General features: G+C 56.4%; 50 protein-coding genes and 1 tRNA gene (1 of these 51 running past the window's edge). 39 read left to right on the top strand and 12 right to left on the bottom strand.

Annotated features, from left to right (window positions below; all coding sequences use genetic code 11):
* The 6 genes in view from R2A130_RS13705 to R2A130_RS13680 are tightly spaced (at most 27 nt apart) and all read right to left on the bottom strand, a layout consistent with a single transcriptional unit that may run on beyond the window.
* Nucleotides 1–2,169, bottom strand: the 5' portion of a protein-coding gene (locus tag R2A130_RS13705; RefSeq protein WP_009465112.1) for a 3-hydroxyacyl-CoA dehydrogenase NAD-binding domain-containing protein. The gene continues 39 nt to the left of window position 1, outside the view; only the first 2,169 of its 2,208 coding nucleotides appear in the window; the start codon lies at nt 2,167–2,169; its stop codon lies off the left edge, out of view.
* 23 nt (nt 2,170–2,192) lie between these two features.
* Entirely contained in the window at nt 2,193–3,401 is a 1,209-nt protein-coding gene (locus R2A130_RS13700) for an acetyl-CoA C-acetyltransferase (protein ID WP_009465111.1), read from the bottom strand.
* Nucleotides 3,402–3,410: 9 nt separating this feature from the next.
* Nucleotides 3,411–4,046 (bottom strand): glutathione S-transferase family protein, encoded by a 636-nt coding sequence (locus R2A130_RS13695; RefSeq protein WP_009465110.1) that lies wholly within the window; start codon nt 4,044–4,046, stop codon nt 3,411–3,413.
* On the bottom strand, nt 4,043–4,534 hold the full coding sequence (locus R2A130_RS13690; RefSeq protein ID WP_009465109.1) for a PaaI family thioesterase: 492 nt from the start codon (nt 4,532–4,534) through the stop codon (nt 4,043–4,045). Before R2A130_RS13690 ends, R2A130_RS13695 begins: the two co-directional genes overlap by 4 nt.
* The gene (locus tag R2A130_RS13685) at nt 4,531–4,779 is read right to left on the bottom strand and encodes a hypothetical protein (RefSeq protein ID WP_009465108.1); all 249 of its coding nucleotides are present in this window, start codon (nt 4,777–4,779) and stop codon (nt 4,531–4,533) included. Before R2A130_RS13685 ends, R2A130_RS13690 begins: the two co-directional genes overlap by 4 nt.
* 27 nt (nt 4,780–4,806) lie before the next feature.
* Entirely contained in the window at nt 4,807–6,615 is a 1,809-nt protein-coding gene (locus R2A130_RS13680) for an acyl-CoA dehydrogenase C-terminal domain-containing protein (RefSeq protein WP_009465107.1), read from the bottom strand.
* A 361-nt stretch (nt 6,616–6,976) separates the two neighbouring features.
* On the opposite strand from R2A130_RS13680, the gene R2A130_RS13675 reads away from it, so the two are divergent.
* From R2A130_RS13675 to R2A130_RS13650, 6 genes are all read left to right on the top strand, one after another.
* On the top strand, nt 6,977–10,507 hold the full coding sequence (locus tag R2A130_RS13675) for a peptidoglycan-binding protein (protein ID WP_009465104.1): 3,531 nt from the start codon (nt 6,977–6,979) through the stop codon (nt 10,505–10,507).
* Nucleotides 10,508–10,749: 242 nt separating this feature from the next.
* Nucleotides 10,750–11,670, top strand: coding sequence for a sulfite exporter TauE/SafE family protein (locus R2A130_RS13670; protein ID WP_040306155.1), 921 nt, complete (start codon nt 10,750–10,752; stop codon nt 11,668–11,670).
* 2 nt (nt 11,671–11,672) lie between these two features.
* Nucleotides 11,673–12,503 (top strand): TIGR02186 family protein, encoded by an 831-nt coding sequence (locus tag R2A130_RS13665; RefSeq protein ID WP_009465102.1) that lies wholly within the window; start codon nt 11,673–11,675, stop codon nt 12,501–12,503.
* A gap of 18 nt (nt 12,504–12,521) precedes the next feature.
* Entirely contained in the window at nt 12,522–13,034 is a 513-nt protein-coding gene (locus R2A130_RS17740; RefSeq protein WP_009465101.1) for a DUF3429 domain-containing protein, read from the top strand.
* Nucleotides 13,035–13,127: 93 nt separating this feature from the next.
* On the top strand, nt 13,128–13,400 hold the full coding sequence (locus R2A130_RS13655) for a DUF6460 domain-containing protein (protein ID WP_009465100.1): 273 nt from the start codon (nt 13,128–13,130) through the stop codon (nt 13,398–13,400).
* Between the two features lie 22 nt (nt 13,401–13,422).
* A complete protein-coding gene (locus R2A130_RS13650; protein WP_009465099.1) occupies nt 13,423–14,754 on the top strand; it encodes an MATE family efflux transporter in 1,332 nt (443 codons plus the stop codon).
* On the opposite strand, the gene R2A130_RS13645 is transcribed toward R2A130_RS13650, so the two are convergent.
* Complete coding sequence (locus R2A130_RS13645; RefSeq protein WP_040306152.1) at nt 14,741–15,568, bottom strand: transporter substrate-binding domain-containing protein; 828 nt, start codon at nt 15,566–15,568, stop codon at nt 14,741–14,743. The genes R2A130_RS13650 and R2A130_RS13645 overlap by 14 nt on opposite strands.
* Before the next feature lie 330 nt (nt 15,569–15,898).
* Here R2A130_RS13645 and rpmI point away from each other — a divergent pair, with 330 nt between their 5' ends.
* The 7 genes from rpmI (at nt 15,899) to mepA (ending at nt 22,595) form a co-directional block, all read left to right on the top strand.
* Nucleotides 15,899–16,102, top strand: coding sequence for a 50S ribosomal protein L35 (gene rpmI, locus R2A130_RS13640; RefSeq protein ID WP_009465096.1), 204 nt, complete (start codon nt 15,899–15,901; stop codon nt 16,100–16,102).
* A 54-nt stretch (nt 16,103–16,156) separates the two neighbouring features.
* Complete coding sequence (rplT, locus tag R2A130_RS13635) at nt 16,157–16,561, top strand: 50S ribosomal protein L20 (RefSeq protein ID WP_009465095.1); 405 nt, start codon at nt 16,157–16,159, stop codon at nt 16,559–16,561.
* 95 nt (nt 16,562–16,656) lie between these two features.
* Nucleotides 16,657–17,739: a phenylalanine--tRNA ligase subunit alpha gene (gene pheS / locus R2A130_RS13630; protein WP_040306150.1), complete on the top strand. Its 1,083-nt coding sequence runs from the start codon at nt 16,657–16,659 to the stop codon at nt 17,737–17,739.
* Complete coding sequence (locus R2A130_RS13625) at nt 17,736–18,308, top strand: hypothetical protein (RefSeq protein WP_156798539.1); 573 nt, start codon at nt 17,736–17,738, stop codon at nt 18,306–18,308. The genes pheS and R2A130_RS13625 overlap by 4 nt, the downstream gene beginning before the upstream one ends.
* Complete coding sequence (gene pheT / locus R2A130_RS13620; protein ID WP_009465093.1) at nt 18,305–20,725, top strand: phenylalanine--tRNA ligase subunit beta; 2,421 nt, start codon at nt 18,305–18,307, stop codon at nt 20,723–20,725. Before R2A130_RS13625 ends, pheT begins: the two co-directional genes overlap by 4 nt.
* Before the next feature lie 103 nt (nt 20,726–20,828).
* Nucleotides 20,829–21,467 (top strand): peroxiredoxin, encoded by a 639-nt coding sequence (locus tag R2A130_RS13615; protein WP_009465092.1) that lies wholly within the window; start codon nt 20,829–20,831, stop codon nt 21,465–21,467.
* Between the two features lie 123 nt (nt 21,468–21,590).
* Nucleotides 21,591–22,595, top strand: a complete 1,005-nt coding sequence (gene mepA / locus R2A130_RS13610; protein ID WP_009465091.1) for a penicillin-insensitive murein endopeptidase — start codon at nt 21,591–21,593, stop codon at nt 22,593–22,595.
* 49 nt (nt 22,596–22,644) lie between these two features.
* Here the strand turns inward: mepA and msrA are convergent, their stop codons facing one another.
* Nucleotides 22,645–23,304 carry a peptide-methionine (S)-S-oxide reductase MsrA gene (gene msrA / locus R2A130_RS13605; RefSeq protein ID WP_009465090.1) on the bottom strand — a complete coding sequence of 220 codons (660 nt, stop codon included), beginning with the start codon at nt 23,302–23,304 and terminating at the stop codon, nt 22,645–22,647.
* Between the two features lie 28 nt (nt 23,305–23,332).
* Entirely contained in the window at nt 23,333–23,653 is a 321-nt protein-coding gene (locus R2A130_RS13600; RefSeq protein WP_009465089.1) for a hypothetical protein, read from the bottom strand.
* 180 nt (nt 23,654–23,833) lie between these two features.
* Between R2A130_RS13600 and R2A130_RS13595 the strand changes: the two genes are divergently transcribed.
* Nucleotides 23,834–23,923, top strand: a tRNA-Ser gene (locus tag R2A130_RS13595).
* 387 nt (nt 23,924–24,310) lie between these two features.
* Here R2A130_RS13595 and R2A130_RS13590 read toward each other — a convergent pair.
* On the bottom strand, nt 24,311–24,526 hold the full coding sequence (locus R2A130_RS13590; protein ID WP_009465088.1) for a hypothetical protein: 216 nt from the start codon (nt 24,524–24,526) through the stop codon (nt 24,311–24,313).
* Between R2A130_RS13590 and R2A130_RS13580 the strand changes: the two genes are divergently transcribed.
* Nucleotides 24,525–25,627, top strand: a protein-coding gene (locus R2A130_RS13580) for an IS3 family transposase (RefSeq protein ID WP_156798538.1) whose coding sequence is annotated in 2 segments (ribosomal slippage) — nt 24,525–24,786 and nt 24,786–25,627 — 1,104 coding nt in all. Because the reading frame shifts where the segments join, the coding sequence is not laid out codon by codon here. The genes R2A130_RS13590 and R2A130_RS13580 overlap by 2 nt on opposite strands.
* 198 nt (nt 25,628–25,825) lie before the next feature.
* Here the strand turns inward: R2A130_RS13580 and R2A130_RS13575 are convergent.
* Nucleotides 25,826–28,081, bottom strand: a complete 2,256-nt coding sequence (locus R2A130_RS13575; RefSeq protein ID WP_009465085.1) for a CHASE2 domain-containing protein — start codon at nt 28,079–28,081, stop codon at nt 25,826–25,828.
* Between the two features lie 122 nt (nt 28,082–28,203).
* On the opposite strand from R2A130_RS13575, the gene R2A130_RS13570 reads away from it, so the two are divergent.
* The 24 genes from R2A130_RS13570 (at nt 28,204) to R2A130_RS13455 (ending at nt 56,470) form a co-directional block, all read left to right on the top strand.
* Nucleotides 28,204–29,562: a surface lipoprotein assembly modifier gene (locus R2A130_RS13570; RefSeq protein WP_009465084.1), complete on the top strand. Its 1,359-nt coding sequence runs from the start codon at nt 28,204–28,206 to the stop codon at nt 29,560–29,562.
* A 17-nt stretch (nt 29,563–29,579) separates the two neighbouring features.
* Nucleotides 29,580–30,470 carry a FecR domain-containing protein gene (locus R2A130_RS13565; protein ID WP_009465083.1) on the top strand — a complete coding sequence of 297 codons (891 nt, stop codon included), beginning with the start codon at nt 29,580–29,582 and terminating at the stop codon, nt 30,468–30,470.
* 92 nt (nt 30,471–30,562) lie between these two features.
* On the top strand, nt 30,563–31,438 hold the full coding sequence (locus tag R2A130_RS13560) for an alpha/beta fold hydrolase (protein ID WP_247869280.1): 876 nt from the start codon (nt 30,563–30,565) through the stop codon (nt 31,436–31,438).
* 390 nt (nt 31,439–31,828) lie between these two features.
* Nucleotides 31,829–33,085, top strand: coding sequence for an ABC transporter substrate-binding protein (locus tag R2A130_RS13555; protein ID WP_009465080.1), 1,257 nt, complete (start codon nt 31,829–31,831; stop codon nt 33,083–33,085).
* Between the two features lie 84 nt (nt 33,086–33,169).
* On the top strand, nt 33,170–34,609 hold the full coding sequence (locus R2A130_RS13550; protein WP_009465079.1) for an aldehyde dehydrogenase family protein: 1,440 nt from the start codon (nt 33,170–33,172) through the stop codon (nt 34,607–34,609).
* A 145-nt stretch (nt 34,610–34,754) separates the two neighbouring features.
* The gene (locus R2A130_RS13545; protein ID WP_040306147.1) at nt 34,755–35,582 is read left to right on the top strand and encodes an AraC family transcriptional regulator; all 828 of its coding nucleotides are present in this window, start codon (nt 34,755–34,757) and stop codon (nt 35,580–35,582) included.
* Nucleotides 35,583–35,845: 263 nt separating this feature from the next.
* A complete protein-coding gene (locus R2A130_RS13540; RefSeq protein ID WP_009465077.1) occupies nt 35,846–36,859 on the top strand; it encodes a branched-chain amino acid ABC transporter permease in 1,014 nt (337 codons plus the stop codon).
* Nucleotides 36,860–36,862: 3 nt separating this feature from the next.
* Nucleotides 36,863–37,942 carry a branched-chain amino acid ABC transporter permease gene (locus R2A130_RS13535; RefSeq protein ID WP_009465076.1) on the top strand — a complete coding sequence of 360 codons (1,080 nt, stop codon included), beginning with the start codon at nt 36,863–36,865 and terminating at the stop codon, nt 37,940–37,942.
* Nucleotides 37,939–38,745, top strand: a complete 807-nt coding sequence (locus tag R2A130_RS13530) for an ABC transporter ATP-binding protein (protein ID WP_009465075.1) — start codon at nt 37,939–37,941, stop codon at nt 38,743–38,745. The genes R2A130_RS13535 and R2A130_RS13530 overlap by 4 nt, the downstream gene beginning before the upstream one ends.
* Nucleotides 38,738–40,924, top strand: coding sequence for an ABC transporter permease (locus R2A130_RS13525; protein WP_009465074.1), 2,187 nt, complete (start codon nt 38,738–38,740; stop codon nt 40,922–40,924). The genes R2A130_RS13530 and R2A130_RS13525 overlap by 8 nt, the downstream gene beginning before the upstream one ends.
* Nucleotides 40,925–40,926: 2 nt before the next feature.
* Complete coding sequence (locus R2A130_RS13520; RefSeq protein ID WP_009465073.1) at nt 40,927–41,757, top strand: phosphoenolpyruvate hydrolase family protein; 831 nt, start codon at nt 40,927–40,929, stop codon at nt 41,755–41,757.
* A 39-nt stretch (nt 41,758–41,796) separates the two neighbouring features.
* Nucleotides 41,797–45,135, top strand: a complete 3,339-nt coding sequence (locus tag R2A130_RS13515; RefSeq protein ID WP_009465072.1) for a flotillin domain-containing protein — start codon at nt 41,797–41,799, stop codon at nt 45,133–45,135.
* A complete protein-coding gene (locus R2A130_RS13510; protein WP_009465071.1) occupies nt 45,135–45,575 on the top strand; it encodes an SRPBCC family protein in 441 nt (146 codons plus the stop codon). The genes R2A130_RS13515 and R2A130_RS13510 overlap by 1 nt, the downstream gene beginning before the upstream one ends.
* A gap of 1 nt (nt 45,576) precedes the next feature.
* Nucleotides 45,577–46,038, top strand: a complete 462-nt coding sequence (locus R2A130_RS13505; RefSeq protein WP_009465070.1) for an SRPBCC family protein — start codon at nt 45,577–45,579, stop codon at nt 46,036–46,038.
* The gene (locus R2A130_RS13500) at nt 46,035–46,835 is read left to right on the top strand and encodes a xanthine dehydrogenase family protein subunit M (protein ID WP_009465069.1); all 801 of its coding nucleotides are present in this window, start codon (nt 46,035–46,037) and stop codon (nt 46,833–46,835) included. Before R2A130_RS13505 ends, R2A130_RS13500 begins: the two co-directional genes overlap by 4 nt.
* Nucleotides 46,835–47,338, top strand: coding sequence for a (2Fe-2S)-binding protein (locus R2A130_RS13495; protein ID WP_009465068.1), 504 nt, complete (start codon nt 46,835–46,837; stop codon nt 47,336–47,338). Before R2A130_RS13500 ends, R2A130_RS13495 begins: the two co-directional genes overlap by 1 nt.
* Nucleotides 47,338–49,203: a xanthine dehydrogenase family protein molybdopterin-binding subunit gene (locus tag R2A130_RS13490; RefSeq protein WP_009465067.1), complete on the top strand. Its 1,866-nt coding sequence runs from the start codon at nt 47,338–47,340 to the stop codon at nt 49,201–49,203. The genes R2A130_RS13495 and R2A130_RS13490 overlap by 1 nt, the downstream gene beginning before the upstream one ends.
* Entirely contained in the window at nt 49,200–50,231 is a 1,032-nt protein-coding gene (locus R2A130_RS13485) for a xanthine dehydrogenase family protein molybdopterin-binding subunit (protein WP_009465066.1), read from the top strand. The genes R2A130_RS13490 and R2A130_RS13485 overlap by 4 nt, the downstream gene beginning before the upstream one ends.
* Before the next feature lie 4 nt (nt 50,232–50,235).
* Nucleotides 50,236–51,117, top strand: coding sequence for a MoxR family ATPase (locus R2A130_RS13480; protein WP_009465065.1), 882 nt, complete (start codon nt 50,236–50,238; stop codon nt 51,115–51,117).
* Nucleotides 51,114–52,295, top strand: coding sequence for a VWA domain-containing protein (locus R2A130_RS13475; RefSeq protein ID WP_009465064.1), 1,182 nt, complete (start codon nt 51,114–51,116; stop codon nt 52,293–52,295). Before R2A130_RS13480 ends, R2A130_RS13475 begins: the two co-directional genes overlap by 4 nt.
* Nucleotides 52,292–53,167: an amidohydrolase gene (locus R2A130_RS13470; protein ID WP_009465063.1), complete on the top strand. Its 876-nt coding sequence runs from the start codon at nt 52,292–52,294 to the stop codon at nt 53,165–53,167. Before R2A130_RS13475 ends, R2A130_RS13470 begins: the two co-directional genes overlap by 4 nt.
* 23 nt (nt 53,168–53,190) lie before the next feature.
* Nucleotides 53,191–54,039, top strand: coding sequence for an N-acyl homoserine lactonase family protein (locus R2A130_RS13465; RefSeq protein ID WP_009465062.1), 849 nt, complete (start codon nt 53,191–53,193; stop codon nt 54,037–54,039).
* A 19-nt stretch (nt 54,040–54,058) separates the two neighbouring features.
* Entirely contained in the window at nt 54,059–55,699 is a 1,641-nt protein-coding gene (locus R2A130_RS13460; protein WP_009465061.1) for an isochorismatase family protein, read from the top strand.
* 24 nt (nt 55,700–55,723) lie between these two features.
* Nucleotides 55,724–56,470, top strand: coding sequence for an SDR family NAD(P)-dependent oxidoreductase (locus R2A130_RS13455; RefSeq protein ID WP_009465060.1), 747 nt, complete (start codon nt 55,724–55,726; stop codon nt 56,468–56,470).
* Between the two features lie 235 nt (nt 56,471–56,705).
* On the opposite strand, the gene R2A130_RS18720 is transcribed toward R2A130_RS13455, so the two are convergent.
* Nucleotides 56,706–57,671 (bottom strand): hypothetical protein (locus R2A130_RS18720; protein ID WP_009465059.1); only part of this gene is annotated, 966 nt, incomplete at its 5' end.

The raw sequence follows: 57,671 nt of genomic DNA, 5'->3' as shown, positions 1-57,671 counted from the left end.
GTAGAAGGTTTCGCCGTTTTTCGCCATCTCGACCAGCAGTGCGGGTGGGGAGAAATGCTCACCATGGCGTGATGCCAGATCGTTGGCGCGGGCGGTGAAGGCTTCCACGCCGATACCGTCGATGAAGGACAGTGGGCCGCCCGTGAAGGGTGCAAAACCGAAGCCCAGGATGGCACCAACGTCAGCTTCACGAATATCGGTGACGACGCCTTCTTCGAAGCAGCGCACCGCTTCCAGCGCGATGGTGTAGAGGAAACGGTCTTCTATTTCCTGATGGTCGATGGCGTCTGCATCTTGCTGCGTGTGTATTGTTTTCAGGTCAGGCCACAGCTTCGCGCCAACGGGTTTGGGGTTGTAATCGTACCAGCCCTTGCCAGCTTTTTTGCCCACGCGACCGTGCTCGACCATTGTGTCGATGAGGTCGATATGGCGCTTGTCGAGCACCTTCAACGCTTCCTCTTCGCCAAGGTCGGCGAGCGTCTGCTTCATCACTTTCTGGGAAAGATCGAGCGCAACCGCATCGTTCAATGTCAGCGGGCCGACGGGCATGCCGGCGGCGCGGGCGAGGTTGTCGATCATAGGGACGGGCACGCCTTCGATGAGCATCGACCAGGCTTCCTGCATGTAGCGGATTACCGCGCGATTCACGTAGAAGCCGCGGGTATCGTTGACCACGATGGGTGTCTTCTTGATCTTAGTCACATAGTCGATGGCCAGCGCTAGCGCATCATCGCCGGTCTTTTCAGCCATAATGATTTCCACCAGCATCATCTTATCGACAGGCGAGAAGAAGTGAATGCCGATGAAGTTATCGGCGTTCTTCGACGCTTCCGCCAATTCGCCAATCGGGATGGTGGAGGTGTTGGAGGCGAAGATCATGGTGCCGGATGACGCTGCATCGACTTGTTTCGTCACGTCAGCTTTCACGCCTTTGTCTTCGAACACGGCCTCGATCACGAGGTCGCAATCGGAGAGTTTGCCGTAGTCCGTCGTCGCTTCGATTTTCGCCAGCAGCGCGTCGCGCTTTTCTTCGGTCGAGTGTTTGCGCTTGATCGCCTTGTCCAGCGTTTCGCGGGACCAGTCTTTGCCCTTGTCGGCAGCGTCCTGGTCGCGGTCAATCAGCACCACTTCCATACCGGCTTTTGCGGTGACGTAGGCGATGCCTGCGCCCATGAAGCCTGCGCCGATGACGCCAATCTTGTTCAACTCACGCTTTGGCACGTCGGGGCGGCGGGCGCCCTTGTTGAGCTCCTGCATGTTGATGAAGAGCGAGCGGATCATGGCCGCAGCTTCCGGCGACTGGATCGTGTTGGCGAAGTAGCGCGACTCGATCTTCAACGCGGTATCGAACGGCACCTGCATGCCTTCGTAAACGCATTTCATGATGTTGGTGGCGTTGGGGTAATTCGCGTAGGTTTCCTTGCGCATGATCGCGTTGCCAGCGGCCAACATCTGCATGCCGTCCGGCGACCAGATATTCAGCGGCGCGCGGAAGCCGCGCTCGTCCCAAGGGGCTTTCGGCTTCAAGCCGCCCTTAAGCATCTCTTTGGCTTTGGCGATCACATCACCAGCTGGAACGACTTCGTGCACGAGGCCGAGTTGTTTGGCTTTGGCTGCGCGGTGGGCTTTGCCTTGCAGCAGCATGGTCACGGCATCCTGCGGGTTCACAAGACGGGCAACACGCTGGGTGCCGCCGCCGCCGGGCAGCAGGCCGACTTTGACTTCCGGGAGACCGACGGTTGCCTTTTCATCTTCGCTCATCACGCGGCCGTGGCAGGCCAGCGCCATCTCGAAACAACCGCCCAAGGCGGTGCCGTTGATGGCCGCGACCCACGGCTTGTCGCCCGCTTCCACGCGGCGCAGCAGCAGGTTCAATCGGTAGGCATTATCGAACAGCATCTGCATGGCAGCGTCTGCGTCTCTGGCTTTTTCTGCTTCGAATTTCGCCAGCATATCCTGCAACATGGTCAGGTCTGCACCCGCGCCGAAGGTGGATTTGCCGGAGGTCAGGACAACGCCCTTGATCTCTTCATCCGCCTCGATTTCAGCCACGAGTTTCTCGAACTCGTCCATGACCGTGATGTCGATGACGTTCATCGATTTGCCCGGCATGTCCCAAGTGATGGTAGCGATGCCGTCGGCGTCGGTTTCGATTGCGAAGTTTTTCATATCTGTGTTCCTTCTGCCGCCGCTCAAACGCGTTCGATGATGGTGGCTGTGCCCATGCCGCCGCCGATGCAGAGCGTTACGAGGGCGGTGTTCTGGTCGCGGCGTTCCAGTTCATCGAGAACCGTGCCGAGGATCATCGCGCCGGTGGCACCCAACGGGTGGCCCATGGCGATGGCACCGCCGCAAACGTTGATCTTGTCGTGGGGAATGTCGAATGCCTGCATGTAGCGCAGCACGACGGAAGCGAAGGCTTCGTTCAGCTCGAACAGGTCGATATCATCGACGCTCATGCCTGCCTGTTTGAACAACTTTTCCGTCACGTCCACGGGGCCAGTGAGCATGATGTTTGGCTCGGAGCCGATGTTCGTGAAGGCACGAATTTTGGCGCGGGGTTTGAGGCCCATCATTTTGCCGCCCTCTTGCGAACCGAGCAGCACAGCGGCTGCACCGTCCACGATGCCGGACGAGTTGCCCGCGTGGTGGACGTGATCGATCTCTTCCAGTTCAGGGTACTTCTGAATGGAGACGGCGTCGAAGCCACCCATCTGGCCCATCATGGTGAAGGCAGGGTTGAGCCCGCCGAGCGCCTGCATGTCGGCACCGGGGCGCATGTGCTCGTCTTTGGCGAGAATGGTCATGCCGTTCACGTCTTTAACGGGCGCTATGGATTTGTCGAAACGGCCTTCTTCCCAGGACTGGGCGGCGCGCTTCTGGCTCTCGACGGCATAAGCATCGACGTCATCGCGGGAGAAGCCGTATTTCGTGGCGATAATGTCTGCCGAAATGCCCTGCGGTACGAAGTAGGACGGGACGGCGATGGAAGGGTCCACCGGCCAAGCGTTGCCTGCTGCGCCTATACCCACGCGGGACATGGATTCCACACCCCCTCCGATGGCGATCTGGTCTGCGCCAGCCATGATTTTTGCAGCTGCAAAATTCACGGCATCGAGGCCGGACGCGCAGTAGCGGTTCAGCTGTAGGCCGGGGACTGATTCCGCGTAGTTTGCCTGCATGACCGCGGTACGGGCGATGTCGCCACCAGCTTCTTTCACGGGATCGACACAACCGAGAATGACGTCGTCGATGTTGGATGTATCGAGGTCGCTGCGGTCGCGCAGGTTTTCCAGAATGCCTGCTGCCAGATGGTTGGTCGGCACCTCGTGGAGCGAGCCGTCCTTCTTGCCGCGGCCCCGTGGGGTGCGAACGTGATCGTAAATGAATGCGTCAGCCATGGTGGCCTCCTAAACTTCCGCAGATGCGGGCATGATGTCTTCAGGTCTGGCGTAGTTGGGGAGCGCAGCGATGCGATCCAGCCACTTCGCGATGTGTTGATAGTCTGCGAGGTCAATTTCGGATTGGTCGGGCCAATACAGGTAACCGGCCAGTGAAATATCGGCGATAGTGCAGTGGGGAGCGGCCACCCAGTCGCGCCCATCAAGGCGGCGGTTGAGGGTTTTCAGCGCGGCTACCATGCGGCCCTTCATGAACTGGGCTTCAGGGCTGTCGCCCTTGTTCATAAAGACTTTGAGAAAGCGGAAGATCGACAGGCTGCCCGTCATCTTATGGTTGTCGAAGAGAATCCAGCGCAGTACTTCGCGGTGTTCGACTGGATTGGTTGCCGCAAATTGTGGGAAGGCATCTGCCAGATGCCAGAGAATCAGACCGGATTGTGTGAGTGTCAGGTCGCCCTGCGTGTGGTCGACCAGAACCGGGACTTCGCCCATATCGTTGATGGCACGAAATTCCGGGGAGCGGTGTGCACCGTTAATGAAATCCACGAATTGCGGTTTCCAGTCTGCACCGGCCAGTTGGAGCATAAGAGCCGCCTTATAGGCGTTGCCGGATTGTAGGAAGCAGTGAAGGGTATAGTCGGTCATTTCGATGCCTTTTGTTCCGCTTTGCCGATTGGTGTGTCGGCGTTTTGCGACGGGTCGAATTGAAGACCTACGAAAGGGCGCAGTTTCATGCTTGTTGTGGCTTGTGCGGAAAGTTCGCCGTCTTCGCGGTAGAGGCGTGCTTCTGCGAAAACCACAGCTTTGCCCGCGCGGATGATTTTGGCTTCGACCTCGATGCGCTTCAACGGCACTGCGGCCATGAAATGCGTTTGCAGGTCTATGCTCATAGGGGCCACTTTCGCGCCCAATGCATGAAATGCGAGTGAACCCATAGCGTCGTCCATCATGGCTGCGAGAAAGCCGCCCTGCACGGTGCCACCGAAATTGCACATGTCTTTGTTGGGTGCGAATGACACGCGAACGCGCATCTCGTCGGGCCAGTATTCAATTACATCCATGCCCATCCACGCCGCCGAAGGCGGGCGAACGCCTGCGATATATTCCGGCAATGGGGCTGCGTGGTCGCTCATTTGGGCTTTCCCTTAGTGGGGCGCTGGGAGGGGCTTCCGTATTCGGCGATGAAGTTGTCAAAAACTTCATCGAGTTTGTCAGCATCCGCGTAGTCATCGAGATGTTCCAGCAGCACGGTGAGCAGATAGTTGTTGCCCAATCCGTGCTGTTCGTTCAGTGCCCGTAATCTCGCGTAAGCGTCTTCAGTCAGTGCGGCGGAGAAGCGCTTCGGCAAGGGCATGCGTTTCGGTGCTGCCTTTGCCATTACGTTTCTCCTTGGTGTTTGGCGTTCCTAAAAAGCTGCGGCATCCATTTCCATCATGGTGTCGGCGCCGGTTTCAATGCGCTTCAGCAGCAAGCGGGTTTCCGGCATCATGCGCTCTGCGAAAAAGCGACCGGTGAGCAGCTTGTTGTTCATGTAGTCGGTCGAGCCATTTGCGCCTGCGGACAGTTTGTCCTGCGCGGTTTTCGCCATCAGCACCCACATGTGGCCCATGGCAACGAGGCCGAAGAGGTGCATGTAATCGGTGGAGGCGGCGCCTGCATTGTTGGGGTTGGCCATGCCGTTCTGCACCAACCACATTGTGGCGGCCTGTAGATCGCCGAGGGCTTTGGACAGTGGCTCGACGTAGGGCTTCATCGCCTCGTCATCTTTATGCTCGGAGCACAGTTTGCCGACTTCTTTGAAGTAGGCCTGTACGGCGCGACCGCCTTTCGAGGGCAGCTTGCGGCCCACGAGGTCGAGCGCCTGAATGCCGTTGGCACCTTCGTAAATCATGGCGATGCGGGCATCGCGAACGAACTGCTCGACGCCTTGGTCTTTCGTGTATCCGGTGCCACCGAAGACCTGCTGGGCCATAACGGTGTTGTCGAAGCCCTTGTCGGTCAGCACGCCTTTGAGAACCGGAGTGAGCAGCCCCATGATGTCGTCGGCGTTCTGTTTTTCATCTTCATCGTCGGAACGGTGGGACAGGTCGCCTTTCAGCGCGGTCCACAGAACCAGCGCGCGGGCTGCTTCGTTGAAAGAGCGGATCGTCAGCAACACACGGCGGATATCCGGGTGCACGATGATCGGGTCTGCTTTTTGGTCGGGGTATTTTGCGCCGGTGAGCGCACGGCCCTGCACACGGTCACGGGCCCAGTCGGCAGCGTTCTGGTAGGCGACTTCGGATTGGGCGAGGCCCTGAACGGCCACACCGAGGCGGGCTTCGTTCATCATCACGAACATGGCGGCGAGGCCTTTGTTCTCTTCGCCAACGAGGAAGGCTTTTGCGCCTTCGTAGTTCATCACGCATGTGGCGTTGCCGTTGATGCCCATTTTATGTTCGAGCGAACCGCAAGACAGTTTGTTGCGCTCGCCGGGATTGCCGTCTTCATCGAGAATGTATTTTGGGCAGACGAAGAGCGAAATGCCTTTGGTGCCCTCCGGTTCGCCTTCGATGCGGGCGATCACGAGGTGAATGATGTTGGACGACATGTCGTGTTCACCAGCGGAGATCCAGATTTTCTGGCCTGTAATGGCGAAAGAACCGTCATCATTGCGGGCAGCTTTTGTGCGCAACATGCCAAGGTCTGTACCGCAATGGGGCTCGGTCAGGTTCATGGTGCCGGACCATTCGCCCGACAGCATTTTGGGAACATATGCCTGCTTCTGTTCTTCGGAAGCGTGTTCCACGAGCGCAGCCGCCGCGCCGGCTGTAAGGCCGGGATACATGCCGAAGGCCATGTTGGCGGAAGAAACATATTCCTGAACGACGGCGTTCAGCGTGGCTGGCAGGCCTTGTCCGCCATATTCTTCAGGGAAGGGCAGTGCGCCCCAACCGGACTCGGAATAGAGGTCGTAGGCTTCTTTGAAGCCTGTCGGTGTTTTCACCGTGTTGTCGAAGCCATCGCCTTCGGTCCAGACGCAGCCTTCCTTGTCGCCGACTTCGTTGAGCGGCTGGAGAACTTCCGCAGACATCTTGCCCGCTTCACCAAGGATCGCTTCCAGCATATCCGGTGTCGCGTCTGCGAAACCGGGCAGGTTGTTGTAGCGCTCGATGTTGAGCACATCGTTGAGGATGAAAAGGGAGTCCTGAACGGGGGCGGTATATGTCGGCATGGTGTGTCCTCCTGCGGGCCGGGTTTGTCCTTGATCACCAAGGTCGCGGCCAAAAAGTCATCGCAGGGCGTGTGCGTACCCCGCGTTTCGACATGGAAACTGACATGGTTTTGCATTCAAGTCCAGAACTCTTCCGTTTACGTATACGTCAATTATTTTTTAGACCCATGATTGTGGACAAGTTGAGCCCTACAGAGTGCAGATCAGAATGCGATGGGTGCAATCATCGTTAACGAATTCGCTCAACTTAACGGCCTGTTTACCATGATAATAAAAGGTCGGCGCAGTGGCATCCTTTCGACGGGTGCGTTCCGTATCGACCCATATACGTTTGGTGTCGTTCGTTACTGTGAGAGTTTAGATGCGTCAGCCCAATCAACAGCAGCCCACCCGCACCATTCAGGTGAACCGTGGCCCGTTTCAAAACGCGGCAGGCCATAGCGCTGTAGGCATGGGTGGACCGGCAGATGTAGAAGCGGAGCGCATTTCCAACCTGCGCCGCACCATCGAACAGCTGGAGCAACGTCTGCATCAGTCGCAGAACCCCGCCCATGGAATGAACATGGGCTATGGTGGCGCTCCCATGATGATGGCGAACCAAGGCTACATGGCCCAGCCTGCCGATAGTGGCCTGCACAACCAGCTGGCCGCGATGCGCCAGCAGATTGATTCGCTGAACAGTAATTTCCAAACGAAGACCGGTGGCGGGTCGAACGCACCTATTGATCGTTTGACCGCACAGATTGCCGAACGTCAGGCAGCACTTGACGCTGGTGCAGAAGCGCAGCGCGCTGGCATGAGCAAGATTGACGATCATCTTGGTCGCATCAGCCAGGAGCTGTCGCAGCTTCACAGCGCGGTGCCCGCCAATGAAATTTCCCGCATGGCCGGTGCCATCGAGGAAATGCGCCGGGGCGTAAAATTTGATTCTGATGACTTCAAGCGCCTCGAAAACGAGCTCTCCGAGCTGCGTACCGGCATTCGTTCCGAAATGCGTACGGTCGTTTCCGATTCGGTCGCGCCGCAGATTGAGCAGTTGGAAGAGCTTGCCCGCCATATTGATGCACTGACCACAAATTCTGCCAACACCGTTACGCCTCGCGTCGATCATCTTGCATCGCAGATCGATGCGTTGCGCCTGACCGTCGATGATCTTCCGCAGACATTGGCACTGTCGCGTCTCGATAGCCGTTTGAGCGAAATGTCTGATCGTTTGGACACCGGTGGTCTGCCGCAGGATTCCGTGTTGTCGCTGGAATCGCGTCTTGATGAAATTTCCCGTGCGCTCGTCGCTGTGTCCAATCAGGGCAGCCGCGCACCGCAGATGGATATGACCGGTATAGACCGTGTCGAAGCCCGTATGGGCGACCTTGGTCGCGCTGTTGAAAAAATGGCCAAGGGCATGGCGTCCAAGAAGGGCGCTCAAGGTGATCTCGGTGGCTTGGCTTCGCGTATCGATGGCTTGCACGAGCGCCTTGGTTCTTTCGAAGCATTCACGAAATCTGCTGATGGTTCAGGCGGCGTCTTCGCTTCCCACGATCTCACGCAGATCGAGAGCCAGCTGAAAGTTCTAAACGACCGGTTGGACGAACAGCTCGCCCAATCTGCTGATTCCGGCACTTCGGGTCTTGAACGTCAGCTCAATATGTTGGCTGCCCGCGTTGATGAGGCGTCTGCGACCCATTCGACTGCAGCCCAGATGTCAAATCTGGAAGCACAGTTGGGTCAGATCGTGCGCCAGATGGGCAAACAGTCCACGCCTGTTGCCACGGTAGATTTCTCGCCGGTTGAAGCCCGTTTGGGCGATATTGAAAATCGCATCGAAGCGTCACACACTGCAAGCTTGGAAGCTGCGCAGTTCGCTGCTCAGCAGGCCGTGTCCATGATGGGCAATTCCGGTGGTGGCGATGCCGAGACTGCTCAGGTGATAGCTGGTCTTTCTGCCGATTTGCAAAAGCTGCAGGAAATGTCTCAGGCGGAACTGTCTGCCCGTGACGAGAATGCTTCTGGTATCGAGCATATGCTGTTGCAGGTTGTGGACCGTCTCGGTTCCATCGAAGCTTCCATGGCCAATGTCTCACATGCGGCTCCGGTTGCACCTGATTATGTTGCAACCGCTGCAAGCCTTTCCGCCAGTGCTGCGATGCCTGACACTCTTGCCTCTGCTGCGCCGCAGCCGATGCCGGAACCGCCGCGTTCTGCAATGGAAGCGCCTGCGCTCGATCCATACGCTGATATGGCACAACCAGCTCCACAGGCTGCGCCGCGTGACATGAACTTGTTTGATGACGCTGACGACCAGCCGCTTGAGCCAGGTCAGCAGCCACAAGCTGGCCCGCAAAGTAGCCGCCCGAACGACTATGATCGTATGATCGCGGATGCGAGCGAGCGACTGAATGACATGGCGCCGCCGCAGCCCGAGCCACAGCAGCTTGGTATGCCGCAATCATCGCGTGCGCCTTCGATTGGTGCTCCGGCGATGGAAACCGGCGATGGCCGTCCTGATGCTGTCGCCGCAGCCCGCCGCGCCCTTCAGGCCACCACAGCTGAAATGAATGCAGTGCGTGATGAAGTGAAGAGCGCCAAAGTCGGCACCTCGAAACTACCGGGTCCGCTTGCGAATATCGACTTTGCCCGTCTGCGCAAACCATTGGTCATGGGCGCTGCGGCGCTGTTGCTGGCTATCGCGGCCTTCACCGGCGTGAGCAAATTCATGTCCGCTGGCGACCCTATGATGGCAGAAGCGCCTGTCATCGAGCAGCCGCTTGTTGAACAGCCTGCAGTCGAGCAGTCCGTGATTGGGGATGCTTCCGACTCCGCCGAGCCATCCACGCAGTTTGCTGCCGCTGAAGGTTCGACAACTCGTGAAGTTGGTGCAGCACCGGCTGATGCCGAACGTGTTTCTGCAACTATCGAACCTGCGGCTCCTTCCGGCGATTACACTGCACCTGCTGCTGATACGCAGACAAATACGCAGACGGAGCAGGCTGCTATTGAAGCTCCCGAAGTTACACCGGCGCCTGCCACCGCTGCCTACGATGTTCCAAGTGATGCGGGTTCGCCTGCAATGGTTGCCGCAGCATCGGCAGGCGACGCCCGCGCGCTGTTCCATGTGGGCATGCGCTACAGCGATGGCACAGGCGTGACCCGCAATATGGCCAACGCTGGTACATGGTTCGAACGTGCCGCTGAAAAAGGCTACGCGCCCGCACAATATTCCATCGGTTCGATCTACGAAAAAGGCATCGGCCGTAAGCAGGACATCGCCAAGGCTGCGTCCTGGTACGAAAAGGCTGCCGAGCAGGGCAATGCCCGCGCCATGCACAACCTTGCAGTCCTTTACGCCACCGGCAAACCGCCGGAACTCGCAGCCGACATGGACAAGGCCGTTGGCTGGTTCCAAAAGGCCGCCGGTCTTGGCATCAAGGACAGCCAGTTCAACCTTGGCATTCTCTACGGTCAGGGTCGCGGTGCGGCACAGAACCTGGGCGAAAGCTACAAATGGTTCGCACTCGCTGCCAAGGCCGGTGACACCGACGCTGCCAACAAGCGTGACGAAGTTGCCAACGCCATGGACCCATCCGATCTTTCCGCTGCACGCAAAACGGTCAACGACTGGGCACCGGGCAAGTTGAACGATGATGTAAACCGCGCCGAGCTTCCTAAAGAATGGGAAGGCAACGGTTCCGCAGTTCGCAATGCGTCGTCTTCCGGTAACCCAACAGTTCTGAAGGCGCAGGCGCTGTTGAACCAGCGCGGTTACAATGTCGGTCAACCTGACGGTCTGGCCGGTCCCAACACCCGCAAGGCAGTTCGTGACTTCCAGCGCAGTGCGGGGATTCCTGTGACAGGCGAGATCGACCGCGAGACACTGCGCGCGCTGAATATCTAAGCCGAAATTGGTACTTTTGGTGCCAGATTACGCTTTCGGGCGACTCCATGTCGTCAGAGGCGTAAATTCCTTGCCAATGAGCCCCGCGACCGTTTGACACCGGGCCGGTCGGGGCGCATGACGGATTAACGCCGGGCAGCGGGGGCAAGCCTTTGCGATCCGGCACGTCGCCCATGTTTTTACCGCAGTGGGACGCAATTTTTTTGCGTCTTGCCGTGCGCCTTAGTTCAAGGTTGCCGTTTGTGAATATCTACCTCCCGATTGCGGAAATGTCGGTCAACATCCTCGTGCTGTTTGGCATGGGGGCGGGCGTTGGTTTCTTGTCCGGCATGTTTGGCGTTGGCGGCGGCTTTCTGATGACGCCGCTGCTTATCTTCTACAATATTCCGCCTGCTGTGGCTGTTGCCACCGAAGCCAACCAGATCGTTGCATCATCATTTTCCGGAGCGCTGGCCCATTTCCGGCGAGGCACGGTTGATATTAAGCTTGGCGTGGTGCTGCTGATTGGCGGTATTGCGGGTTCGGTTATCGGGGTCGCGATCTTCTCGGAGCTGCGCAAGGCCGGTCAGCTCGATCTTATCATTTCTATTTTGTACGTGGTGTTCCTCGGTTCCATTGGCACTTTGATGTGCATCGAAAGCATCAATGCCATCCGCAAGAGCCGCCGTTCGCCGGAAGAGGTGGCGCCGCTTCCGGAGCAGAAAAACTGGATCACCAACCTGCCATTCAAAGTGCGGTTTGAAAAATCGCAGCTTTATCTCAGCGTCATTCCCATTCTTGTGCTCGGCATGTTGGTGGGCATCCTTGCTTCCATCATGGGGGTCGGCGGCGGCTTCATCATGGTGCCAGCGATGATCTACCTGTTGCGGGTGCCGACGAATGTCGTGATTGGAACATCACTGTTCCAGATCATGTTCGTGACCGCCTTTACCACCATCGCGCAGTCCGCGACCAACCAGACGGTGGATGTCGTTCTGGCTTTCATTCTTATGGTAGGCGGCGTCATCGGCGCGCAGTTCGGCGCGCGTGCTGGCACCAAGTTAAAGGGCGAGCAGTTGCGCGCCCTACTTGGCCTCATCGTTCTGGCCGTGTGTGCCCGCCTTGGCTGGGACTTGGTGAATATGCCGACCGAACTGTTCTCCCTCGATCTGGGAGGGCATTGATCATGAAACGCTTTTTGATCGTCGTACTGTCCTTCTTCATCGCCCCGATTTTCATGATGAAGGGTGCTGTCGCGCAGGAGCGTCCGAAAAGCAGCATCCAGATGGGTCTGTCCGACGAGGTGATCGAGATTTCATCATCTTTTGATGGGACAGATATTATTGTTTTCGGTTCTATCGAAAACCCCGACCCCATGTTGGTGTCCGAACAGCAGATGCTCGGGCAGGGACGCTATGATGTGGTCGTGGTCTTGTCCGGACCGATGCAGGAAGTGACCGTGCGCCGTAAGGAAAAGATCCTCGGCATTTGGGCCAACGGCGCTTCGGTTAAGTTTGGTGATGTGCCGGCCTCCTATGCCTACGCCACGACACGGCCTTTGTTTGAAATTGCCGAAGCTGTCGACGTGAAACTCTTGCAGATCGGTCTCGAAAACTTGTCTGTGGTACCGCGCGAAGTGGAAGAAGTAGAAGGCACCGCCGAGACTGCTGAAGACCTGCAAAGAGTCTTCCGCGAATCGCTGGCACGCTTGAAGATCGACAAGGATCTTTTCGAGGAAAATATTGGTGGCGTACAATTCCTGTCGCCGACCTTATTCAAGGTCGAACTGCCTATTCCGGCCAATGTACCGATTGGCGAACACACCGCGCGGGTGTTTCTATTCGCAGATGGCAAATTCCTTGATGCGCAGTTCGAGAAAATCTCCGTTCGCAAGATCGGGTTTGAACAGTTCACCTATAATTTGGCCCATTCCAACGGTCTGCTTTACGGTATCATCGCGGTTCTGGTTGCGATGTTCACCGGCTGGGCTGCCAGCGTGATTTTCCGCAAGGACTGATCGGGAGACCTTACTTCCTTGGCCTTTCAGATACCCAGACAGAAACCGGATGCTACACCGGCAAACGCGCTAGAACAGACCAGCCGCGCCGGTTGGTTGTTGTCGCTGGCTGGTTACGTTCCTTTTGCGGCACTTGCTTTGTCGTTGTTCATTCTTGCCGATGACCATCCGTGGTACAGCTTGGCTCAACAGGCTTTGGCCACTTATGGCGCGGTAATTTTATCATTTCTTGGCGGCACCCGTTGGGGGCTAGCGCTGCAAACGCGCAATGAAGATGTTGCGCCGCGTGTGCTTGTCTTATCCATCGTACCGTCGCTGGTTGGGTGGTTCAGCCTTCTGGCTCCTGTGCCGTATGTTTTCGCCATTCAGGCGCTGGCCTTTGCGGGGCAGGGTGCGTGGGACGCTTTCACAGGGCCGGATCAGGGCTTTCCCCAGTGGTTTTCAAAACTGCGCTTGTGGCTGACTTTGATTGTTACCGGCGCACTTGTCGTCGCGTTTTTTGCAACGGTTCAGCAATCGCCGCTTGGATGAACAGCTTGATGGGCACGAACCGGTTGCCTACATGCAGGCCGATCCGCGGAGAGGCGTCGAGCTTGCACCGCGAGCGTATTGGAGACGAAAACTATGTCAGGTTCGGTCACTCGGTTTCTCGGTGGTTCACCCGCAGCGGTGGCGGTGAAGCTCTTCATCGCATCGCTGATCGTCGGCGTCATCATGAGCACGCTCGGTTGGACGCCCATGGTGATCTGGGACGGTGTGATCCGTTTCTTCGCCAATATCTGGGAACTGGGCTTCGATGCGCTGGCGTCTTCAGCGGAGTATCTGTTGCTCGGCGCTGCCGTGGTCATTCCGGCCTTCTTCATCATCCGTTTGTTCAGCTTTCGCTCGCGCGACTGACGCTGCTCGGGCAAGCTAGGGCGTGAACAAAACCGCACGTCCTTTTCATGTCGGCCACCGTGAGGTGGTATCGATTGCATGGCCCACCACGCTGGCTTTCTTGTCCACCCCGCTGTTGGGGCTTGTGGATACAGGTGTGGTTGGGCGGTTGGGTGACCCCGCGCTGCTCGGTGGTCTTGCGCTGGGCGCTATCCTTTTCGACATCGTTTTCACGACGTTCAATTTCCTGCGCGCCAGCACCACGGCGCTGGTGTCTCAGGCGGTTGGTGCCGAAGATGAAGAGCAACAACGGGTCGTGCTGCTGCGCGCTATGGCGTTGTCGGCTGCGATCGGGCTTGTGGTTCTGTTGCTGTCGCCGCTGATCTTGTCGGGTGGCTTGTGGGCGATGGAAAGCACGGACGCCGTGGAAGGCGCGGTGCAGGATTATTTCACCATCCGCATTATCTCTGCACCGCTGACACTGCTGAACTATGCCACGCTTGGCTGGCTGCTGGGGCAGGCGCGGGCCGGTGTGGCGCTGTTCCTGCAAACCATATTGAACGGCTCCAACATCGTGTTGTCGATCTATCTTGGCCTGCATCTCGGCTGGGGCATTGAAGGTGTGGCTTGGGCGACCGTCATTGCCGAAGGGTTGGCCGTCATCTGCGGGTTCGTTCTAATCGCCCGCTCCATGCGCGGATTTGCGTTTCCAAGTATGGCTCGTCTGTTCAACCCCGAAGCGCTGAAGCGCTTGTTCGGGGTGAACCGTGACATCATGATCCGCTCGTTCTGCCTGCTTTTTGCTTTTGCGTTTTTCACCACCCAAGGCGCGAAATTTGGGGAAGAAACATTGGCTGCCAATGCGGTGTTGATGAATTTTTTTCTCGTCTCCGGTTATTTTCTCGATGGTTTTGCCACCGCCGCCGAACAGCTCGCCGGTCGTGCACTAGGCGCAAATTACCGTCCCGCCTTCGATCGCTCTGTTCGGCTGACATTGATCTGGGGCTTCGTGCTGGCGGGCTTTGCCACTTTCGCGTTTTTCGCAGGCGGGCCGTGGTTGATCGATATGTTGACCACCGACGAGACCGTGCGTGAAATCGCCCGCACCTATTTGCCGTGGGCCGCCATGACGGCGCTGGTGGGTGTTGTGGCGTTTCAGATGGATGGTGTTTTCATCGGCGCAACATGGTCCAGCGATATGCGGAACATGATGATCCTTTCGCTGGTCGTCTATCTCATCGTGTGGTGGTTCGCCGTACCGCTGATGGGAAATCACGGATTGTGGTTGGCGCTGAATGTGTTTCTTGGCGTTCGCGGCATCACGCTTTATGCGCGATTGCCCGTGCGGCGGGCGCAGTCGTTCAATACAGACTGACCGGAAACCAGCGCAGGTAGAGTTCTGCGAAGATGCCTTTGTCGTTGATCGAGCGCAGCGCATAATCGACGGCATCACGCAGTGTGCGGTTATCTTTTGGTAGCGCCACGGCCAGTTCGCCGGGGAAATATTGTTTCGACAGATACGGCCCGCCGACAAAGCGGCAGCAGGGTGCCGCCGTTGCTTCTTCGCGTTGCAGCAGGAACGACGTTGCTAAACCGTCAGCAAACATCGCGTCCACCTGATCGGCTTTCAGAGCGGCGAATGCGGCGTTCAGGGTCGGGAACGCGCGGGGACTGATGCGGTCGAAGGTGGCTTTGGCGAAAGCGGCGTGTGCGGTGCCTGCAACCACCGCCACGGTTTTTCCAGACAGTGCCCGCGTCAGCGGTTCCTGAAGTGATGTATCGATTCGCCCTACGAACCGTGCGGGCAGGCGGAAATAGCGTTTGGAAAAATCTAGATTGCGGCGGGTTGCGGGCGTGATCGCCGTGCCCGCAAGCAAGGCATCGCCCTTGCCATCGCGCAAAGCTGCTTCCAACTCGCCGAACGGTAGAGCCTGTATCTGGCAGACCGGCAGCAATTCCAGCTCTGCACAAATGGCGCGGGCGAGATCGATGTGGAAACCTACGAGCCGTTTTTGATCGTCTACAAAAGAGAATGGCGGGAAATCTGTTACCGTGAGGAACCGCATACGGGGCAGCGCCCGCACGTCGGGTTTGATAAGTCTGTCCTGCGGGTCCCAGAAATTCGGGATGCGCGGTGCGTCTGAAGGTGCAGTTTGCGCCAAGGCAGGGGCTGCAAGCACTATGGTCATCAGCAATATGGCGAGGCGTGAAAACACGGGCGAAGCTAGCCGTTTGGTTGGGTGCGGTTTACCGCATGATCGCTAGACCGCAACTGGGTTGCCTGCAAGGTCGCGATACGCTTGCCAGACGCATTCAAACGGTCTAACACGCACGCGCAACACGACGGTCGGGCAGGGCATGCCTGGGCTGTTCGCTGAGCGCGAAGATGGGACAACACTTCCAGTTGGCCATCGGCATGGCGGCTTCATCGGCCACTTTTGCCACACACCATAATCAAGCGCATATGGGCTTATCCGGCTTCGATCGGGCAATTTCCAATGTGTATCAAGGAGCGACAAATGCCCAAGATGAAGACGAAATCGAGCGTTAAAAAACGCTTCAAGGTCACGGCCAGCGGTAAGCTGAAAGTGGGTCAGGCTGGTAAACAGCACGGTATGATCAAGCGATCCAACAAGTTTCTGCGTAATGCACGCGGCACTATGGTTCTTTCCGAGCCGGATACGCGGATCGTGAAGAAATTCATGCCGTACATCGCCAAGTAATTCACCGACCGACCGGCCTTCCCAAAGCGAAGGCACATTTTCAGGAGCCAAATCATGGCACGCGTAAAACGGGGCGTTACATCCCACGCCAAACACAAAAAAGTTCTCAAAAAAGCCAAGGGTTACTACGGTGCCCGCCGCACGCAGATCAAGGTTGCCCGCCAGGCAGTCGAAAAAGCTGCACAGTATCAGTATCGTGACCGCAAGGCCCGCAAGCGCGATTTCCGCAAGCTGTGGACCCAGCGTTTGAACGCGGCTGCCCGTGAGCACGGCCTGACATATTCCCGCCTGATCGACGGCATGACCAAAGCCGGCATCGAGGTGGATCGTAAAAACCTGTCCGACATGGCGATCAATCAGCCCGAGGCGTTTGCAGCCGTTGTTGCCGCAGCGAAGAAAGCGCTGGAATATCTCAAGGACACCACGCCGAACGCATTTGAAGCCGCCGTCAAAAGCTGACCGCGTTTTCCGAACTGACGTAATTTTGGGAAGCCCGTGGCAGCAAACGCTGACACGGGCTTTCTCGTTTTGAGGACAAAGATCTCATGACCGATATGACGGAACTGGAGACGCTGGAAGAGCGCTCGCTGGCCGACATCACCGCCGCATCCGATCTCGACACACTGGAAGGTGTGCGGGTGGGAACACTAGGCAAAAAAGGCACTGTCTCCGCCCAGATGAAGCAGCTTGGCGGTATGGATGCCGAGCAACGCAAGGTCATGGGCCCAGCGCTCAACGGCCTAAAAAACCGCGTGGGTGATGCGATTGCCTCGCGCCATGAAGAGTTGAAACGTGCGGCTATCGAAGCGCGGCTGGTTTCGGAGCGGGTCGATGTGACCTTGCCCGTGCAGGCCGGACCGCAAGAGCGCGGGCGCATTCATCCGATTACGCAGGTGATGGATGAGATCACCGCGATCTTCGCCGATATGGGTTTCGCCGTTGCCGAAGGGCCGGACATCGAGACCGATTATTACAACTTCACAGCGCTGAATTTTCCCGAAGGCCATCCGGCCCGCGAAATGCACGACACATTCTTCTTCAACCCGGACGAGAACGGCGAGCGCCGCGTGCTGCGAACCCACACGTCGCCCGTGCAAATCCGCACCATGGAAAAGCAACAGCCGCCCATCCGCATCGTCATTCCCGGCAAGACGTATCGTCAGGACTCCGACGCAACGCACTCCGCCATGTTCCATCAGCTCGAAGGTTTGGTGATCGACAAAACTGCCAACATCGCGAACCTGAAATGGACGCTGCAGGAATTCTGCCGCACGTTTTTCGAGGTGGATGACGTGAATATGCGCTTCCGCCCGTCCTTCTTCCCGTTCACCGAACCATCGCTGGAAGTCGACATTCAGTGCGACCGGTCAGGTGCCGAAGTGAAGTTCGGCGAAGGCGATGACTGGATGGAAATTCTCGGCTCCGGCATGGTGCACCCCAACGTGTTGCGCGCCGGTGGATTGGACCCTGACGAGTATCAAGGCTTCGCATGGGGCATCGGTATCGACCGCATCGCCATGCTGAAATACGGCATGCCCGACCTGCGCCCCTTCTTCGAAGCCGACCAACGCTGGATCGACCATTACGGCTTCCGCCCACTGGACATGCCAACATTGTTCGGTGGGTTGAGTGCGTGATGCTAGAAGTCTTAGATAGCCTATGGGGATTTTTTGAACCGATACACGCTCAAATTCTCTCCGTGGCCGTCACCCTTTTTCTCGGTTTTATTTATTGGCTTTTCCGAGCCCGGGTTAAATTAATATGGGGTCAAGCCAACAACAGTTTGAACTTCATTCAGCATGACGATGCCGATACTGAAATTTTTTGCGTAAAGCATTATCTACAGAATACTGGAAGAAAGCCCGCAACGAATGTCGAGTTTGTTTTCTCTACAAAACCCAACAGTATTCGAGTTTGGGAGCCACGAGAACATGAGATAAAATCCATCTCAGGTGGCGATGAAGTGGTTTGTATTCCGTACATATCTCCGGGGGAATTGGTCATCATAGACAGTGTCTATATTAACAGGCGCGCTGGTTTTGTGTCTTCCGTGAAATGCTCGGAGGTTCAGGCTAAGGAAGTAAGGTTTTGGACTAACAGAAATTTTGGCAATGCATTCAATGTCACTGCTTTAATTTTCTTCATACTGGGTTTCGCATTTGTGGCGCAGCTCATTGTTGAGATTGCCTTGGAGGCTTCGTCATGAAATTCACCCTGTCCTGGCTCAAGGATCACCTTGAGACCGATGCCACACTGGACGAGATCGTCGAGCGGTTGACGATGATCGGGCTTGAAGTCGAGGCGGTCGATGACCGCTCGTCCTATCAGCCGTTCACAATTGCCAAGGTGCTGTCCGCGGCACCGCACCCTGATGCTGACAAGCTGCAAGTGTTGTCCGTCGATATTGGCGCGGCTGATCCGTTGCAAGTTGTGTGCGGTGCGCCGAATGCACGGGCTGGGCTGGTTGGTGCGTTTGCCGGACCTGGCACTTACGTGCCGGGTATCGATGTTACGTTAGGTGTCGGCAACATTCGTGGTGTCGAGAGTTTCGGCATGATGTGTTCCGAGCGCGAGCTGGAGCTTTCCGAAGAACATGACGGCATCATCGACTTGCCGGAAACTGTGCTGGCTGATGCGCCCGTAGGCTCGTCATTCGCGGATTACGCAGGGTTGAACGATCCGGTGATCGAAATCGGCATCACGCCCAACCGGCCTGATGCGCTCGGCGTGTCCGGCATCGCGCGTGATCTTGCTGCCAGTGGAATGGGCACGGTAAAAACGCCTGCTGTACCGGCCATCGAAGGGCAGGGCGATTGCCCTGTCTCTGTCGATCTGTCGACGGCTGGCGATTTCTGTCCGGCTTTCGGCCTGCGCCTTGTGCGTGGCGTGAAGAACGGGCCGTCACCGAAATGGATGCAGCAGCGGTTGAAGGCCATCGGTCTGCGTCCGATTTCCGCGCTGGTGGATGTGACCAACTACATCACCTTCGACCGCGGTCGCCCGCTGCATGTGTTCGATGCTGACAAGGTGAAGGGCAGACTTGTGGTTCGCCCTGCCACCGGTGAAGAGACGATGCTTGGTCTCGACGGCAAGGAATACACGCCGACTGCAAAGCATTATGTGATCGCTGATGATAACGGGCCGGAATCGCTGGCTGGTATCATGGGTGGTGAGGAATCCGGCTGCACTGAAACGACTGTGAATGTGCTGGTGGAATCTGCCTTGTGGGACCCTCTGACGGTTGCCCGCACGGGTCGCGACCTCGGCATCATCACCGATGCGCGCTATCGTTTTGAACGCGGTGTCGATCCGCAGTTCATGGAAGCTGGTCTCGATCTAGGCACCGCCATGGTGATGGAGCTTTGCGGTGGTGAACCGTCGAAAGCGGTCATCGCTGGTGAAGTGCCGACGCCTGATCTGGTGATCGAATTCCCACTGTCGGAAACGAAACGTCTAACGTCCATCGACGTCGATGGCGATACGGCGAAAGCCACGTTGGAACGTCTTGGTTTCACCGTCGGTGGTATCGGCGACACGTTGACCATCGGCGTTCCTGGCACACGTCCGGATGTGCACGGCAAGGCCGATATCGTGGAAGAGCTGATGCGGATGCACGGTGTCGATAATATCGAGCCGCAGCCGCTGCCTGCGCTGGCTTCTGTCGGTGAGCGTGTATTGACCACACCGCAAATTCGAACACGTCTGGCCAAGCGCACACTGGCGACGCGGGGCATGAGCGAAGCGGTTTGCTACTCGTTCATCTCCAAAGCGCAGGCGGAACTGTTCGGCGGTGGCGATGATGCGTTGGAACTGGCGAACCCTATCGCCTCCGATATGTCCCATATGCGCCCCAGCCTTTTGCCCAGCCTGCTGGCCGCTGCTGGTCGCAATGTTGCGAGGGGCGTCGGTGATCTGGCTATCTTCGAAGTGTCGCACGTTTATCGTGGTGTCGAAGTCGCCGACCAGCATCGCGCAGCGTCCGGTATTCGCCGTGGCACAGCGAAGCTGGAAGCAACCGGTCGTGATTGGCAGGGCAATACGGATGCAGTGGGCGTGTTCGACGCTAAGGCCGATGCGCTGGCCGTTATCGCTGCTTGCGGTATGGACCCGTCGAAGGTGCAGATCGAAGCCGGTGGGCCTGACTGGATGCACCCGGGCCGCAGTGGCACGCTGAAGCTTGGCCCCAAGGTCGTGCTCGGCTATTTTGGCGAGTTCCACCCCATGACGTTGGAAGCCATGGACGTGACCGGACCGTTGTGCGGTTTCGAGATTTTCATGGATGCCGTGCCGGAGCCGCGCCGCAAGGGTACCCGCTCAAAGGGTGCGTTGCATCTTTCGCCAATGCAGGCGGTAAAGCGCGATTTTGCTTTCGTCTTGGATCGTGACGTGCAGGCCACCGCGGTGCTGCGTGCCGCACAGGGAGCAGACAAGAAGCTCATCACCGATGTGAAAATCTTCGACCTGTTCGAGGACGCGAGCCTTGGTGCTGACAAGAAGTCGCTCGCAATCGAAGTGACCATGCAGCCTGCAGCCACCAGCCTTACCGATGAGGAAATCGATGCGGTGGCTGGTAAGGTGGTGGCCAACGTTGAGAAGACCACCGGTGGTTCCTTGCGAGGCTAGGGCAGAAAATTTCTCCGTTCGTCGCTTAAGGCGAACGGTATTTCTGGCGAAGGTGACAGTTGGTTCCTATCTATAATCCAACACAAACAACGAGGATTGCCCCATGACCAAAGCTCTGCTGATCGGCGATGAAGCGCCGGATTTCACTGCCCAGACCACCGAAGGCGAAATCAATTTTCACGAAGCCATCGACGGAAAATGGGCCGTGTTGTTTTCGCACCCCAAGAATTACACACCGGTTTGTACCACCGAGTTGGGCTATACAGCTAAACTGAAGGACAAGTTCGACGAGCGTAACGTGGTCGTGTTTGGCCTCTCCGTCGACAAATTGGAAGAGCATGCCGGTTGGGCCGCAGACATCGAAGACACTCAGGGCACCGCGCTGAATTTTCCGCTGATTGCCGATGATCGCACCGTGGCTGACCTTTACGGCATGATCCACCCAAACGCCTCCGACACCATGACGGTGCGTTCCGTTTACGTGATCGGGCCGGACAAGAAAATCAAAATGTCGCTGCAATACCCCGCGTCCACGGGCCGTAATTTCGACGAGATCATCCGCGTCATCGACTCGCTGCAGCTCACCGCGAAGCATAAGGTGGCAACACCTGTGAACTGGCAGCAGGGCGAAGATGTCATCATCGTGCCAGCCGTCTCCAATGAAGATGCCAAAGAGCTGTTCCCAGATGGTTGGAACGAAGTGCGCCCGTATCTGCGTGTCGTTCCACAACCTGGAAAATAAGTGTCCCGCACCCATTGATGCAGATATGACTCAGCGACGCCTCTTGTTGTGAGGGGCGTCGCATTGCTGTCGCATTCATCGTAATGTTCGAACCGAAGCAGTTGTTTCGGGGGAAACATTTCGATGGTCCAATTCAAGATTTTGATCTCAGGTGCGCTGGCCGTGCCGCTGGCTCTCACCAGCGTAGCTTACGGCGCGACGCCCGCTAAAAACCTGTTTGGCGCAAAGCGCGATGGCGCAAAAATGACGCCTGCCGTTTATGGATCCTACGCCAAGGGCTGTGTCGCAGGTGCCGAAAAACTCGCTGACAACGGGCCGAACTGGCAGGCCATGCGTCTTTCGCGCAACCGTCATTGGGCGCATCCTGAACTCATCTCATTAGTTGAACAGCTTTCCGTCGATGGAAAGAAAGTCGGTTGGAACGGTCTGCTTGTCGGCGATCTTACGCAGCCGCGCGGTGGGCCAATGACGTCCGGTCACGCCTCCCACCAGGCCGGTCTCGATGCTGATGTCTGGCTGACACCCATGCCGAACCGTCGCCTGTCCAACAAGGAACGCGAGAACATTTCGGCTACGTCCATGCTGGCCAGTCGAAACGGCAAGCTGACCAATCAAAAGCTCGACAAAAAGCGCTTCACCAGCGCTCATGCCGGTATCATTCGTACCGCTGCGCGCTACCGCAATGTTGAGCGTATTTTCGTGCATCCCACCATCAAGCAGGAATTGTGCCGCCAGAACCCAGACCGGCCAGCATGGCTCAAGAAAGTGCGGGCGCAGTTCGGCCACCATTATCACTTTCACATTCGTATCGGCTGCCCAGCTGGTTCCACAGGCTGCAAGCCACAGCGTCGGGTGCCATCCATGGGCTGCGATAAGGCCACGATGGATTATTGGTTCAAGGTTGCATACGGCCCGCGCCGTAAGCCAAAGCCTGGTGTGAAGCCGAAACCGCGCAAGCCAAAGCGCCAGATTACTTTAGCGCAATTGCCGCGCCAGTGCCGAGCGGTGTTGGCCGCGCCCGGAACCGCGGGAACGCCAGCGGTAGCAGCCGGCGCTGTTGCCTATCAGCAGCCCACAGGGCGCATCGCGACACCGTCGTTCCGCGCTATCGAGGGCGTGGCACAATAGGCTGCAGCGTCAACCAATAGCGCTTGGAGGAGGGCGTCAGCCCTCCGCGCTATGCTGTCAATGCGGGCGCAGGGCAGGCAACGCCTACGCCGCCGAGGTTGCAGTAGCCGCCGGGGTTCTTCGCCAAATATTGCTGGTGGGACTCTTCGGCATAGAAGAATTCTGGTGCATCCGTGATCTCGGTTGTAATGGTGCCGCGTCCTGCTTTCGTCAGTTCTGCCTGATAGGCATCGCGGCTGGCCTCTGCAGCAGCTTTCTGCGTGGCTGATGTGGTGTAAATGCCGGAGCGGTATTGCGTGCCGGTATCGTTGCCCTGCCGCATGCCCTGTGTCGGATCGTGAGTTTCCCAGAACAGTTTCATCAGCGCATCGAACGAAATCTCGGCAGGATCGAAAACCACGCGCACCGTTTCGTTGTGGCCGGTGAGGCCAGTGCAAACTTCGTTATAGGTCGGGTTCGGTGTAGCACCACCTTGGTAGCCGACGGCAGAAACCCAAACGCCTTGCTGTTCCCAAAACAGGCGTTCGACGCCCCAAAAGCAGCCCATGCCCACATAGACCTCTTCCATACCTTCTGGAACTTCAGCGGTGATGGAGCGGCCGTTGACGAAATGCGTGTCGGCGGTGGGTATGGCATTGGTGCGCCCGGGCAGAGCCGTATCGCTGGTTGGCATTTTCATTTTCGAGGTCAGGCGGTCGATGAGAAACATGTCAGGAGCCTTTCAAAAAGTACTTGGTCTAGCGGCTGGCGAAACGACCGAAGCGGTCATTTTTTGGTTGCCCACTCCACATCATGAGCATGGCGATGGCGAAGAAAACAATCCAGCCGGGAAGTTGCAGCACGAACAGTAGCGTCGGGTCCCACAGCAAAGCGTGGAGACCTGTAACAGTCGTTTGCAGCCATTCGAACGTGCCTGCACTGGTTGTTTGCCAAAGCTCGGCCAATGGCGTCACCACAGGGGCAGCAGCAGAAATGGAGCGTGTTAGATCGAGCACGGCTAAAACCAGCGCGAACGCCAACACTGCAAGGCCAACCACTCGAAGCAAAACGGAAAACACGGCTCTTTTCTCTTTCAATTGTCGGTGCATTCGTGAGCGCTTATCAGAAATGGGGCGTTGCGCTCACCAATGCAACACTGCTAATCGCCAGCGGTTGCAAAGCCCATCGTTTTCAGTGCTCTTTTGCGGTTGAATGATGCGCCCGCCCATGTATAACGCCCTCGGTCCCATGGGACCTGCGGAGAGGTGGCCGAGTGGTCGAAGGCGCACGCCTGGAAAGTGTGTAGGCGGGTGACCGTCTCCAGGGTTCGAATCCCTGTCTCTCCGCCATTAATCTCTAATATTGCTGGGTTTTCTCTAGAGCGCGCTATTGTGTCGACTTTTCGATGCCTTACGCGTGAGCGGATTCGAACGATCTCTGTTTCGTCTCGCGGTAGGGCCGAATTCCCTCCCTCCAGTTTCAAACCGCGATTTCAGTGGGTGTGGTTTTGGTTACTCTGAATCTGCGGCGGCGGTGATCGCGTAGATCGTCAGTCCCAAGTTGCTGGTGTTGGTCAAATAAAATTCTGTCACCCAGTGCCCTTTGGGAACGATCATGAGTTTCGGTGTTGAGATGTAGAGCGCGTGGTGAGCATTCTCGCATCTAGCATCTGCGATTTCGGAGAGTTCGCGCTCGTTGGACTGCGGCCAGTTAAACCGACCAGCTGATAGAATGGCCTATGCCAGTTGGAACAATTGTGCCTGCCCGGTCCAGTCATCGGGGATGCCGATGTCCAGCACCTTCCTGCTGGTCAGTTCAGGCGGTTGCTGACCGGTGCAGATCGTTTCCACGATGGAGGGCGATAGGAATTGACCTGCTCCAAGATAACTGGATCGAATTTGGTTAGAGTTTTCGGCTTCAATTTCTTGGTTGGAAGAAGGAGCAGAAGCCATGAAGGCATCCAATTTTTCGGACGCGCAGAAGGCGTTCATTTTGAAGCAAGGCGATGATGAAACGCCGGTGGCAGAGATATGCCGTAAGGCCGGGATCAGTCAGGCGACGTTTTTCAATTGGCGCAAGAAGTACAAGGGTCTGCTGCCGGACGAGATGCGCCGGCTGAAGGCTTTGGAGGATGAGAACGGTCGTCTGAAGCGGATCGTCGCTGACCTGACGCTAGACCGTGAGATGCTGCAGGATGTCATCCGTCGAAAGCTCTGAGGCCTGCCCGGAAGCGCAAGCTTGTCGACGGGATGTTGGTGGATTGGGGAGTGTCGATCCGGCGCGCGTGCAAGGCGCTTCTGTTCGACACCTCGACCTACCACTACAAGTCCCGTCGACCCGGTCAGGCCCCACTGGAACGCCGTATTAAGGAGATCTGCGAGACACGCGTACGCTACGGATACCGTCGCGTGCATGTGATGCTTATGCGCGAGGGATGGACGATCAATATGAAGAAGACGCATCGTATTTACAGGGAGTTAGGCCTGCAGCTGCGTAACAAAAAGCCTAAGCGACGGGTGAAGGCGAAGCTTCGAGATGACCGTGAGACGGCCGTCGAACCAAACGATGTGTGGGCGATGGACTTCGTCCACGATCAGCTCGCAACTGGGCGTAAGCTGCGGATCCTGACCATCGTCGACACCCATTCACGCTACTCGCCAGCCACCGATCCATGCTTCAGCTACAAAGGGCCTGACGTGGTCGAAACGCTCGAACGCGTCTGCGCAGAGATCGGCTATCCAAAGACGATCAGGGTCGATAACGGCAGCGAATTCATCTCGCGCGATCTCGACCTATGGGCCTATATGAATAAGGTCACGCTCGACTTCTCACGGCCTGGCAAGCCGACGGATAACGCCTTCATCGAGGCGTTCAATAGCAAGTTCCGACAGGAATGTCTGAACGCCCACTGGTTCATGACGCTTGCAGATGCGGCTGAAAAGCTGGATGCTTGGCGTAGAGACTACAACGAGGTCCGGCCTCACAGCTTGATCGGATACAAGGTCCCGATCGACATACATATTCCCGGTGGCGCAACCAGCCCGTCACCGTGATCGAAGCTCGGAAACTCTACCGGACATCGGTCCAACTTTCGGTCCCAGAGCAATCAACCGACGAATTCTCCATATGACTGGAGGAAAGTCGGGTCGCAGGTCAACGGGCGATGCCGTTTTCGCTATAGACCTTTTGAATCGAGTCTTCGGGTCGGTGTTGGCGCAGTCTTTGTGCGGATGATGTTTGAAGCAAGCCTCTCATTTGGATGTTGCCCGATACACTCCGTCCCAATCGGCAGGGATGCCGATCTGAATCATTTTATCGATGCGCTCTGCGTACAGAGCGTAGAGCTTGTCCAGTGAGGGGAAGTCTGTGGCTTCTTCTGCTGTAGTGCCTCGTGCATCCGCAGCTGCGCTTGAAGCCTGCGACATGGCTATCAGAGCTTCTTCCATGTCTCCGGAGCGCCACGCATTTATCATTCGAGTGTGGCTTTGAGATAAAGTGTTGAAAGCAGGAGATTTTGATAAAGCGGCATCTCCTAAAACTGTGTGGACTGTCAGCGGTTGATCACGGCCTATGACGCCGAGTGTATCTATTTCCAAGGTGGCGAAACCGGTGACGTTTTCCAGCGTCTCTTCTGCAACCAAATTGTCGAGACCGTAGAGTTTCGTCTGACCCTCCACCCGTGAGGCCACATTCACGGCATCCCCGATGGCGGAATAATTGAAACGTTGCGACGATCCCAAATTGCCTACGCAGCATGCGCCAGTGTTGAGGCCGATACCAATTTCGATGGGTCGCGCTGAAGCCTGATTCATGATCGCTAGTTCAGAACGCATGGTTAGCAGCGAAGCACAGGCCTTTGTGCGGTGGTCCGGTGTGTCGAGCGGCGCGTTCCAGAACGCCATTATGGCGTCACCCATATATTTGTCGATCGTCGCGCCACGCTTCAGCAGTGCATCGGTCATCGGCGTCAGAAAGTCGTTCAGCAGTTCGGTCAGCGCTGTCGGATCGAGTCCTTCGGACAGGGTGGTGAAGCCGCGGATATCGCAGAACAGGATCGTTAGTTCCTTCTCCTCACCACCGAGTTTCAACGAGTCCGGATTTTGCGCTAATTGCTCCACAAGGGAGGGGGCGAGATAGTGACTGAAGGCCGTACGGACGAACCTGCCCTGGCGCTCCGTCACCAACAAGTCTGCAGCGACGCCGCCAATATAGGCAGCAGCCAAAGTCAGCAATGGCAATACGGGGGAGAACAGCAGCCCGTGGACATCGAATGCGTACCAGAAGCTAAGCACCGTGCCCGTTCCCATTACTAAAGCCGCGAGCCCGTCACCGAGAGGCGGCAGGAAAGGCATGGCACATAAAAGGATAAGTGCCAGAAAAATTGCCACTAACCGCTCAACGCCCGGGCCGTAGTCTGGCTGCGCTATCAACTGTCCGGATATGATCTGGTCGAGAATATCAGCGTGGATGGTCACGCCTGGCACAAGCGGTGCCAAAGGTGTGGCACGAAGATCCAGCAGACCGGCAGCTGACGTACCAATCAAAACGATATGGTTGGCGACGGCTTTTTCCAGCGCATCATCGCTCAGGTCGTTCTCATCAGGGTAAAGCAGTTGCCGCATGGTGATCGTAGGTTTCACGTCGGGTGAAGAATGCCAGATAGTGATTGCCCCGTCGGCATCCGTCGGCACCTCCAATGCCCCTACCTTCACCGCCACAAGATCGGTCTCGCCTCCCGCTGTTTCTCCTGACGCATCACTGGCTTTCAGAATGAAAGCTCCGGCTCCCTGCACGACGCGGAGGGTTTCCATTGCAAGCGAAGGGTACCACTTGCCGTCATTGCCGATCACCAATCTGACGCGGCGCACCACTGCATCCAACTGTTCTTCTGGGTCGTAGTTCACGTCACCGATACCCGTGGCCGCCGCGTCGAGTATTGGGAGATTGCGGACGGCATTAAGACCTTTTCCCATCAACCTTTCCGGCACGGTGCCTGAGACGGCATGGCCTGCCTTGGGCGCAGGCGCTGCTTGATCGGAGCTGGATGATAAACGCATGCCAGTCACAACCGCGACGTTTGAAAAGGCGTCTGCCAGAACGCGGTCGTTGTCGAGAATGTCGGTCTTGGCGGGTAAAGACACTTGCGCTCCCGCTTGTGTCAGTCCTTCCACTGCTCTTAATGGCGAGGTGCGGTCTGCTTCGGAAAAGATGACGTCGAAGACGACTGCAGCAACGCCCAACTCCTGCAAACGGAGCACCACATCTGCGATGACCGTGCGGGGCCAAGGCCATTGCCCGACACGGCGGATCGAAGCTTCATCAATATCGAGCACCACCACATCGGAGCCGGACCACGCACGCGGCTTCAACCGCTGATAGCTATCGAAGGCTAAAGTATCCAATGTGGTCAAAGGCTTGGATGGCCAGAATGCCATGGACCAAACTGCAAGTGCCGCCAACAAGCCAAACAGCCAAACCGAGACAAATTTGTTGCGCAGAAGCCTCATCGCCTGTGTGATTCAACACAGACAGGAGTGGTCGGGTCGCTCATGTAGCTGCTTTCATTGACTCGTCCAACGCAGACCTCGTACCCAATTCGTCAGGGGCCGAACTCGGGAACGGCAAGATTATGATGCAAGATTGTCATGTGACGACAACCGTATGCAAGCGCATTGGCAAGCAACAGCTTGGCAAGTGCGTGGCTGCTGCTGTCCTGTCCCTCTCGCTTGCGACGACTGCGATGAATGACGCTTCGGCGCAAAGTGCGACCGCTGACCTTATAACCTTCGATCAGGTTCTTGCAGCGCCGGATGATCCCCAACTTAATCTTGACTACGCCCAACAAGAGGTTCGCTCCGGCAGGCTGCAGCAGGCATCTGCTGCTTTGGAACGGTTGCTTCTGTCACGCCCAAATTGGGATGGTGTCCGGCTCTATTATGGTGTTGTGCTCTACCGGCTAGCCGACATGCAGGGCGCTATCCGCGAGCTGAGCATTTTGGAGAACCGCCCGCTCAGCGCGGCACAAGAAAAAGATCGCGTCAAATATCTGGCACTGGCCAAGCAGGCGAACAAACGGCTGCGAGTAACATCACGTTTTTCACTTGGCGCGCGTGTCGACTCCAATCCTAATCGCATAGGCGATGGGGTGGCAGATCCCGACGATGAGTCTGATTTTGGTTTTACCGGGTCGTCGCGCTTCCGCGTGGAATACGATATCCCCACTAATCCCGGAGACTATCTGTTCTTTCAATCGGTTGGTGCGACAAACATCTTTGCAGATGGTGATCAGGCCGATTTCCTGGGCTCCCAGCAAAAAGCAGGCGTGGTTTTCAATGGCCGTACCTTTATCGTCTCGCCCTACATCCACTATGGCACGACCTGGCTGCAGGATGATAGATTTCGCAATCAGTGGGGCGCTGGTGTGGATACATCTTTTGCCTTGTCAGATACCGTGACAGCGCTCGCAAAATATCGCGCATCCTACGAAGACTACAGAGTGACCGATTTCTCAACGATCGGAAGTCAACGCGATGGTTGGCGTCATGAAGTGCGTGCCGGATTTCGCTGGCGACCCACTGACCGCCAGACATTCACGCTCACCGGTCTATGGGCTGACAAAAACGCGGATTTTGACGGCTACTCCTACAATCGACACGGCGTCCGTTTGCGGTCGTTCTCCCTGCTTGGAGATGGATGGTATCTAGACACTAGCTTGGCAGCCACCCGGACCGATTACGACACATTCGACAATTTCTACACAAGCGCTGCCACCGGTGCGCGCGAGGAAACTTTGGTGAAGGCCCGTGCAGCCGTTGGCGTGCCACTCTCCACCCTGTTCGCTAAGTCCGGCTTCGAGCTGACAGAAGCTATCGGTGACATAGTCGCGCAAGTGGGTGTCACTTATTCTCATCAGAACGCCAATGTTCCCTTGCTCGATATCGAGAATGTCTCCGGTGACATACTCTTCACCAAACGCTTCGCGTTTTGAGAAAGGGAGCACGCACCATGACCCGCTTCAAAAGCCTCATTCTCACTGCGGCAATTTTCACAACCACCGCGGCCTATGCTGCACCATCTATCGGCACGTCCGCCGCTGTGCGGGGCGATGTCTTTGTGACCACAACTGGCACGAAGCGCGTTGCAAAGGTGCGCGACTCCATCCGCCTGCAAGATCAGGTGCTGACCAAAGACGACAGTGCGCTGCAGATACTTCTGGTGGACCGCACAACCTTTACCGTCGGCCAAAATGCCAATCTGACCATCACCAAATTCATCTACGACCCGACACAGGATTCCGGTGAACTTGCCGCTCGCGTGACCAAGGGGGCGTTCCGTTTCATGTCGGGTAACATCGGCAAGGCTAACCCCACCAATGCATCCGTCTCGACGCCATCAGCCACCATTGGCATTCGCGGTACCTTCTTTGAAGGTATCGTCGGTATCGACGCAATTGCGCTTGCTGACCTTGCCGGACTGAACACTGTGGGTGCTGATCAGCAGGCTGCGAGCATTGTCATTCTGCGGGGCCCGGGAAAATCTCGAAACACAATTGATCGTCCTGGCTCCATAGTGATCTCCAATTCTGGTGGATCGCGCCAGATTGCACAGCCTGGATACGCTGTTTTTGTTGCAAGCGCGGGGGCCACACCCAGCGCACCGTTTAAACTGACTATGGAAATGCAGGACTATCTCGACTTCTTCCTGCGCTCTGCCCCCAACGGTCCGCCGGTCAACCCTACCGGTCTGACAGGCACAGGCTCACAAGGGTCAGGTCAGCTAGATATACAAATCCCGATCGATCCTATCGACGATTTCGTTGATGATGGCATCACTGATCCAAATGTGCCTGAGGATGTGGATATTGTTGTCACCCCGCCTTTCACTGGCGGGCCATGAACACGTTGCTGTTTGTTTGTCTGGTTGTTGCGATCCTAGCTGCATGCCTTGCCGCATTTGCTGAACGCACACGGCGGAAGGTTGAGGCTTTGGTGCCTGCGGACGGTCGCTTCCTAGAAGTGAATGGTAACAAGCTTCACTATGTTGATAGCGCCGATGGTGATCCGAACGCATCGGCTCTCCCGTCGTTGGTGCTGATTCACGGCCTTGGCGGGCAGCTGCGCAATCTAACCCATTCTCTATCGCAACGTCTGACCAAAGACTTCCGAGTCATCACTATGGACCGCATAGGTGCGGGCTACTCGACACGATCCGGCGGTGGTGGGGCCACCCTTCATGAGCATGCGACGGCTGTTTCGGATCTTATCGGCGCACTTGAACTGGACCGGCCGGTTCTCGTTGGCCATTCGATGGGCGGAGCGGTGTCACTCGCCACTGCGCTGGACCATGCCGGATCTATCAGGGGCGCTGTGTTGGTCGCGCCGCTAACCGCGGCAAGCGAGAATGTTCCGGAAGTGTTTGGCGCGTTGGCCATTCGCAACGATACCATTCGGAAGATTGTGGCGCATACGGTGGCAGTTCCAATTTCCATTCTTCGCGCTAAAAAAACACTGGCATATATTTTTAAGCCGGAGCCTGTTCCGGAAGATTTCAGAATACGCGGTGGCGGTCTCCTAGGCTTAAGACCTCAAAGCTTTCGTTCGACCTCAATGGATTTCACCAGTCTGTTTGATACTCTGCCGGTAATGGTTGAGCGTTACGCAGACATAAGTGTGCCGATTGCCATCATTTTTGGAACAAAGGACTCACTGCTCGACCATAACGAGCATGGTGTTGATCAGCATGATCTTTATGGATGGGACGTCGAACTTCTGGAGGGCAGCGGACACATGATACCGGTCACTGCTCCGGACCAGGTCGCGAACTACGTTTCTCGCCACGCTAAGAATTGGTTTTCTATCTCATAGTCTGAAATCCAATTTGATGCCGATAACAGGCTATTTTCAACATCGTTGTGTCTGCGTCAGACCCTTTTGAACAGAGTGGGTTGGTTTTAGTGGAGTGTTGGGTCTCAACATCACCGTGATCAAAACAAAGATCCAGCGCATTGCTCAAGCTGGACAAATCACCGAGTTGATGCCTGCTCTAGATCGCACATCCTGCAGACCCATAACCACCGATCACGAACTGCTCATGCTGTTTGCTGGGCAATAACGTCCCTGAAAGCTCTGATAATAAGACTTGGCGGTATGCGGTGTAACTGTACGCCATGCGGCTGTATGGCGGCATCCTCCACTCTTTTGGCTGACACAGATGCGCCTAAAGCGCGCTGTGCTGAGCATCCATGGGAGGATTGAATGAAAAAGTTTCTTTTGACGAGCGTTTCCGTTGCAGCACTTGCGCTGACAACAAGCGCTGCACTGGCCGATGCCCACAGCAACAAAATCAAAATTGGCGTACTTGCCACGCTGGAAGGTACCTACACTGTCCTTGGTGAGGACGGAATTCGTGGTCTTCAGACCGCAATGAAACAGGCGGATGGTAAAGCTGCCGGCAAAGAGATCGAACTGATTATTCAGTCGACAGACGCCAGCCCGGACAGTGCCGTGCGCGGTGCCCGCAAACTGGTGGAGCAGGACAAGGTCGATTTTGTCATTGGCCCGCTTTCAGGTTCTGAAGGTATTGCTTTGCGCGACTACGCCAAGACGCAACCTCAAACAACGATCATCAACGGCATTTCTGGTGCGCAGGAAACGACCTTTGTGGACCCTGCTGAAAACTTTTTCCGCTTCAATATGGACGGTGCGCAATGGGGTGCTGGTCTTGGTGAGTATGTGTTCGACAAGAAAGGTTGGAAGACCGTTGCGACGGTCGCGGAAGACTATTCCTTCGCCTACACCAACTTCCTCGGCTTCGCGCAGGGATACTGCAAAGCCGGTGGTAAGATCGTTGAACGCCAGTGGGTCCCGCTTGGTACTAAGGATTTCGGTTCGATCATTGCATCGCTTCCAGACGATGTGGATGCGATCTATCTGGGCTTGGGTGGCGGTGATGCCGTCAACTTCCTCAACCAGTACCAACAGGCTGGCGGTGACGCGAACCTGATCGGTGGTTCGATCATGGTTGATGGCACGGTGCTTTCTGCAAAAGGTAACGCCAAGAACGCGCTGATCGGCACGCCATCATCCGGACCACAGGCTGACACTTGGGATAACCCGAAATGGCAGGCCTATGTGAAGGCTTATCAGGACGCTTTCCCGCCTGAGAAACGCTTCCCCAGCCCGTCGTTGCTGGCCACCGGTTACTACAATGCCACTAATGCTGCGCTGCAGTGCCTTAACACCGTTAACGGTGATCTGTCCGACGGCCACGCGGCCTTTCGTGGCTGCCTCGGTTCACTAGAACTCGACGCGCCCAATGGCATGATCAAGTTGGACGGTAACCGTCAGGCTATCGGCACGAATTTCGTGACCGAAGTGGTTGAACAAGCCGACGGCACGTTGGCCAATAACATGGTCGCTATGGCGGAAAATGTGAACCAGACACTTGGCATGGACGAAGCAGAATTTCGGGCTTTGGGACTTCCATCGCGCGACATTCTCAAATGCGACTGATCACTTAGATCTTACGCAGCTCTTTGGGCTCCGAACCTACTCCCGGTTCGGGGCCCTTTTGTTTTAGTGGAGCGATATCGCGATATGACTGACGTTAAAGGTATGCTGATTGCAGGCGAATGGAGGAGCGGCGGGCGTTCAAGCCCCAACGTTAATCCGTCTGATACTAATGAGATTATTGGCCATTACGCGCAGGGAGATGCCGACGATATGCGCGATGCCATTGAAGCGGCATGTGCAGCACAACCGCGATGGGGCGAAACCACGCCTCAGGCGCGTCATGATATTCTAGCGCAGGCAGGCAACGAGATACTCAACCGCAGCGATGAGCTCGGCGAGTTACTGGCACGCGAAGAGGGCAAGACCCGTCGCGAGGCGGTTGCGGAAACGAGGCGCGCCGGCCAGATATTTCTTTACTTTGCAGGCGAGGCTTTGCGCATCAGTGGCGAAAAGCTTGCCTCGTTGCGCCCTGGCGTTGAAGTCGACGTTACCCGCGAGCCGGTGGGAGTGGTGGGCATTATCACGCCTTGGAACTACCCGATGGCAATTCCGGCGTGGAAGGTTGCTCCTGCGCTTTGTTATGGCAATGCCGTTGTCATGAAACCTGCAGAGCTGGTGCCAGGCAGCGCATGGATGCTTGCCGATATTTTGCAGCGCGCCGGTCTTCCCGATGGTGTGTTTAATCTTGTTATGGGGGCAGGGTCTATCGTTGGTGCTGCGATGCTTGAAGACCCTCGGATTGATGCGATCTCATTTACCGGTTCGCAGGCCACGGGAGCTCGAGTAGCTGCTGCTTGTGCAAAACATATGAGACGGGTTCAGCTTGAAATGGGGGGTAAGAATCCTCTGGTTGTGCTGGATGACGCTGACATCGATCAGGCAATCGATTGTGCCATTGACGGCGCCTTCTTCTCGACCGGGCAACGTTGCACCGCATCGTCTCGGTTGATCGTCACCGAGTCCGTTCATTCTCGTTTTGTAGAAGGATGTCTGGAGCGGATGCGTGGCCTCAAGGTTGGCCACGCGCTTGATAATGATACGACTATCGGCCCGGTCGTCGATCAACAGCAGTTGGCCAACAATCTTCGCTACATCGAAACCGCACGAGGCGAGGGCGGTTCCATTCGAGGTGGTGGTGAACGTGTCGAGTGTGGACGTCCCGGTTTCTACATGACGCCAGCGCTGGTGACGGATACATCGCCACAAATGACGATCAACCGTGAAGAGGTCTTCGGGCCGGTTGCCTCCGTGATGCGCGTGCGCGATTATGAAGAGGCGCTATATGTGGCTAATGATACGCAGTTTGGTCTGTGCGCTGGAATTTGCACCACCAGCTTGAAATATGCGTCCCATTTCCGACGTTCTGTTCGCGCTGGTATGGTGATGGTAAACCTGCCAACGGCAGGGGTAGATTATCATGTTCCCTTTGGCGGAACAAAGGCTTCCAGCATGGGGCCCAGAGAACAAGGTCGCCATGCGGCGGAGTTCTACACTGTTCTAAAGACGGCCTATGTGGAGCCGTAACTCTTGCAAAAATTACCATACCTCAAAGTCTCCTTTCATGCCTTGTGATCGCATTGTCCCTCCGCAACCTTGACGTTTAGCGGCGCTGCGCCCGATGCTGTTGGTTCGCTGGCACGTTTGGGAGCCGCTGGCGTGGGAGGAATACATGAGTGGAGCAATTTCCGTCCATCACGGCGAGTTTGGCCGTGCAGCTCTTTACGAGTTGGACAAACCTATAATTACGCACGCGCATCGCGAAGCGCATCTCATCTTCTGGCTGGATGGTGGTGCAGGGCGCGTTCGGATTGGTGACGAGGTTCACCCCATAGATCGAAACCGTGGCGTGGCTGTATCGCCATGGGCACCGCATAATTTCGAGATCGAAGATCCAGCTAATCCGCTCATCACGTTGACGCTCTATGTGAAGCCAAACTGGTTTCTGGAGCAGAACCGATCCAACGATTTCGCACTCGCATTTGGCAGCGCCCGCATTGACGTCACCACTGTGGTTTCCAGTTGGGTAAACCGCCTTACCTCGTTGCTGATGGATCAAGAAAGTTCAGACCTATTCGATCCGTTTCTCTTCGAAACCACACGGCAATGTTATGAGCAGAGTTGGACCTGCGGCCAGCGAGATGACACTGCTAGCCGGTTCGGCAGAGGGTTTCTCGATTTCCGTGTTCGTCGCTCAATCGGGCTCATGCAGCAGCGTTTTCGCGAAGACATGCAGATCGACTGGCTGGCAAAGGAATCTGGTCTGTCGCGGCCACATTTTTTCAAACTTTTCAAGAAGCAGATGGGCATCACGCCAAACCTGTATCTCAACACACTACGAGCCGAGCAGGCGATTGACGACCTTATGGGGACGCGTTCGACGGTGACGGACATTGCCTACGATTTGGGGTTTGCATCCCAAGCAAGTTTCACTCGTTTCTTCACCACCAATGTGGGCATTCCACCGAGCGACTACAGGCGTGTTGCCCATATCGCATGAGCGGGTATCGCAACTGATGGTCGACAACTCTTAAAACCTAGTTGTCGTTTGTGCCGCCAAACCTCAACTGTCATTTGGCGATGATGCGCCACCCCGTGATACTCTGGGGTATCACGATCCCGAGCATCCCTTCCTAGTCTCTAAAAAAGCTGACACCGCGCCAAGATGGTGTGCTGCAATGAGATAGTCTGGGAGGACGCAATGGCTTGGAAGGTAGACACGGATAAACGTGCCTTACGAGCCTTTGCGCGTCGCGAAGCGTCTTGAGGCGGTTTATCGAACGTCACCCGGTTTGGTCTGCGATCACATTCGTGGTCGTCGCTGTTCTGCTGTGGATGATATTCGCGGTTTGGCCGGAATGGCTAAAGGATGCCATCGGACGCAAGAAGATATTCCTCAACGCCCTCTTTAACGGGGTGACGTTGGGTGGTCTCTATTTCCTGGTAGCCTCCGGTTTCACCTTGATCTTCGGTCTTATGCGCAACGTCAATCTGGCGCACGGATCGCTTTATCTGCTGGGTGGTTACATCGGCTACAGCGTATCGAACGCTACCGGCTCATGGCTTCTTGCATTTCCTGTCGCCTTCATCACCGTGGGCGCAATTGGCATTCTGCTTCAGTTTTTCGTCTTCCGGCGCATGGAGGGCGAAGACTTACGCCAAACGCTTGTGACCATAGGCATATCGATTGTGATGGCTGATCTCATGCTTTGGTACTGGGGTGGCGATTTTTACAATATCACTCCTCCAGGCTGGTTATCCGGCCCTATCGAAACCTTTTTTGTCACCGGTTTAAGCCGGTCGACGGGTGATCCAATATTCCTGAAATACCCCGTTGTGCGGCTCGTGATCCTTGCAGCTGCAATCGTCATTGGCGTCGCCATGTGGTTGCTGCTGAACCGTACGCAGATTGGAATGTTGATCCGCGCGGGTGTGGATGATCGTGACATGTTGTCGGCAACAGGCGCGCGCATTCAGTGGGTGTTTGTCGGTGTTTTTGCCTTCGGTGCAGGCCTTGCGGGTCTTGCAGGCGTGGTTGGTGGCACCTTCCAAACAGTCGCGCCGGGCGAAGACATTCGTTTCCTGTTGGCGTCTCTCGTGGTGGTTATTGTTGGCGGTATGGGGTCAATCACTGGCGCTGCAATTGGCGCGATTATTATTGGGTGTGCGGAGCAGTTCGGCTCCGTCTACTTCCCGACTTATGCCGTCGTTCTAACTTTCCTCATCATGGTCGTTGTTCTCGCTTTCCGCCCGCAAGGGCTGATGGGGAGAGCTTGAACCATGAGTGTTGTTGAGCACGCCAATGGATCTTCCGAGTTCGTCGTAGATGGTCGTTTGGAAACGGCTTGGTACGAACGGATTCCGGTTGCCTATTGGGTCGTTGCCGCGCTCCTGCTCATCATGCCTGCCATCGCTTCGGGCTTCGTGCTCAACCAGATATTTGGTTGGTCATTTGTACTTGGCATGATCGCGTTGTCGCTGATGTTCTTAGGCGGTTACGGCGGAATGGTTTCGCTGGCGCAACTGACCATCGCAGCTGTTGCTGGTTACATGGTGGCGATTTTCGGCGTCAGCTCTATCGATGCCGTATCGCTTGGCTGGCCGTGGTGGGTCGCCGTTCCTTTGGCGTTGATTATTGCCGTTTTGTTTGGAACGGCCATCGGTGCGCTCGCTGTTCGGACAGAGGGTATTTATACGATCATGATAACGTTGGCGATTGCGTCAGCGTTCTTCTATTTCACCCGCCAGAACTACGTCGTCTTCAACGGGTTTTCCGGCTTTAACGGCGTCTTCCCTCCGAAATTGTTTGGCGTGGATTGGCGAGCGGATATTCCGTTCTATTACCTGTCATTGTTCTTTGCCACGCTGGCCTATTTGGCTGTGCTGTATCTGTCGCGCGCGCCGTTTGGCTTGGCGTTGCAGGGGGTAAGAGACAACCCTCGCCGCATGGCTGCTCTCGGCTTTAACGTCAACGCACACCGTGTTGCAGCTCATGCGTTTGCGGCTTTCATAGCAGGCATCGGCGGCATTTTGTTGACGTGGCAATCCTCTCAAATTTCGCCGGGAACCGCAGGCACAGGACCAGTGATCGACATTCTGGTTATCGCGGTGATTGGAGGATTGGGACGCCCCATTGGTCCGTTTATTGGAGCGATCGTTTATGTGGTTCTCAAAACATTTGCGATCGACATCCTCACTTCGCTGGGTCTGTCGGGTGACCGTTTTCAATTGCTGGTCGGCATATCGTTTTTGCTCATTGTATTCTTCTCGCCGGATGGCCTGTTAGGCCTTTGGGATAAATGGCGCGCCGGACGTGGCCGCGATCCGCTGACAGGCGCCAACACGGTTGAGGGGTCATGAGCGTTACAGCCCTTTCACCCGGTAGAAGTGTTTCCGATCGGTTGGAAGCGACCGGCACATCAAACGCCTTGGAATTACGCGGTGTATCCAAATATTTTGGCGCATTGGCGGCACTTGAAGATATAACTTTGTCGGTGAAGCCGGGCGAACGACGAGCCGTACTTGGCTCTAACGGTGCTGGTAAAACGACACTGTTCAACTGCATTACCGGCGACTTCCTTCCAAGCGGTGGGACCGTACGCTTCTTTGGTGAGGACGTAACCGAGTTCGCTGCTCACGAACGCATCCGCAGAGGCCTGCGACGGACCTATCAAATTTCACTGTTGTTCAACGGCCTTAGCGTGCTGGACAATATCTATCTTGCTTGCTGCGGTGTTTCGCGGAACCGGTTCTCGTTCCTGCGTCCACGCCGTAACGATGCATTGATGGCAACTGCGGAAGATCTTATCCGCGTTGTCCACTTGGAAGACATCCGCCTGAGGCCTGTCAACGAGTTGGCCTATGGCCAACAACGGCAGCTGGAAATCGCAATGGCGCTTTCTGGTGCTCCACGGTTCATTCTGTTCGACGAGCCCGCTGCAGGTCTTTCTCCGACCGAACGATCCGAACTGATCGAGATCCTGACGGGCCTACCTGGTCACATGGGTTACATCATCATCGAACACGATATGGACGTGGCTTTGCGCGTCTCGGAGCAGGTTTCGATGATGCATAACGGGCGCATTTTTAAAGAAGGGAAGCCTGCCGAAATCGAAGAAGATCCGGAAGTTCAGGCGCTCTATCTCGGAGGCGGGCATGACTGAACGCGGCACTCCGATCCTTGAGGTAAAGGACCTCAACGTCTTCTACGGCCAGAGCCATGCTTTGCAGGGTGTGGATCTAACGTTGCCCGGCGGTGTGTTGTCGGTTGTTGGCCGCAACGGCATGGGCAAAACGACCTTGTGCAAAGCTATCATGGGAATGGAGCCCGCTTCCAGCGGCACGATCTCGTTCGCCGGCAAGTCGCTGGCAGGGCTTTCATCTTCAGAACGTGCGCGCTCCGGCATTGGCTACGTGCCGCAAGGCCGTCGGTTGTGGCCTTCACTTACTGTGGATGAACATCTCAAGCTGGTGTCGAAGCCAAACGGCCCTTGGAGCATCGAGCGCGTTTATTCGACCTTCCCGCGGCTTGCTGAAAGACGCAGCAATGGTGGTGCGCAATTGTCTGGTGGCGAACAGCAGATGCTCGCTATCTCCCGTGCTCTGCTTCTCAATCCGCGCCTTCTGGTGATGGACGAACCGACGGAGGGCCTTGCTCCGGTCATTGTTGATCTTGTTGCCGATATGCTGATCCGGTTGGGACAGGAGGGCGAAATTGATGTGCTCGTTATCGAGCAGAATATCGGCGTTGCGACATCAGTTTCAGAGTCTGTTGCCATCATGGTCAACGGGCGCATCAACCGGGTTATGGATGCCGGAGTTCTGGCGGCTGATCGTAACTTGCAACAAAGCCTGCTCGGTGTTGGCCGCCACGCCCATGATGGCGATGAGGAGCTTTCGCGATCTCCGACCGCGTTGGGCAAAGATGCTGCGAAAAGCGAAAGCGCACGCCCGGCTCGTATTTATATCTCCAACCCAACCGTTCCGACCAGATGGTCGCCTGCGGTTCCGGTACGAGTAATTGAGGGCGCTGCACGAACCGTGACCGAGGCTGCATCAGCGGGCTCTGGCAAGGCCAATAAAATGGAGCCGCTTTCAGCACGCATTCGCGGGTTGGGTACGAGGGTATTGGTTGCGGGAACGCTCGATACCAAAGGTGCCGAGCTGCGCTTCATGCGCGACATCTTGAAGGCACAGGGTTTGAACGTTCAACTGGTCGATTTGTCGACTACTGGGCGACCGTCTGGTGCAGAAGTTCCGCCCCATGCGGTTGCAGGTTTTCATCCTCACGGCATATCCGGCGTCTTCACAGGTGATCGCGGTACGGCGGTTGCTGGCATGGCGAAGGCCTTTGAACGCTGGATGGCGGTTCAGGACAATGTTGCCGGGATAGTTTCTGCCGGTGGATCTGGCGGAACAGCACTGGCAACGCCAGCGATGCGTGCGTTACCCGTCGGTATTCCCAAGGTCATGGTTTCCACTGTCGCGTCTGGCGATGTGGAAAAATATGTCGGCCCGTCCGACATCTTCATGCTCCACTCGGTGGCAGATGTTCAGGGCATCAATTCTATTACGCGACAAGTGCTCGCCAACGGTGCCAACGCGCTGGCGGGTATGGTGAAGGCGCGAAATGCTGGCGGACAGGCTGAGGCTGTTGCCGATAAACCTGCCGTCGGTCTTACCATGTTCGGGGTGACCACAGCGTGCGTGCAACAAGTTGCGGCTGCACTGGAGAACACGACCGATTGTCTGGTTTTCCACGCCACCGGTACCGGTGGGCGTTCAATGGAAAAGCTTCTTGATTCAGGTATGCTGACCGCCGTCCTTGATCTCACGACAACTGAGATTTGTGATATGATTGCGGGCGGGGTTTTCCCGGCCAATGAGGATCGCTTTGGCGCATCCATCCGCGCGGGGCTTCCGTATATCGGGGCCTGCGGTGCACTCGACATGGTCAATTTCGGTGCGCCGGAAACGGTGCCGGAACGCTACGCTGACCGGTTGTTCTACGAGCATAATCCGCAGGTGACGCTAATGCGCACGACTGTGGAAGAGAATGAGCAGATTGGTCGATGGATTGGTGAGCGGTTGAACGCAATGACTGGGCCAGTGCGCTTTTTCCTGCCGGAGGGCGGTGTTTCTGCGCTCGATGCACCGGGCCAGCCTTTCCATGACCCTGCAGCAAATAAGGCGCTTTTCACAGCCCTTGAAGAGACGGTGCGGCAGACGGCGCAACGTCAGCTCGTTCGCGTTCCCCACAATATCAATGATCCAGAGTTTGCCTCGCAGGTGGTTTCCACCTTCCGCGGCTTCTTTGGCACCCAAACACGCAAGGTAGGTTGAACATGCATGATCGTTCTCAATTGATGAGCCGGTTTCGAACCATGCGCGATGCGGGTGAGCCGATTATTGGCGGAGGCGCCGGTACCGGTCTTTCCGCTAAATGCGAGGAAGCCGGGGGTATTGACCTTATCGTCATCTACAATTCGGGTCGTTACCGCATGGCGGGCCGCGGCTCGCTTGCGGGTTTGATGCCCTATGGCGACGCGAATGCTGTCGTCATGGAGATGGCTGGCGAAGTACTACCGGTGGTCAGGAACACGCCTGTGCTGGCCGGCGTTTGTGCCTCTGATCCGTTCCGGCTGATGGACAAGTTCCTTGAGGAGGTGAAGGCAGCCGGTTTCTCCGGCGTCCAGAACTTTCCAACTGTAGGCCTGATCGACGGCACCTTCCGAGCCAATTTGGAAGAGACCGGTATGTCCTACGCGCTTGAAGTCGACATGATCGAAATGGCGGCAGGCAAGGACATGCTGACGACGCCCTACGTGTTCTCCACCGACGACGCGACGGCCATGGCCAAAGCGGGTGCAGACATCATTGTCGTCCATCTGGGTCTGACCACAGGTGGTTCCATTGGGGCCGAAACCGGCTGCACTTTGGAGGAGGCTCCTGCGCTTACCGATGAGTGGGCACAAGCTGCGCTGGACGTGAACCCCGATGCATTGGTCTTGGTCCACGGCGGACCTGTGGCGATGCCCGAAGACGCAGAATTCGTTCTGCAAAATACCAAATATTGCCACGGCTTCTACGGCGCATCCTCAATGGAACGCCTGCCGACAGAAATCGCGCTCACCGAGCAAACGCGGAAATTCAAATCAATTGGACGCACCCGTTGATCGAGAACCAACTCGGCCAAACGGTAGGAGGATAAGACCATGACCGGAGAACTGATCGGACAACTGGTGCTGTGGCTGATAGCTGCGGTCATCGTCATCTTCATCCTCTACTGGGTGATGAACTGGCTGTACCGGCGCTCCACGAAGGAGGTTGCTTTCGTACGAACCGGTTTCCTTGGCGAGAAGGTCGTCATCGACGGTGGCGCGTTCGTCTGGCCTATCGTCCACGACATCACTCCGGTCTCTATGAACACATTGCAGTTGGAAGTGGTGCGTGAGCGGGAAGAAGCGATCATCACCCGCGACCGGATGCGCGTTGATATCGATGCGGAGTTCTACGTTCGCGTAGCGCAAGATCGGAAAGCCGTTGCGCTGGCTGCGGCAACTCTCGGTCGGCGCACGCTTGAGCCTGAGCGCATACATTCCTTGTTATCAGGCAAGTTTATTTCCGCGCTGCGCTTAGTTGCCTCCGAAATGACCATGGCAGAGCTGCACGAACAGCGTAACGAATATGTCCGTCGCGTCCGCGAGGCTGCACAGGAAGGTTTGGATAAGAACGGTCTGGAACTGGAATCTGTAGCGATTACTGATATCGATCAGACGGATATCGAGTATTTCAATCCGTCGAACACCTTCGATGCAGAAGGTCTGACCACCGTTATCGAAAGCATTGAGAACCGGCGCAAGCTGCGCAACGATATCGAGCAGGACTCGATGATACTTATCCGAACGCGCAATCTGGAAGCTGAAAAACAGGCGCTACAAATCGACCGGGAAAGCGAAGAAGCCCGTCTAGATCAAGAGCGCGACGTCGAGTTCCGCCGTGCGCAACAGCGAGCCGAGTTAACCCGCGAACGCGCCGAACAGGAAACAGCATCGGAGCGCGCGAGCATTACATCGAAAGAAGCCATCGAGCGCGCTCATATCGCAAATGACCGGCAGATTTCCGAGGCTCGTATCGAGTCTGAACGTGAAATTCGCCAACTGGAGTTGGAGCGCCAACGTATTGTCGAGGAAGCGGAGATCGTTACCCGCGAGCAGTTGGAAAAGGCTCGCATCACGCAGGAGAAAACGCTCACTGAAGAGCGTATTCGTACCAAGCAGCAAACTGACTCTGCCGAAATCTCCGCTCTCCAATCTGTTGAAACCGCTCGAATTGCTCAGGAGCGAACCATTTCGGAAGCTCGCATTGAACTGGACCAGAACACGAAAGAACGCGAAATCGCGCGGAACCTAGCGGTTCAGGAAGCGGAAATTGGAGCGCGCGAAGCTTCGGAGAAACTTCGCATTGCCCAAGAACAAGTGATTTCGTCTGAACGAATTTCATCGGATCGCGCTACCCGACAGTTGGAAATCGAAAGACAGAAGACGCTAGAAGAAGCGGAAATTGCGTCTCAGGAAGCCACAGAAGCTGCCCGTATCGCACGGGAACAATCTCTTTCGGCCCAACGTATTGCTTCTGAGCAGAGCACGCGGTCGTTGGAAATTGAGCGCGCCAAGGTTTTGGAAGCGGCGCAAATTTCGGCGCGCGAAGCCACTGATGCGACTCGCATCGCGCAGGAAGAACGCATTCGTAATCTGGAAATTCTTCGCAACAAAGCGGTTGATGAAGCTGAACTTGCAGCGCGCGAAAGCGTGGAGAAAGCGCGGATTGCGCAGGAAAAACAGATTAGTGTCGAACGTATCGCGTCGCGCGAGGAAACCGACGGTCTCGAAGTGTCGCGCAAGGCTGCGCTGGATGCTGCTGAAATTGCAGCGAAAGAGGCGACAGAAGCCAAACGCATCGCGCAGGAAAAAGCTACGGCAGCCGACCGTATTGCTTTCGAGAAGGCAACTCGTGAGTTGGAGATTGAACGCAATCAGGCTGTCGAAGAAGCCGAGGTTGCTTCCAACGAGTCCGTTGAAGCTGCTCGCATTGCTCAAGACAAGAAGCTGGCGGTTCAGCGTATCGAAAGCGAAGAAGCCACCAAGGAGCGCGCCGTCGCACGCGAACGCGCTATCCGTGAAGCCGAGATTGCGGCCGACGAGGCCACCGAAGCAGCGCGTATCGCCAAAGAGAAGAAAGTTGCCGCCGAGCGGATCGCCTACGAACAGGATTTGCGTGAACGTGAAATCGCTCGAAGCCGCACGCTGGATGCTGCCAATATCGATGCGCAGGCCGATATCAGCGCCCGGCGCATAGACGAGGAAGGCAAGACGAAGGCGCTGGAAATCCAAAAGGATGCCGAGATTCGTTCTCGCGAAATTGAGAAGAACGAGGCCATCGAAAGCGCTGAAATTTCTTCACGCAGGCTGGTTGATCAGATGCGGATTGAGAAAGAACAGGAAACTTCGCGCGAACGTATCTCACGTGATGAATCCATTCGCTCGCTTGAGATCGACCGCAATAAGGTCATCGATGCAGCTCAGATCGCAGCTGACGAAGCTGTCGAAGCGGCGAAAGTCGCGAAAGAAAAGGTCGTCGATGCCGAACGCATAACGGCAGAACGTGAGTTAGAAGCTGTACGCATTGAGCGGAAGCGCGCCACCGAACAGTTGGAAATTGCTCGCACGCAGGCACTTCGCGAAGCAGAGATCGCTTCAAAAGAAGAGGTCGAACGCGCGCAGATCGCATCCGAACGCGGTCTCGATGAGGCCCGTATCGGTCATCAAACTGAGCGGCGTCGTCTTGAAGTTGAACGTGAGAAGACCGTCGAGAGCGCGCAGATGGACAAGGCCATCGAGCTCTATCGCAAGTCGCTGGATGAAAGCGCGGCACATGCGGAGTCTGAAATCGCCCGGGCTCACGCAGTCGAAGCGACCGAGAAAGCCAAAACCGCCGGTGAAAAGGAAATCGCCGAACGTCGCCGCAGCGTCGACGTGACCATGGCTGAAAAGCAGGCAGACGAAAAACGCATTGCCGCCAAGGCAGAGCAGGTTCGCGCCGCCGTGGAAGCAGAAGCTCAACGGCTCATCAACGAAGCCGAAAACGTGCTTACAGACGAGGCGCGCCATTCGCTCTTCAAACGTAAGATGCTGGAACATGTTGAAGGCATTGTTTCCGCATCTGCCAAGCCGTTGGAGAAAATCAACGACATCAAAATCATGCAGTTGGGTGGGTCCGGAACGACCGGGCTCGATTGGGCAAATGGTGCCGTTAATGGTGGCGGCGGAGGAGGGGCTGGTGGCAGTCCAACCGACGAGGTCATGAACTCCGCCCTTCGCTACCGCGTGCAGGCTCCGATGGTAGACAGTCTTCTGTCGGATATCGGGTTGGATGGTTCCAACATCGCGCGCTCCACTATATTCCGTGATGCCAGCGACATGTCGCGCGCTGCCTCCGAGGCTAAAAAAGCTGCCGGTGATAGCGGCAAGCCGTCATCAAAGGGTGACAGCTGATGGCTCGCGTTTACATTTCCAGCGTCATCGAAGCGCCTGCGGCCAAGGTTTGGGAGCGTGTTCGGGACTTCAACGGCTTGCCCAACTGGCACCCGCGTATCCGCGATAGCCGCATTGAGGATGCTCTTCCTGCCGACAAGGTTGGCTGCATCCGTAATTTCAATTTGCAGAATGGTGACAACATCCGCGAGCAATTGGTCGGACTGTCAGACTACGATCTCTTCTGCAGCTATGCGATCCTAGAAAGCCCGATGCCGCTTACGGATTATCTAGCGACCCTGCGTCTGACTCCGATCACCGATGGCGAACGTTGCTTTGCGGAGTGGTCAGCAGAATTTGAATGCGCTGCGTCGGACCAGGCTGATCTCATTTCTGGCATCGGAACAAACGTGTTTCAGGGCGGCTTCGACGCGCTCAAACGTCATTTCGGAGGGCGTTAAGATGCCTCGCGTTTTGCGCTCCACCATACTCGACCACCCTTGCGATGATGTCTGGGCTGTTCTGCGCGACTTCAACGGTCACGATGTCTGGCACCCCGCTATTGCAACGAGCGCAATCGAGCGTGGCGACCCGTCCGACCGTGTTGGCTGCGTACGCCGTTTCACGCTTGCGGATGGCGGAGAGCTTCGCGAAAAATTGCTGACGCTCTCTGATTTGGAGCAGTCTTATTCCTACTGCCTGCTGGATACGCCGGTTCCGCTTTTCAATTATGTGTCGCATGTGCGGCTACTGCCAGTGATCGATGGCAACGCCACTTTCTGGCAGTGGGAAGGCCGCTTCGATACGCCCGAAGGGCGTCGCAATGAGCTGATGGACCTAGTCGGTGACGGTATTTATGGCGCCGGTTTTGAAGCGATCCGCACGCATCTGGAAAATCAACATCATGAGGGAGTGGCGGCATGATTGCGGTCGAAACTTATGCAAGCGCCGATCAGGCCGCCACAGCGTTACACGGTGATGCTGTCTTTCTTGGTGGCGGCACTTTGATAATGCGCGCCGTCAACTATGGCGATCTGAAAACCGAACGGATCGTCCGCAGCACTGACCCTGCAATGAAGAGTATCTCAACGTCCGGCGAGCGTATTTCAATCGGTGCCGCCGCAACTATGTCCGACGTAATGCTTAACCCTCAGCTTGCGTTTCTTGCTCCTGTCGCTCGCTCAATTGGCGGTCCGGCTGTCCGCAATATGGCGACGGTCGGAGGCAATCTCTTTGCGAGCCACCCTTATGGAGACTTTGCGGTTGCTCTGTTGGCGCTTGACGGACGGGTTTCGGTCGCGGGATCAGGCGAAGAGGATTTGGGTGCTTTCTTGGCCCGCCGCTCATCGTTTAGCGGCGTAGTAACGGAAGTTTCTATCGCGCGGCCTGCAACCGGCGATTTCCGTTATCGCAAAGTGTCACGCATCAAACCCAAAGGTGTTTCGGTCATGTCGTTGGCTGCCTGGTTGCCCCGTTCGGGTGGTCGGTTGTCCGGTGCCCGCGTTGCATTCGGTGCCATGGGAAACACGCCCGTGCGTGCCAATGGAGTGGAGCGGGCTCTGGAAGGTGCAAACCTTGATGTGTCCGGCATCGCAGAAGCCTTACGCGCCGTTCGAACCGACCTGCAGCCGCCGGACGATCCCATCGCATCATCTTGGTATCGCAGCGAAGTCGCGCCGGTTCATCTGCGTAGATTACTGCTCGACGAGGAGGTCTCCTAATGGCCAAGGTTCCTGTTCGCTTCACCCTCAATGGTCGTGAGACCGCGTTGTTCGTTGATGGCGGCGCAAACCTGCTTGATGTGCTTCGGCGTGGCGCTGGTGATTTATCTCCAAAATATGGCTGCGGGCAGGGCACCTGCGGTACCTGCACCGTGTTGGTTGATGGGGAAGCCCACCTGTCCTGTTTGACGCTGGCGGAAATTATTGAAGGACGCTCTGTTTCGACAGTGTCCGGTCTATCGAATGGCCCTGACCTGCATGCCTTGCAGACCTGTTTTATGGAAAATTTCGCAGCGCAGTGCGGTTATTGCACGTCCGGCATGTTGATGGCAGCCAAGGCGTTGCTCGATACTAATCCGAACCCGACCCGGGACGAGGTGATCGAAGCGATTAGCGGTAACCTGTGCCGCTGTACTGGCTACGAACCGATCATAGATGCAATATTGCTGGCGGCAGAGCGCGGCCAGGGCAACCGCTCCCCCAGCTACGGGAGTGCCCGCTGATGTCCTCCGTCGAATTCCGCAAAGATCTATTCGCTGACGAAAGGCCGGAAAATCTCAATGAGATCGGCCTGCCAAAGCAGCGGCAGGATGCGCTGGGCCACGTAACAGGCCGCTCGCCATACTATGACGACAATCTCTACGATGGTCTGCTGCACATGCGCATGGTTCGCTCCTCCGAGTACCACGCGCGCATTCGCTCGATTTCGCTCAACGGTGCAGACATGATGCCGGGTGTTGTTCGTGTCATTCAAGCAGCCGATGTGCCGCATAACATCAACACGTTGTTGTCGCTCATCGGATTCGGGCGCGACGATGAGGCATTGCTGCAAGACAAGAAGGTTTCCTATCGCGGCGAGGCTATTCTCGCCATCATCGCAGAAACCGAATTGCAGGCCCGCAAGGCATGTCAGGCTGTGCGGGTGGACTACGAGGCGTTGCCTCATGTGTTGGATGTCGAAGAGGCATTGAAGCCACAAGCACCCGTGGTGAATGAAGAATACCCCAACAATACGTTCGATTATTATGATCGCTACGACCATCAGAAACTGCGCTTCGGAGACCCGCACGCCGCGATGGCGCGGGCGGATCATATTGTCGAAGGCGAGTACCAGATGTCGCCTATTGAGCAGGCGCCGATGGAAACCTGCGGTGCGATTGCTGTCCCGGAAACCAACGACCGCATATTATGCCATACGTGCTCTCAGGCCTTGTTTTTCTCGCTTGGGACAACGGCTAAGTTGCTCGATACGCCTTCCAGCAGACTGCACTTCAAAGGCGGTACGGTTGGCGGCGGCTTCGGCGGGAAAGTCGATAGTCTGAATGAACCCATGGCTGTGTTGGGTGCGAAGCTGACCGGCCGCCCGGTCAAATTTACCTGGGACCGTGAAGAAGAAATGCAGGTGGGTGCACCGCGTGGTGCAGAGCGCTGGCGCATCCGTGACGGTGTTATGAACGACGGTCGCATCATTGCGCGCGAATTCACCGGTTTCTTCGATTCCGGTGCCTACACACGGCTGTCATCCTATGCTGTCGTGAAGGGCACAGCGCATTTGCCGGGGCCGTACACGATCCCCAATGTTGCCTCCAACGTCTATTGCGTCTTCACCAACCGCACGCCCGCTACCGCTATGCGCGGGTTTGGTATCACCGGTGTGGATTTTGCTATCGAGTGCCATATGGACAAAGTGGCCGAGACGGTACGGATGAATCCGATCGAGCTTCGTCTACTGAACGCCTATCGTGATGGTGATATGAAACCTCACCGCCGCGTGGCCAAGAACACGGCCTATATTGAGTGCTGTCAGGTTGCGGCTGGGAAGGCTGATTGGGCCATCGCGCCTGAATATTCAGCCATGTCCAGCCTGCGTGATGGTGGCGGCGAACGCGCCTCCATTCCTCTTACTATGATTGATGAAGAAGGCCGTATTGGCGAACGCAAGCGCGGAGCGAATATCGACACAGCACCATCGAAAATCACAAAAGATTCCGGTCGAGCACCTTCGGTCATTCCGATATTGGAAGCCACGCAAGCTATGGGTGAACAGGCGGCCGGGCGTCCGCAAGTCGGCAAGGCAACGTCTCCTGCGCCACAGCCAAGTGCGCCTCCTGCACCTGCTCCAGCTATGGCGCCGTCCCAAACACCTTCTCCAACATCCGCAGTTCCAGCCGCGCCACAGCGATCCGCATTTGCGCGTTTGCAGGCGAGCGAGCCTGCTGCTCCGAGCCAGTCCAGACCTGTCGAGCCACAACCTTCGACACCAACTCCTCCGTCGGAAAGCGAGCAGCCTTACCGCCCATCGGAGCCATTCTCGCGCGGTGTAAAACGGCCGGGCGCATCACCGTTCATTTCGGGGAGAAGAAGATGACTTGGCACAAGGGCCGCGGCTTTGCGGCGATCAACTATCCTATCGGCATGAACCTTGGCGGCGACCCTTCACAAGCGCTGGTGCATTCCACGCCAGACGGCAAGTTCATGGTTACGTTGTCTGCTATCGATCTGGGGCAGGGTATGAAAAGCGTCACCCGTCAGATCGCGGCGGAGACGCTGGGCGTACCAATTGAAGACGTCTATGTGGATACCGCTGATAGCGACACCGGCCCGCATGATATGGGATCGTTTGCATCGCGTGGCACCCACCGCATGGGCAACGCCGTTATTGCCGCAGCGCAAGAAGCACGGGGCGTCATGTTGGAAGCCGCTGCTGAAGAACTGGAAGTTTCCGCCAGCGACCTTGAGACGGATGGCAAGGGCAATATCCATGTGAAGGGCGCGCCGTCGCGTTCAATCACCGTCATGGACACAGCACTTGCCGCACAATTCGAACAGGGACGTACGCTTTCCGGACGAGGTATATTCCTTGTTCCCATGTCCGATGTAGATCCAGAAACAGGCGAGCAAACACCAGTATCTTGCTTCGCTCATGCTGCCGTCGTGCTCGATCTACAGGTCGATGACGAAACCGGTGATGTCGAAGTGCTTGAGGTAAATTCGGCCTACGAAGTTGGCCGCGCGCTGAATCCCAAAATGGTGGAACAACAGCTCGTTGGCGGTGCATGGATGGGTATTTCCCATGCGCTTTACGAAACAACTGAGCCTTATTACCCGGACCGCAAGCATGGCCCTACCGACTTCAATCAGTATCTGATGCCGGGACCGGGGCAGGTGGTTCCGCACCATCTGGCAATTTTGGAGCGGCCTGCTGAAGGTGCGCCATTCGGCGGTAAAGGGCCGGGTGAGATGTGTGCCAACCCGCTGCTGCCAGCCGTAGCAAACGCAGTATACAACGCTGTCGGCGTTCGCTGCGATAGTTTGCCGATTACGCCGGAAAAGATTTTGCGCGGTATGCAGGCCAACGGTGGCGCGCGTCCTCAAGGTATGAATTGGGGGGCATGATCTGATGGCCGTGCAGCGCTCCATTGTCGGCATAGACTCTGCGCAGGCGCTGCAGGCTGCGCTGACTGGTGCGCAATATATTGCCGATGAACGGCTGTCGACCGCAGGCTATCTGTCCCTTGCATTGGGTAAGCCGTTGTTGCTGGAGGGCGCCCCCGGCGTTGGCAAAACGGAGGCTGCAAAGGCAATTGGTGCGGTCTTGGGGCGGCGTGTGGTCCGCCTGCAATGCTTTGAGGGCATTGATGCGTCAGCTGCGCTTTACGAGTGGAACTACCCCCGCCAGATGCTGGCGATCCGACAGGCGGGCGATGAATACATCAACATCTATGCAGACGAATTCCTGCTGGAACGACCCATGCTGGAAGCGCTTCGCCATCCAAGTGATTGTGTGTTGCTGATCGATGAAATTGATCGTGCCGACCAGGAGTTCGAGGCGTTCCTCTTGGAGTTTCTCTCCGACTTCTCGATCTCAATTCCTGAGACAGGTACGGTGCGCGCAATCGCGCCGCCGGTTGTGTTGCTCACATCCAACCGTACGCGGGACCTGCACGAAGCTCTTCGTCGCCGCTGCGTTTATCACTGGATTGACTACCCTGAGCCTGAGCTGGAAGCCGAAATCGTCATGGCTCGTGCGAGTTCAGTTGCGCGTGCAACCGCAGATGCTGTCGTGGCAGCGGTCGGGCGCTTGCGGCAGGAGCCGTTGGTGAAGCCGCCGGGCGTTGCAGAGACCGTCGAATGGTCGGAAGCCGTCACGCTTCTTCATGGTCAAGGCGATCCGTGGCCGGATGCGTTTCGCAAGGCTATCGGCGTGGCACTGAAGGACCATGACGATCTGAATTTCGTGGCACCGCGTTTAGACGACCTGTTGCAGGGAGCAGCGGCATGAACGCGCTCGGTTCCGCAATGGCATCCACCATGCCGTCTATCATGCCAAAGGCAACTCGCGCCTTCGTCGATTTCGCCCATGTGCTGCGCAACAACGGCTTTGCCATCGCGCCTGAACAAACCACTGGCTTCATTGAAGCGGTGGGGCTTCTGGGGCCGCGCGATATCAACGACATTCACAAGGCTGGTATCGCGATGCTTGCCATTCCTCGTGCACGATGGTCGATTTACGATGCGCTGTTTCGCGCTTTTTTCCTTGATCAGGCCATAAGTGCTCCGGCTACCGGAGATGATGAAGACGAAATGCAGGCGCTCGACCCGCGCGATACAAGTCGTGATGTTGAAGTGGATAGCGACGATACGGAAGTCGGCGCGGAGGCATCTCGATCAGAAGCACTATCGCAGCGTGAATTTGTGGGCTTCGATAGTGCTGAAGTTCTGCGCCATTTTACACGAAACGCTCCTAAACTTTTGCCGAGGCGGTTGTCGTACAGGCGTCGGCCAGCCAATCGCGGCGACAGGCTCGATATGCGTCGTGCCTTGCGGGAGGCGGTGCGCCGTGACGGAGAGCTCCTTAAACTGCCCACTACTAGGCGAAAGACCCGACAACGTCCGCTTGTTTTGTTGGTGGATGTTTCCGGATCAATGGCGCAGCAGTCCGAGCCGACCATGCGATTGGCCCATGCGGTGGTACAGGCGGCTGATCGCGCTGAAGTTTTCACGCTTGGAACCAGGCTCACCCGGGTAACGCCGGCATTGCGGATCAAGGAAACCCAACGCGCCCTTGATACGGTCGCGGGTCTTGTTTCCGACTTTGATGGTGGCACCCGAATAGGTGATGCCTTGGCGGCCCTTCTTGCTGTTCCACGTTTTGCGGGTGCTTTGCGGGGCGCTGCGGTGGTGGTTCTTTCTGACGGTCTGGAACGCGGCGAGCCAAACACGATGGTTGATTGCGTTGCTCGTATCTCGCGTATGGCGTGGCGATTGGACTGGCTATCACCCCTTGCTGCTGATCCTGAATTCGCTCCGCGCACTGAAGCGCTGTCTGCGTCGCAACAGTACTTGAACACGCTTGCTGACGGCAGCTCCATTGCAGCCGTAGCCGAGCATATCCTGTCCCTTGCCCGTCATCGCCAGCCACGGCCGCAGACCCAGATTCAGTCGAGGAGTGCGGCATGATTGATGCGCATCATCACATCTGGCGGCAGAAGGACTTGCCTTGGTTGCTCGGCCCTGAGCAACCACGCATTTTTGGCCCCTATGCCGCGATTAAGCGTGACTATCCAATCGAGGAGTTTCTCACCGACATCGAAGGTACAGGTATCGAAAAGTCGGTTTACGTGCAGGCCAACTGGGCTCCGAATTGGGCAGCTGATGAAGTAGCTTGGGTGCAGTCGGAGGCCGACCGCACGGGCTGGCCCCACGCTATCGTCGGCTATGCGGATTTTACGGTGGATGACGTTCGTCTGCAGTTCGACAAGCTGAAGGACTACCCGCTGATGCGGGGCATTCGTCAGCAACTGCATTGGCATCCGAACCCACTCTATCGTTTCGCACCCCATGCAGGTCTGCCCGCTGACCCGACAGTACGGCGTAATATTGCGCATCTGGCCGACTACGGATGGTCGTTCGATTTACAGGTGTTCGAGGCGCAGATGGTGGATGCTGCCGGTCTTGCAGAGTCTTGCCCTGACGTCACTTTCATTTTGCAGCACGCGGGCATGTTGGAGGACACGACTCCAGAAGGTTGGCGCAACTGGGAAGCGGGAATGAAGCGTCTCGCCAAATCCAAGAACGTCGTTTGCAAGCTATCTGCCTTCGGCACGTTCATTCATCGCAACGATCCAGCTTTCGTTGCGGAAATGGTGGAGAATTCCGTTCGCATCTTCGGTGCGACGCGCTGTCTTTACGGTTCCAACTACCCCATCGAAAAACTTTGGACCTCGTATGGCGATTTGTTCGCGGCCTTTCGCAACGCGACGGCAGGCCTGTCCAAGGCACGACAAAAATCAATTTTTAACGACACGGCAGCGCGGGTTTACCGCATCTGAATCACATCCTGGGAGGGACCGACATGGCACTCGAAATTCACGTGCTCGACTATGGTGACATCGAACTGGAAACAAGCTTTCTCGTGCTCGGTCACGAATGTGGTCGCGCGAGGCGTGTGCCTGTTTACGGCTTTCTGATCCTCGGTGGCACTTACCCTGTGTTGGTGGATACCGGTTATCGTGACAACGCGATCATGGAGTCGCTCGGGATGCGCGGGCTGCAATTCCACGACAACCTGATTGAAAACCAGCTGGCCAAACACGGGCTGAAACTTGGCGATATCAGGTACATTTTGCACACACATCTGCACATTGATCACGCCGGTCAGGACGACAAATTCCCAATGAACACAACGGTATGTTTGAACCGGCGGGAGATGGAATTTTCAGTCTCGGGCATCATGTATCCGCAATACCCGAAGCCGGACATCAAACACTTGGTGGACCGCATCTATGAAGATGAGGCTATGCGGTTTCTTGATCTGGAAATCACCGGTGCTGAAGAAATCATTCCCGGCGTTTGGTGTGAGGCGGCAGGGGCGCACACAGAAGGATCAATGAATGTAATCGTGGATACCGCCGAAGGCCTCGCCTGCATCTGCGGTGATGTGATCTACGATTTCAACGATCAGATCGTGAACCATGTGATGACCAACAATTACATGGAGCCACGCGTGACAGGAAACCATTCGCAGACGAAACGCGAGGAGAAGGGGGCGATCAAGAAGTTGCTGAACAATTATACGTTCTTGCTGCCGATCCACGATAAGCCTGCAAAAATCCAGAACCAGAAGGTCGTTGGCCGCCTCGGTATGCAGGTGCCGGGACCGATAACAGAGACAGTGCCGGACCGTGACTGGTTCCCGATGTAACGCGAAGGAGGACGGTCATATGAACCATGAAGCAATCCATCCATCGTTCCATGAGTTGATCGACGAGCACGCGCCTGTCGAACAGTTGGGTACAGGGTTCATCTTTACGGAAGGGCCGATCTGGCATCCGGTCGAGCATCATCTGTTGTTCTCCGACATGCCAGGTGATGTGCGCCGATTGTGGGACAGTTCCGGCGTTCACGAGGTTCAGCGTCCGTCCAATAAAGGCAACGGCATGACCTACGATGCTGCGCTTAATTTGATCGTGTGCGAGCATTCCACCTCGTCGCTGGTGCGGTTCCGGCCCGATGGCACGCGAGAGGTGCTGTGCTCTCATTTCGAAGGCAAAGAGTTGAACTCGCCCAACGATGTGATCGTGCGAAACGACGGCTCGATTTACTTTACTGACCCGACTTATGGCCGGATGGAGCATTTCGGTGTGCCTCGCGAGACGGAATTGGGTTTTCAGGGAGTCTATCGTCTGCCGACGGATCATCGGCCCGGAGATGAACCGCAATTGGTCTCTGATCGCTACATGTTCAACCAGCCTAATGGTCTGTGCTTCTCTCCCTGCCAGCGTTGGATGTGGGTGAACGATACCGACCAAGCTAACATCCGCATGTTTGATGTTGCCAATGATGGTCGACTGACAAACGGACGGCTGTTTGCCTCTGGTATCAGCGATCCAAACAAGGCGGGGTTGCCCGATGGGATGAAGGCGGATGCCAAAGGCAATGTGTGGGTCACAGCGCCGGGTGGTGTTTGGGTCTACGATTTCCACGGTCGCTTGATCGGGAAGCTCAATGTGCCGGAGATGGCTGCAAATCTGCATTGGGGCGGTAACAATTGGGACACCCTTTTCATCTGCGCCAGCACGTCATTGTACGCGGTCAAGACCAAGGTTTTGCCGCGCCGTGAGCCGTTCATGGCAGCTGCTTTGAATGCACCGGCTGAGCATGAGGATGCCGCACCTATCGCATCACCGTCTTCAGGAGTAGGCGGCGCGCCTGTTTCTGCTTCTCAAGCCACCGATGTTGCTTCTGCTGATGATGCTTCCCTGCAACTTGATGGCAACCGCACTGTTCTCATCATTCAGGATTTGCAAAATGATGTGATGATGGACGGTGGGGCATTTGCTGACACCGGGTCGCCGGATCACGCGAGAGAGCAGAACGTTGTTGCCAACGTAAAACGTCTGGCGGAGGCATGCCGGGCAGCCGGTGTCCTCATCATTCATGTGTGGATGGTCGCCGAGCCGGGACATCCGGCAATGCGGCGAAACTCGCCTCTTATGGAAGGTTTGGTCGACAGCAATGCGTTGGTTCGGGGCACGTGGGGTGTTCAACCCGTGTCGGGCCTTGAGCCGCAAACCGGCGATCTTGTGGTAGAAAAACTTTCCATGAGTGCATGGGAATCCGGCCGATTGGAGAACTATGTGAAGGGGGCGTTTCGAGACACGATCATATCGACAGGCTCGTGGACGAATATGAGTGTGGAGCACACGGCGCGTACAGGAGCCGACAAGGGTTACACTGTCATCGTGCCGGAAGATGCCTGTTCGACTATGAACGCAGAATGGCACCGCGCATCCATTGAATTTGGGCTGACCAGCGTATCTACCGTTACCAACGTTGATGCCGTCATTGCCGCGCTTCGATAAATTTCAAACGAGAGGGACCTGATCATGAACAACTATGATTTCAATGGTCGTGTGGCCGTCGTTACCGGCGGAGCACAGGGCATAGGAAAAGCCGTGGCCGAGCGGTTGAAACAGGGTGGAGCGACGCTCAGCCTATGGGACATGGACATAGATCTTGCTGCGAGCACCGCATCCCACTTGAACGGCGATACAAAAGCGGTGGAGGTCAACGTTGCTGATTGGAGCAGTGTTCAGGCGGCTTACGCCCGCACCATACGTGACCTTGGTCGCGTCGACATACTGGTGAATGCGGCAGGCATCGCGGGTTCTAACGCGCCGGTGGCGGACTACAACGTTGAAGAATTCCGGCAGATCGTGGAGATCAATCTTCTTGGTACTTTCCACGTGAACAAGGTGGTTGCCGCCTCAATGCGCGCGCAGAATTATGGCCGCATCGTCAACATTGCTTCAGTCGCAGGCAAAGAGGGTAATCCCGGTGCGTCGGCTTATTCGTCCTCCAAAGCGGCCGTAATCGGATTGACGAAATCGCTCGGCAAAGAGATGGCAGATGTGGATGTGGCGGTGAACTGCGTCACGCCTGCTGCCGCGCGCACCCGAATTTTCGATCAAATGAGCGAGGAGCATATACAATACATGCTGTCGAAAATTCCCCGCGCTCGTTTCCTCGAACTTGACGAAGCAGCGTCCATGATCGCTTGGCTGTGTTCGCAGGAAAACAGTTTCACCACCGGCGGTGTATTTGATATTTCCGGAGGCCGGGCAACGTATTAAATACAATGTCTTTTCTTGATTTGTGCAGTCCGGATCAATGTTAGGTCGGCTTCGCCAATTCGAATTTTACTGCCACTGCGACATGAAGAAGAGCGATTTCACGATTGCAGTTTTCTCGCTTTAGGCAGTGTGCGCAGATTTTAGCAGGTTTTAACTGCGCGGCTGACCCTTCGGAAAATGAAAAAGGCCGGGCTTTTCAGCCCGGCCTTTCGTTTCTTGGCTCAATTGAGTTGGATCACATGCCGTCAAGATCGACGGTTGCGTCCTCGAATTCGATTGCCTCGAATTCATATATGATATCGTGGGTATCGTTCTCGGTGTTCCAAACGACGTAACCGTCTTCCCCTTCAAGCTTGGCAAATCCGAAATCTTCCTCCTTGCCAGCAATCTTGAAGGTATCGTCCCCTTCGCCGCCGAACAGGTATTGGGTTTCGCCTGCTACATCGGAAACGGTCTGGCCAGCATCGGGATTGGTCGACCCCGTACCATCTTCACTATTCCCTTCATCGAAGGTCACAAGCTTGTCGTCAAACTGGATCTGTTCGAAGTCCCAGAGCAGATCGTTGCCAGTCTCACCCCAAACTACAATGCCTGAACCATCCTGGGTCTCACCCCAATTGTAGTCTGCAGAGTTGCCTGAAACGACGAACGTATCGGTGCCAGAGGTGCCTTGAAGGTACTGGGTGACGTGTTCTTCATCATATTCGATGCACTCGTGATCATCGTCGTCGTCGTCGGAACCTTTGCCAGACCCTTTACCGGAACCTTTGCCAGACCCTTTACCGGATCCTTTGCCTGAGCCCTTACCGGAGCCCTTACCGGAGCCCTTACCGGAGCCCTTACCGGAGCCCTTGCCGGAGCCTTTACCTGAGCCCTTACCGGAGCCTTTACCGGAACCCTTGCCGGAGCCTTTACCTGAGCCCTTGCCGGATCCTTTGCCAGAACCCTTACCGGAGCCTTTACCTGAGCCCTTGCCGGATCCTTTGCCAGAACCCTTACCGGAGCCTTTGCCAGAGCCTTTACCGGAGCCTTTGCCGGAGCCCTTGCCGGATCCTTTACCTGAGCCCTTGCCTGAGCCTTTACCGGAACCCTTACCGGAGCCCTTACCGGAGCCCTTACCTGAGCCTTTGCCAGAACCCTTGCCAGATCCTTTGCCGGAACCACCGTTTGGCGGGTTGTGCGTGGTATCCGAACCGTTGCC

Source organism: Ahrensia sp. R2A130, assembly GCF_000179775.1.
In the GTDB taxonomy this organism is placed as follows: Bacteria; Pseudomonadota; Alphaproteobacteria; order Rhizobiales; family Rhizobiaceae; genus Pseudahrensia.
Note: the sequence above shows the minus strand (reverse complement) of the source record. Positions and strands in the feature narration are given on the sequence as shown.

What these genes read in the sequence shown, in the direction of transcription:
- R2A130_RS13470 (WP_009465063.1), top strand. Translation starts at nt 52,292, where the DNA reads ATGATTGATGCGCATCATCACATCTGGCGGCAGAAGGACTTGCCTTGG.
- R2A130_RS13480 (WP_009465065.1), top strand. Translation starts at nt 50,236, where the DNA reads ATGGCCGTGCAGCGCTCCATTGTCGGCATAGACTCTGCGCAGGCGCTG.
- R2A130_RS13590 (WP_009465088.1), bottom strand. Translation starts at nt 24,526, where the DNA reads ATGGCTTCTGCTCCTTCTTCCAACCAAGAAATTGAAGCCGAAAACTCT.
- R2A130_RS13690 (WP_009465109.1), bottom strand. Translation starts at nt 4,534, where the DNA reads ATGAGCGACCACGCAGCCCCATTGCCGGAATATATCGCAGGCGTTCGC.
- R2A130_RS13570 (WP_009465084.1), top strand. Translation starts at nt 28,204, where the DNA reads ATGATGCAAGATTGTCATGTGACGACAACCGTATGCAAGCGCATTGGC.
- rplT (WP_009465095.1), top strand. Translation starts at nt 16,157, where the DNA reads ATGGCACGCGTAAAACGGGGCGTTACATCCCACGCCAAACACAAAAAA.
- R2A130_RS13655 (WP_009465100.1), top strand. Translation starts at nt 13,128, where the DNA reads ATGTCAGGTTCGGTCACTCGGTTTCTCGGTGGTTCACCCGCAGCGGTG.
- pheT (WP_009465093.1), top strand. Translation starts at nt 18,305, where the DNA reads ATGAAATTCACCCTGTCCTGGCTCAAGGATCACCTTGAGACCGATGCC.
- R2A130_RS13515 (WP_009465072.1), top strand. Translation starts at nt 41,797, where the DNA reads ATGACCGGAGAACTGATCGGACAACTGGTGCTGTGGCTGATAGCTGCG.
- R2A130_RS13525 (WP_009465074.1), top strand. Translation starts at nt 38,738, where the DNA reads ATGACTGAACGCGGCACTCCGATCCTTGAGGTAAAGGACCTCAACGTC.
- R2A130_RS13535 (WP_009465076.1), top strand. Translation starts at nt 36,863, where the DNA reads ATGAGTGTTGTTGAGCACGCCAATGGATCTTCCGAGTTCGTCGTAGAT.
- R2A130_RS13530 (WP_009465075.1), top strand. Translation starts at nt 37,939, where the DNA reads ATGAGCGTTACAGCCCTTTCACCCGGTAGAAGTGTTTCCGATCGGTTG.
- mepA (WP_009465091.1), top strand. Translation starts at nt 21,591, where the DNA reads ATGGTCCAATTCAAGATTTTGATCTCAGGTGCGCTGGCCGTGCCGCTG.
- R2A130_RS13500 (WP_009465069.1), top strand. Translation starts at nt 46,035, where the DNA reads ATGATTGCGGTCGAAACTTATGCAAGCGCCGATCAGGCCGCCACAGCG.
- R2A130_RS13505 (WP_009465070.1), top strand. Translation starts at nt 45,577, where the DNA reads ATGCCTCGCGTTTTGCGCTCCACCATACTCGACCACCCTTGCGATGAT.
- pheS (WP_040306150.1), top strand. Translation starts at nt 16,657, where the DNA reads ATGACGGAACTGGAGACGCTGGAAGAGCGCTCGCTGGCCGACATCACC.
- R2A130_RS13465 (WP_009465062.1), top strand. Translation starts at nt 53,191, where the DNA reads ATGGCACTCGAAATTCACGTGCTCGACTATGGTGACATCGAACTGGAA.
- R2A130_RS13565 (WP_009465083.1), top strand. Translation starts at nt 29,580, where the DNA reads ATGACCCGCTTCAAAAGCCTCATTCTCACTGCGGCAATTTTCACAACC.
- R2A130_RS13680 (WP_009465107.1), bottom strand. Translation starts at nt 6,615, where the DNA reads ATGCCGACATATACCGCCCCCGTTCAGGACTCCCTTTTCATCCTCAAC.
- R2A130_RS13685 (WP_009465108.1), bottom strand. Translation starts at nt 4,779, where the DNA reads ATGGCAAAGGCAGCACCGAAACGCATGCCCTTGCCGAAGCGCTTCTCC.
- R2A130_RS13475 (WP_009465064.1), top strand. Translation starts at nt 51,114, where the DNA reads ATGAACGCGCTCGGTTCCGCAATGGCATCCACCATGCCGTCTATCATG.
- R2A130_RS13700 (WP_009465111.1), bottom strand. Translation starts at nt 3,401, where the DNA reads ATGGCTGACGCATTCATTTACGATCACGTTCGCACCCCACGGGGCCGC.
- R2A130_RS13545 (WP_040306147.1), top strand. Translation starts at nt 34,755, where the DNA reads ATGAGTGGAGCAATTTCCGTCCATCACGGCGAGTTTGGCCGTGCAGCT.
- R2A130_RS13555 (WP_009465080.1), top strand. Translation starts at nt 31,829, where the DNA reads ATGAAAAAGTTTCTTTTGACGAGCGTTTCCGTTGCAGCACTTGCGCTG.
- R2A130_RS13550 (WP_009465079.1), top strand. Translation starts at nt 33,170, where the DNA reads ATGACTGACGTTAAAGGTATGCTGATTGCAGGCGAATGGAGGAGCGGC.
- R2A130_RS13485 (WP_009465066.1), top strand. Translation starts at nt 49,200, where the DNA reads ATGACTTGGCACAAGGGCCGCGGCTTTGCGGCGATCAACTATCCTATC.
- R2A130_RS13665 (WP_009465102.1), top strand. Translation starts at nt 11,673, where the DNA reads ATGAAACGCTTTTTGATCGTCGTACTGTCCTTCTTCATCGCCCCGATT.
- R2A130_RS13520 (WP_009465073.1), top strand. Translation starts at nt 40,927, where the DNA reads ATGCATGATCGTTCTCAATTGATGAGCCGGTTTCGAACCATGCGCGAT.
- R2A130_RS13455 (WP_009465060.1), top strand. Translation starts at nt 55,724, where the DNA reads ATGAACAACTATGATTTCAATGGTCGTGTGGCCGTCGTTACCGGCGGA.
- R2A130_RS13575 (WP_009465085.1), bottom strand. Translation starts at nt 28,081, where the DNA reads ATGAGGCTTCTGCGCAACAAATTTGTCTCGGTTTGGCTGTTTGGCTTG.
- R2A130_RS13645 (WP_040306152.1), bottom strand. Translation starts at nt 15,568, where the DNA reads ATGACCATAGTGCTTGCAGCCCCTGCCTTGGCGCAAACTGCACCTTCA.
- rpmI (WP_009465096.1), top strand. Translation starts at nt 15,899, where the DNA reads ATGCCCAAGATGAAGACGAAATCGAGCGTTAAAAAACGCTTCAAGGTC.
- msrA (WP_009465090.1), bottom strand. Translation starts at nt 23,304, where the DNA reads ATGTTTCTCATCGACCGCCTGACCTCGAAAATGAAAATGCCAACCAGC.
- R2A130_RS13695 (WP_009465110.1), bottom strand. Translation starts at nt 4,046, where the DNA reads ATGACCGACTATACCCTTCACTGCTTCCTACAATCCGGCAACGCCTAT.
- R2A130_RS13460 (WP_009465061.1), top strand. Translation starts at nt 54,059, where the DNA reads ATGAACCATGAAGCAATCCATCCATCGTTCCATGAGTTGATCGACGAG.
- R2A130_RS13675 (WP_009465104.1), top strand. Translation starts at nt 6,977, where the DNA reads ATGCGTCAGCCCAATCAACAGCAGCCCACCCGCACCATTCAGGTGAAC.
- R2A130_RS13490 (WP_009465067.1), top strand. Translation starts at nt 47,338, where the DNA reads ATGTCCTCCGTCGAATTCCGCAAAGATCTATTCGCTGACGAAAGGCCG.
- R2A130_RS13615 (WP_009465092.1), top strand. Translation starts at nt 20,829, where the DNA reads ATGACCAAAGCTCTGCTGATCGGCGATGAAGCGCCGGATTTCACTGCC.
- R2A130_RS13495 (WP_009465068.1), top strand. Translation starts at nt 46,835, where the DNA reads ATGGCCAAGGTTCCTGTTCGCTTCACCCTCAATGGTCGTGAGACCGCG.
- R2A130_RS13510 (WP_009465071.1), top strand. Translation starts at nt 45,135, where the DNA reads ATGGCTCGCGTTTACATTTCCAGCGTCATCGAAGCGCCTGCGGCCAAG.